Annotated in this window: 31 protein-coding genes (1 of these 31 cut by a window edge); 19 read left to right on the plus strand and 12 right to left on the minus strand. The window is 37.9% G+C overall.

Going from position 1 to position 57,671, the window contains the following annotated elements; translation table 11 throughout:
* From NHE85_RS09755 to NHE85_RS09775, 5 genes are all read left to right on the plus strand, one after another.
* The coding region (locus NHE85_RS09755; RefSeq protein WP_374676558.1) for a beta strand repeat-containing protein at positions 1-2,029 on the plus strand (2,029 nt) is incomplete at its 5' end.
* A gap of 61 nt (positions 2,030-2,090) precedes the next feature.
* Entirely contained in the window at positions 2,091-8,954 is a 6,864-nt protein-coding gene (locus NHE85_RS09760) for a hypothetical protein (protein ID WP_252811835.1), read from the plus strand.
* A gap of 27 nt (positions 8,955-8,981) precedes the next feature.
* On the plus strand, positions 8,982-10,271 hold the full coding sequence (locus NHE85_RS09765; RefSeq protein ID WP_252811836.1) for a gliding motility-associated C-terminal domain-containing protein: 1,290 nt from the start codon (positions 8,982-8,984) through the stop codon (positions 10,269-10,271).
* Positions 10,272-10,285: 14 nt separating this feature from the next.
* Positions 10,286-11,212 (plus strand): type IX secretion system membrane protein PorP/SprF, encoded by a 927-nt coding sequence (locus tag NHE85_RS09770; RefSeq protein ID WP_252811837.1) that lies wholly within the window; start codon positions 10,286-10,288, stop codon positions 11,210-11,212.
* A gap of 6 nt (positions 11,213-11,218) precedes the next feature.
* A complete protein-coding gene (locus NHE85_RS09775; protein WP_252811838.1) occupies positions 11,219-13,204 on the plus strand; it encodes an OmpA family protein in 1,986 nt (661 codons plus the stop codon).
* A 71-nt stretch (positions 13,205-13,275) separates the two neighbouring features.
* Here NHE85_RS09775 and NHE85_RS09780 read toward each other — a convergent pair whose 3' ends face one another.
* From NHE85_RS09780 to udk, 6 genes are all read right to left on the minus strand, one after another.
* The gene (locus tag NHE85_RS09780) at positions 13,276-13,908 is read right to left on the minus strand and encodes a carbonic anhydrase (RefSeq protein WP_252811839.1); all 633 of its coding nucleotides are present in this window, start codon (positions 13,906-13,908) and stop codon (positions 13,276-13,278) included.
* Between the two features lie 60 nt (positions 13,909-13,968).
* A complete protein-coding gene (locus NHE85_RS09785; RefSeq protein ID WP_252811840.1) occupies positions 13,969-15,228 on the minus strand; it encodes a hypothetical protein in 1,260 nt (419 codons plus the stop codon).
* 92 nt (positions 15,229-15,320) lie between these two features.
* Positions 15,321-17,462, minus strand: coding sequence for a methylmalonyl-CoA mutase (gene scpA / locus NHE85_RS09790; RefSeq protein ID WP_252811841.1), 2,142 nt, complete (start codon positions 17,460-17,462; stop codon positions 15,321-15,323).
* A gap of 10 nt (positions 17,463-17,472) precedes the next feature.
* Positions 17,473-18,849, minus strand: coding sequence for a methylmalonyl-CoA mutase subunit beta (locus tag NHE85_RS09795; protein ID WP_252811842.1), 1,377 nt, complete (start codon positions 18,847-18,849; stop codon positions 17,473-17,475).
* 11 nt (positions 18,850-18,860) lie between these two features.
* Positions 18,861-19,208 (minus strand): septum formation initiator family protein, encoded by a 348-nt coding sequence (locus NHE85_RS09800; protein ID WP_252811843.1) that lies wholly within the window; start codon positions 19,206-19,208, stop codon positions 18,861-18,863.
* Positions 19,209-19,330: 122 nt separating this feature from the next.
* The gene (gene udk, locus NHE85_RS09805) at positions 19,331-19,939 is read right to left on the minus strand and encodes a uridine kinase (RefSeq protein WP_252811844.1); all 609 of its coding nucleotides are present in this window, start codon (positions 19,937-19,939) and stop codon (positions 19,331-19,333) included.
* A gap of 122 nt (positions 19,940-20,061) precedes the next feature.
* Here udk and NHE85_RS09810 point away from each other — a divergent pair, with 122 nt between their 5' ends.
* Positions 20,062-21,606, plus strand: coding sequence for an alpha-amylase family glycosyl hydrolase (locus NHE85_RS09810; RefSeq protein WP_252811845.1), 1,545 nt, complete (start codon positions 20,062-20,064; stop codon positions 21,604-21,606).
* An 88-nt stretch (positions 21,607-21,694) separates the two neighbouring features.
* On the opposite strand, the gene NHE85_RS09815 is transcribed toward NHE85_RS09810, so the two are convergent.
* From NHE85_RS09815 to NHE85_RS09835, 5 genes are all read right to left on the minus strand, one after another.
* Positions 21,695-22,168: a hypothetical protein gene (locus NHE85_RS09815; protein ID WP_252811846.1), complete on the minus strand. Its 474-nt coding sequence runs from the start codon at positions 22,166-22,168 to the stop codon at positions 21,695-21,697.
* Between the two features lie 222 nt (positions 22,169-22,390).
* Entirely contained in the window at positions 22,391-22,864 is a 474-nt protein-coding gene (locus NHE85_RS09820; protein WP_252811847.1) for a hypothetical protein, read from the minus strand.
* Between the two features lie 408 nt (positions 22,865-23,272).
* Positions 23,273-23,938: a response regulator transcription factor gene (locus NHE85_RS09825; RefSeq protein WP_252811848.1), complete on the minus strand. Its 666-nt coding sequence runs from the start codon at positions 23,936-23,938 to the stop codon at positions 23,273-23,275.
* A complete protein-coding gene (locus NHE85_RS09830) occupies positions 23,931-25,661 on the minus strand; it encodes a hypothetical protein (protein WP_252811849.1) in 1,731 nt (576 codons plus the stop codon). Before NHE85_RS09830 ends, NHE85_RS09825 begins: the two co-directional genes overlap by 8 nt.
* 300 nt (positions 25,662-25,961) lie before the next feature.
* Positions 25,962-27,551, minus strand: a complete 1,590-nt coding sequence (locus NHE85_RS09835) for a peptide chain release factor 3 (RefSeq protein ID WP_252811850.1) — start codon at positions 27,549-27,551, stop codon at positions 25,962-25,964.
* A gap of 196 nt (positions 27,552-27,747) precedes the next feature.
* Here NHE85_RS09835 and NHE85_RS09840 point away from each other — a divergent pair, with 196 nt between their 5' ends.
* From NHE85_RS09840 to NHE85_RS09895, 12 genes are all read left to right on the plus strand, one after another.
* Positions 27,748-29,427, plus strand: a complete 1,680-nt coding sequence (locus NHE85_RS09840; RefSeq protein ID WP_252811851.1) for a hypothetical protein — start codon at positions 27,748-27,750, stop codon at positions 29,425-29,427.
* Positions 29,428-29,652: 225 nt separating this feature from the next.
* Positions 29,653-32,091 carry a hypothetical protein gene (locus NHE85_RS09845; protein ID WP_252811852.1) on the plus strand — a complete coding sequence of 813 codons (2,439 nt, stop codon included), beginning with the start codon at positions 29,653-29,655 and terminating at the stop codon, positions 32,089-32,091.
* A 69-nt stretch (positions 32,092-32,160) separates the two neighbouring features.
* Positions 32,161-41,475 (plus strand): gliding motility-associated C-terminal domain-containing protein, encoded by a 9,315-nt coding sequence (locus NHE85_RS09850; protein ID WP_252811853.1) that lies wholly within the window; start codon positions 32,161-32,163, stop codon positions 41,473-41,475.
* Positions 41,476-41,542: 67 nt separating this feature from the next.
* Entirely contained in the window at positions 41,543-42,472 is a 930-nt protein-coding gene (locus tag NHE85_RS09855; RefSeq protein WP_252811854.1) for a type IX secretion system membrane protein PorP/SprF, read from the plus strand.
* Positions 42,473-42,484: 12 nt separating this feature from the next.
* The gene (locus tag NHE85_RS09860) at positions 42,485-44,425 is read left to right on the plus strand and encodes an OmpA family protein (RefSeq protein WP_252811855.1); all 1,941 of its coding nucleotides are present in this window, start codon (positions 42,485-42,487) and stop codon (positions 44,423-44,425) included.
* Positions 44,426-44,641: 216 nt separating this feature from the next.
* A complete protein-coding gene (locus NHE85_RS09865; protein WP_252811856.1) occupies positions 44,642-46,615 on the plus strand; it encodes a peptidylprolyl isomerase in 1,974 nt (657 codons plus the stop codon).
* A complete protein-coding gene (locus NHE85_RS09870) occupies positions 46,615-47,466 on the plus strand; it encodes a hypothetical protein (RefSeq protein ID WP_252811857.1) in 852 nt (283 codons plus the stop codon). Before NHE85_RS09865 ends, NHE85_RS09870 begins: the two co-directional genes overlap by 1 nt.
* The gene (locus NHE85_RS09875) at positions 47,450-48,859 is read left to right on the plus strand and encodes a peptidylprolyl isomerase (protein ID WP_252811858.1); all 1,410 of its coding nucleotides are present in this window, start codon (positions 47,450-47,452) and stop codon (positions 48,857-48,859) included. The genes NHE85_RS09870 and NHE85_RS09875 overlap by 17 nt, the downstream gene beginning before the upstream one ends.
* A gap of 108 nt (positions 48,860-48,967) precedes the next feature.
* The gene (locus tag NHE85_RS09880; RefSeq protein WP_252811859.1) at positions 48,968-49,921 is read left to right on the plus strand and encodes a MoxR family ATPase; all 954 of its coding nucleotides are present in this window, start codon (positions 48,968-48,970) and stop codon (positions 49,919-49,921) included.
* Between the two features lie 110 nt (positions 49,922-50,031).
* Positions 50,032-50,412, plus strand: a complete 381-nt coding sequence (locus tag NHE85_RS09885) for a hypothetical protein (protein ID WP_252811860.1) — start codon at positions 50,032-50,034, stop codon at positions 50,410-50,412.
* A 126-nt stretch (positions 50,413-50,538) separates the two neighbouring features.
* The gene (locus NHE85_RS09890) at positions 50,539-50,922 is read left to right on the plus strand and encodes a hypothetical protein (RefSeq protein ID WP_252811861.1); all 384 of its coding nucleotides are present in this window, start codon (positions 50,539-50,541) and stop codon (positions 50,920-50,922) included.
* 283 nt (positions 50,923-51,205) lie between these two features.
* On the plus strand, positions 51,206-53,482 hold the full coding sequence (locus NHE85_RS09895; RefSeq protein WP_252811862.1) for an aconitate hydratase: 2,277 nt from the start codon (positions 51,206-51,208) through the stop codon (positions 53,480-53,482).
* A gap of 475 nt (positions 53,483-53,957) precedes the next feature.
* On the opposite strand, the gene NHE85_RS09900 is transcribed toward NHE85_RS09895, so the two are convergent.
* Positions 53,958-57,128 carry a hypothetical protein gene (locus tag NHE85_RS09900; protein WP_252811863.1) on the minus strand — a complete coding sequence of 1,057 codons (3,171 nt, stop codon included), beginning with the start codon at positions 57,126-57,128 and terminating at the stop codon, positions 53,958-53,960.
* A gap of 263 nt (positions 57,129-57,391) precedes the next feature.
* Here NHE85_RS09900 and NHE85_RS09905 point away from each other — a divergent pair, with 263 nt between their 5' ends.
* Positions 57,392-57,671 carry the 5' portion of a DUF3892 domain-containing protein gene (locus tag NHE85_RS09905; RefSeq protein WP_252811864.1) on the plus strand. It continues 50 nt past the right edge of the window, so 280 of the gene's 330 nt are visible here — the first part of the coding sequence; its start codon is at positions 57,392-57,394; its stop codon lies off the right edge, out of view.

Consider the following 57,671-nt stretch of genomic DNA (forward strand, 5'->3'; position numbering starts at 1 on the left):
AGCAGGCGCAGGTACAGCTGATCGTATTGCAATAGCCGATGCTGCAGGAGCAGTAACATTCAGTAATGCTATTCCATCGGGCAGTATAGCAGGAAAAGACCTTACAGCTGGAGATGGATCGATCAGTATTGGGGGTACCGGAGCAGGCGCTTTATTAAAAGATGCTAATGTAAGTGTTGCCGCAGGCGGAATTACAGAAGTAAAGCTTGCAGACGGCGCAGTAACAACAGCTAAGATAGGAGCTGATGCAGTAACCAATGCTAAGCTTGCGGACAATGCAGTTCAGACCGAAAACATTGCAGCAGGGGCAGTAGAAACTTCTGATATCAAAGATGCAGCAGTAACTACAGTTAAGATAGAAGATGCGGCAGTAACAGCCGTGAAACTTGCCGACGACGCAGTAACAGCTGCCAAGATCGATTCGAGTGTAGCGGGTACAGGATTAAAACAGAATACTACCAATGGTTCTTTGGAAGTTGATGCCGCATCATTTGATGGTGACATTACCTCTACAGACCTTACAGTAACAGGAGGAGATAATGCCACCTTTACCGATGTAACGTTAGATATAAAAGCTGATGCAGTAACTAATGCCAAGCTTGCCGATAATGCGGTTCAGACCGAAAACATTGCAGCAGGCGCAGTAGAAACTTCTGATATTAAAGATGCTAATGTAACTACAGTTAAGATAGAAGATGCAGCAGTAACAGCCGTGAAACTTGCCGACGACGCAGTAACAGCTGCCAAGATCGATTCGAGTGTAGCGGGTACAGGATTAAAACAGAATACTACCAATGGTTCTTTGGAAGTTGATGCCGCATCATTTGATGGTGACATTACCTCTACAGACCTTACAGTAACAGGAGGAGATAATGCCACCTTTACCGATGTAACGTTAGATATAAAAGCTGATGCAGTAACCAATGCAAAGCTTGCCGATAATGCGGTTCAGACCGAGAATATCAAAGACGGTAATGTAACATCGGCTAAGTTAACAGCAGGCGCAGGTACAGCTGATCGTATTGCAATAGCCGATGCTGCAGGAGCAGTAACATTCAGTAATGCTATTCCATCGGGCAGTATAGCAGGAAAAGACCTTACAGCTGGAGATGGATCGATCAGTATTGGGGGTACCGGAGCAGGCGCTTTATTAAAAGATGCTAATGTAAGTGTTGCCGCAGGCGGAATTACAGAAGTAAAGCTTGCAGACGGCGCAGTAACAACAGCCAAGATAGGTGCTGATGCAGTAACCAATGCTAAGCTTGCGGACAATGCAGTTCAGACCGAAAACATTGCAGCAGGCGCAGTAGAAACTTCTGATATTAAAGATGCTAATGTAACTACAGCTAAAATGGCACCTGGTGCAAATGATAGTGTAATGACAACAAATACATCGGGTACTGTAGAATGGACAGATAAGAAAACTTTCGTTAGTGAACCATGGAAAGTTCAGAACACAACAGATCCTGCTACATCAAATAGTCAGAGCATATATCAGCAAGGTAATGTAGGTATCGGATTTTCTTCAACAGATGCTGCTTCTGCACATGCGCTTGATGTGAAAGCGGGTACGGTTAGAGTTAGAGAGGTAAGAAATAATTATACACCTGTTAATACGGATAAAGTTGTAGTAGCCGATAGCAATGGTGTTTTAAGAACTGTTAATGCAGCGATGCCAAGAGTATTTTATATGCCAGCTGTAATTTTTGATACTTCATCTCCTGCAACGGGATTAAAAAGAAATTTATATCTTGAATACAAAGCTCAGTTTACTGGAGTGACATTTATACCAAATACAACAACAGGTGGATCTTTAGGAGGTGCTAATACAGGCTTCGTTAAAAGTGCAGGAGCAGATGCTACTATACCTATTAGCGTAACAAATACTGATTTAATGTATTATATTACGTACTTTGATCCCGCAGTTTTTGCTAATCTTTCTATAGACGCAAACGGGATATTAACTTACGATATTATCGGTTCAGGAACCGAAGCTTCTTACATGAACATTGTTTTTGTAGTAAAATAATTTTAATTGGATGATACAGGCATCTTATACAGATGCCTGATTACCGATTTACAAATTTGTTATGGTAAAAAAAATACTTACATATCGTTTAAGTTTTCTGCAAAAAACATTGTTTTTCCTGGGGCTGTTTTTGGCTTTGGGTACTACAACTACTTTTGCTCAGTTTGCTATTACCGAAGATTTCAGAGGTAGTGGTAATCCCGATATTATCATCGGCGGTCCCGGAGGTACAGAAGGAGCAGCCTACCTTACTTCCGGAGTTAACGATCCACTTGGAGCCGGCTGGCTGAGGCTTACAAATTCCAATACCTATCAAAAAGGTTTTGCTTATGTAAATAAGTCATTTCCTTCAACAATGGGTGTATTAGTGGATTTTGAATACAAAATGTGGAGAAACACCAATGATAGCTTTAATGGTGCCGATGGTATAGGTGTGTTTTTATTTGATGCGTCCTCTTCATTCCAATTAGGTGGTTACGGAGGTTCATTAGGTTATGCTCCGGGAGGGGGAAGTGGTACAGGACTTTCAGGAGGTTATGTTGGTATTGGTCTTGATGCTTATGGTAACTATGCAAACCCAACAGAGGGAAGGGTAGGTGGACCGGGCGAAAGGCCAAATGCAATTGTAATGCGTGGACCTACAACTTCAAATACAGGAACTACCAATCGTTATCTTTCAGGTAAAACTATAACAACTACAGATGGTATTAATTTTAACTATCTGGATATTAATGGTAATACAGGAAACAGGTCACAAAATGCCCTGGATTATAATACAAATGTTACGTCAAGACCATCAGATGCTACTTTTTACCGAAGGGTACAAATTGAAATTGTACGTCTGGATGCTGCTGGTATCTATTATAATGTTAAAGTAAGGTGGAAAACCAGCCTTACAGGTGCTTTTCAGGATGTAACAGATTATACAACTACAGATGTACCTCCTGCTTTACTGAAACTTGGCTTTGCGGCTTCAAGTGGTGGGGGTGTTAACTACCATGAAATTAGAAATTTATTAGTTACAACACCGGGTAACCTTCGCGTTGTAAAAAGAGCAGACAAAGATATTTTAAGAACTAATAATCCAGGAAACAGTACAATTACTTATACAATAGAAGTAACTAATGATACTAATTTTGAAATAAGCAATATTGATTTTACTGATAAAATTACTGATTCTTATGGTAATGATATTGCAGAAGGAATGTCAGGCTTTGATATTACATCGATTAGTTCTTCGGGATTTGTATCAGCATCGTTGCCAACAGCCAGTTCTTTAACAACAAATGAAGTTACAGGAACTTTGGTATTGGCCGCCAATACAACCGGAACGATAACTATTACAGGTAGATTATATACTCTGCCTGCAGGAAGTGTGCTGCAAAATACTGCCACGGCTTTACCTCCACTGGACGATGACCTTAATAATAATACATCTATTGTAAGAACGCCTGTAACAGCGGAAAATGTAGACCTTATATTAACAAAAACTGTTACTGAGGAATGTATAAGTACCACAGCACCAAAATTTACTGTATATGTATCTAATAATGGTGCTGTTGCTACAAGCTTTAACAGGCTTGGTACCAATGGAACACGTGTTGCTTTTTATAATATTGTTCCTCCGGGATATACTTATAATGACAGTTCTACACCCGGCGGATTTGCGGGTAATGTATCTGACCCTGAAAATAGTAATACTTCTGCAAGATGGTCTAAAATCACTTTGACTAATACTCCTGCAGCAGGTTATACTACTTATGGCTATATCGCAAGGGGTACTAATACATCCGGGGCTTCAGAATCTTTGGGATCAGGGCTGACATATCCTTACCCGGTAACATATACAATGCTACCACCGAATGGTACAAACAGCTATACAGATACCACCACGGCAATTTTATTTACTGATTTTAATTATACAACACCTATTGAAACTTCTGAAAATCAGGTTAATAATAATGCTAGTATTGATATGTATGTTAAACCTGCTGCACCTGCTGTACCATCAGGGACTTTATATTACTGTCTTAACGAAGATGCACCGGAACTTACCGCTACTGCTACAGGTACTAACACATTAAGGTGGTACATGACTTCCGGAGGTTTCTCGTCAGAATATCCTATTAAGCCTTATACAGGTACAACAGGGAGTTATACTTATTATGTAAGCCAGGTTAATGGTAATTGTGAAGGACCAACCGCTACAATTAATGTGGTTGTAGGGCCAACAAATACAGGTACTATATCGGCTAATGCCTCTACTTGTCCCAGCGGTAATATAGCTATTACAGGTACTTCAATTTCGGGAGCAACTTACCGTTGGCAGAGTTCTGCTGACGGGGCAAACTGGACTACTATATCTGGTGCGACAGGGCAAAATTATACTTCAGGAGCTTTATCTCAGACTACATATTTCAGAAGGCTAACTACTCTTACTGCAAATGGTAAAAGTTGTGAAGGTGTGACTAACTGGCTAAAAGTATTTATCCCTTCCGCGGGTCTTGTAGGTAATTCACAATCGAGCTGTAATAATTTTAACCCCAATGCATTTACCAATGTTCAGGACGGTGATACAGGTTCAATAAGTGGTATAACTTATAGTTATCAATGGCAAAGTTCTTCTACAGGTACTGGTTCCTGGTCAAATATATCAGGGGCCACTGGTTCTACTTATGATAGTGGAAATCTTACTTCAACATTATATTTTCGCCGTGCTGTAAGATATTCGGTAGGAGGAAACACCTGCTATGTATATAGTAATACAGTTGTAGCTTATGTAGGGCCTAATAATACTAATTCTTCACCTAGCCGGGGAAGTATATCCATGTCTCCAACTACAGTATGTTACAATACAATTCCTAATACAATAAATTCTCCTAATGATGGAGGGCCTGGGTATTATATATGGGAATATTCAACAGATGGAGGATCTAATTATGATTTGATACCGGATGCTGATCCTTCAAGTAGTTCTTATTCTCCAACCGCCCCTATAACGCAGACCACAGTATATAGCCGAAGGGTAAGTAATGGATGTAATACTTCTACAAGAAGAACAATAACAGTAACAGTATTAAATCCTACAGCAGGAAGTATAGGCAGTAGCCAGACTATATGTTATAATACTACTCCTTCTACGCTTACTTCTCCGGAATCAGGAACAACGGGTTACAGATGGGAATATGCAGATGGTACTTCCGGCGGTACATGGCAGGCAGTATCTGGTGTTACCTCTGCTACTTTTACACCCCCAGCTTTAACCGCTTCAAGACGTTATAGAAGATATACTGTAAGTACAAGCGGAGGAGTAACATGTGAATCATCACCCACAAACATTGTTACAATAACTGTTAAACAGCAGACTAATGCAGGAACCATTAGCAGTTCACAAACTATTTGTAACGGAGGCAGTATTGCTCCGCTTACAGGTACGCAGGCAACCGGAGATGGGACGGTAACCTATTTATGGGAATCGTCTGCTAACGGTACAAGCGGATGGACGGCAGCCGGAGGCACGAATAATCAACAAAATTATACGCCATCAGGCAGTTCAACAATATATTACCGCAGGGTAGCTAAAGTGTCTGGTTGTGCAGATGTTTATTCCAATATAGTTTCAATAATCTTTTCTGTTGTTCCTACTGCTGGATCTATAGGCTCAGACCAAACTATTTGTAATGGAGCAGTACCATCAACTCTTACCTCTGCAACTGATGGAACAGGTACAGGTACAATTACTTACGCATGGCAATCGTCAACAGATAGTGGTAATACATGGAGTGCAGATATTCCTGGTGCTACCGGAGCTACATACACACCCGGTGCTCTAACCACAACTACGCAATTTAAAAGATTTACTGTTGCGACTAACGGAACAGCAATATGCCGTTCAGCCCGCACGAATGTTATAACTGTTACTGTTTCTCCTGTGGCAACAGCGGGTACTATTGGTAACAATCAAACCGTTTGCAGTGGGAATGTTCCACCACAAACTGTTGATGTGACACCGGGTACTAATGCAAGTGGAGGGTATATATGGCAGATATCTACAAATAATTCTACCTGGACTGATATAGCGGGTGCAACAAACCCTGTTTATCAGCCAACAGCACCTATTACTGTAACTACCTATTATCGAAGATTAGGAGTTTCAAACACGGGCGGGGTATTGTGCCGTGGTACAGTTCCATCTAATGTAATAACTATGACAGTTCCTACAGTTCCTACAGCAGGGACAATTGGTTCAGATCAAAATGTTTGTGGTAATACAGCTCCGGCCTTACTAACATCAGTAGTTGATGGTACAGGAGGAACAAGTTATCAATGGCAATTGTCATATGGAGGTAACCCAGGTGATTACTGGGAAAATATAGCGGGAGCCACAGCTTCTACTTATCAGCCTGCTGCACTTTCAACAGTCTATTATAGAAGGCTTACAATCAATGGTACATGCCCATCGGCTCCTTCTAATGTTGTTAAAATGACAGTTTCAGTTTATCCTAATCCGGGTTCTATAGGGTCAAGTCAGTCGATCTGTGGAGGAACCACTCCGGCTGACCTTGTATCTAATGACGGAGGCTGGGCTGGCGGACCTGCTCCTGTTTATCGTTGGGAAGTTTCTACAGATAACAACACATGGACAAATACAGGAGTTACAACCGCAGGCTATACTTTCTCCGGTCCGCTTCCGGCGACACGTTATTATAGAAGAGCATTAATATCAAGCTTATGTTCGGGAGATGTTTATTCAAATGTTATAACTATAACAGTAGGAGGATCATTACCAACAGCGGGATCCATCGGCACTAATCAGACAATATGTAATGGTGCAACTCCTGCACCGCTTACATCTTTAAGCGCAGGTTCGGGTTCTACTTATCGTTGGGAGGTATCTACAGATAACAGTACCTGGACAAGTACAGGAGTTACAACTGCCGGTTATTCTCCGGGAGCATTAACTACTACCACATATTACAGACGTGCCAGTGTAACAGGTTCATGTGAGAGCTACACGAGTTCTGTAACAATAACAGTTCAGGGCATTACCCAGCCCGGTACTATAACAGCGGGAAGTACCCAGACAATCTGTAACGGAGATACCCCTGCCGCATTAACAAGTGCTGCGGCAGGATCAAATACATCGGGCGGTACAATTACGTATCGTTGGGAAGTTTCAAGTACAGGTACAGGCGGCTGGACAACAGCAACAGGTACATCAAACGGAGCAAGCTACAGTCCGGGTGCTTTAACAGCAACCACTTATTACCGTCGTATTGCTATCTCTACGCTAAACGGTAAAGCATGTGAATCTGCACCTACAGCTAATGTTGTGGTAACAGTTCAGGGCATTACACAGCCCGGTACTATAACAGCGGGAAGTACCCAGACAATATGTAACGGAGATACGCCTGCAACATTAACAAGTGCTACGTCAGGATCAAATACATCGGGCGGTACAATAACATATCGTTGGGAAGTGTCAAGTACAGGTACAGGCGGCTGGGCAACAGCCACAGGCACCTCAAACGGAGCAAGCTATAGTCCGGGAGCACTGACTGCAACGACTTACTATCGCCGTATTGCTATTTCAACGCTAAACGGTAATGGTTGTGAATCTGTACCAACAGCTAATGTTGTGGTAACCGTTCAGGGCATTACCCAGCCCGGTGCTATAACAGCGGGAAGTACCCAGACAATATGTAACGGAGATACTCCTGCGACATTGACAAGCGCTACGGCAGGATCAAATACATCAGGTGGTACAATAACATATCGTTGGGAGGTATCAAGTACAGGTACAGGCGGCTGGACAACAGCCACAGGTACATCGAACGGAGCAAGCTATAGTCCGGGAGCACTGACTGCTACAACGTATTACCGTCGCATTGCTATCTCTACGCTAAACGGTAAAGCATGTGAATCTGCACCAACAGCTAATGTTGTGGTAACCGTTCAGGGTATTACCCAGCCTGGTACTATAACAGCAGTAAGTACCCAGACAATATGTAACGGAGACACACCTGCAACCTTAACAAGTGCTACGTCAGGATCAAATACATCGGGCGGTACAATAACATATCGTTGGGAAGTGTCAAGTACAGGTACAGGCGGATGGACAACAGCTACAGGTACATCAAACGGAGCAAGCTATAGCCCGGGAGCATTAACTGCAACGACTTACTATCGCCGTATTGCTATTTCTACGCTAAACGGTAAAGCATGTGAATCTGCACCTACGGCTAATGTTGTAATAACTGTAGCAGCCTCGCCTACAGCCGGTGCTATAGCAGCTAATCAAAATATATGTAACGGATCAACTCCTGCAGGTTTAACATCTACTACCGCAGGTACAACAGGTGGGTCAGGAACATTAGGATATAAATGGCAGTTTTCTATAAATGGAGGTGGAGCATGGACTGACATCTCCGGAGCTTCCGGAGCTACTTATCAGCCGGGTTCTTTAACAGTTACAACAATGTTTAGAAGGATAACTACTGCCACAAATGGTAGTGTTATATGTGAGTCTGTACCAACTTCGCCTGTAACTATAACTGTTTCAGATGTAACTACTGCCGGATCTATAGGAGGGACACAAACAATTTGTATGGACACAGCACCTGCAATATTAGGTTCTATTACTACAAATTTAGGTACAGGTTCAGGAACTATAACTTATAGGTGGGAATCGTCTGTTAATGGAACTACAGGCTGGACAACTATTGCGGGTGCAACATCAGGAGCTTATCAGCCACCTGTTTTACACTCAACAATGTATTACCGTCGTATAACAATAGCTACTTCTACAGTATCAGGTAATACTGCAACCTGTGAATCGGTGCCTACAACAGTTGCAGCAGTAACTACCAAAAATTGTAAGGTTATAACTAACCCAATGATCTATCAAAGGGTTAAAGCTAATTAATGCGTTAAAGCATTTAAAAAAATTAAAATGAAAAGAAGTATAACAATTATCGTATGTATGTTTTCGGCAGTACTGTTTGCCCAAAACACAGGACAGACAGTAAATCAGGGCACATTATATGTGAGTCCTAATACTGTTATGACAGTTATGTCTGACTTTGATAATGATGACATGGGAGAGTATGAGAATAATGGAGAGGTTATTTTTCACGGTAATTTTAATAATGATGGAATAACAACATTTGACACTAATAAGGGAAACGGTTATACCCGTTTTGAAGGCTTTTTGCAGCAGAATATTACTGGCAGCATACCGGCTGATTTTTACAATGTATTGTTTGACAATCCTAACAACACGGCCACAGAAGCAGCTTTCCGTTTATTTGGGGATATTTCGGTTAGTGGCAATGCGGACTTTGTAAACGGGGTTGTCAAAGATGATGTATTTGGGGGAATCATTATATTTGAAAACAATGCAACACACAGCAATGTGAACAATCAAAGCCACGTAGATGGTTATGCTATTAAAAATGGGAATACCGAATTTGTCTATCCTATAGGCGATCAGGATTCTATTGGAAATAAGAACCGTTATTACAGGTATGCTGCAATTTCTGCTCCTGCTGAAGAAGCAGGCAGTTTCAATGGTAAATATTACCTGCAGAATTCAGATGAATCATATCCGCATAATTTAAAAAGAGGCGTAATAGAGCTTATAGATAATAAGGAATACTGGAAGATCGTTAAAGCCGGCGGAACATCTGATGTAATGCTTACTTTAACATGGGATACGGCTACAACTCCTGCTGAAATAGCTGCCCAGCCTTATGAAGAAATTCATATCTTAAGATGGGATGAGGTAGAAAATGTATGGGTAGATGAAGGTGGTGTTGCTAACGCTATAAATGCTACTACCGGTACAGTTACTACCGCAGTAAATGTTAGCGGTTATGGGGTTTTTACTTTAGGCAGGGTTAAAACTGACCTTATATTGCCGGGAGATATTGTTATATACAATGGTGTAACTCCTGATGGTGATGGACAAAACGATTATTTTGTAATAGATAAGATTAAAGATTTTCCTAAAAATACGGTAGAAATTTATAACCGTTGGGGAGTTAAGGTTTTTTCGACCAAAGCGTATGATACCAGCGGAAATGTGTTTAATGGTTATTCAGGCGGACGTGTAACTATAACAGGAGATAAAATTCTGCCAACCGGTACTTATTTTTATATTATAGAATATGAATATGAAAAACCCGGAATTCCTGCCAGAAAGATTAAAAAATCAGGATATTTATACTTAAGCTCAGATTAATACAAAACAATATAATGAGAATAATTTTTTTTAAATGTATTACTATACTTTGCCTGTTGCTACTTTGTCAAAGCACATTGTGGGCGCAGCAAGACCCCCAGTATACGCAGTACATGTATAATCCTATTAATATTAACCCGGCTTATGCAGGTACACGTGGCGTTACCAGTATTTTTGCCATACACCGTGCACAATGGGTGGGGCTTGACGGAGCTCCTGTTACCAATGCAGCGTCGGTTAATGCACCTGTAGGGAAAAATGTTGGTCTTGGTTTTTCTTTTGTTAATGATAAAATTGGCCCTACAGATACAAATTTGATTTCAGCGGATTTCTCTTATTCATTTAATGTAAATGATTATTATAAATTGTCATTAGGATTAAAAGGTTCTATACAGCTTTTTAATGTAGATTTTACCAAGCTTAATATCTATGACCCTAGTGATCCAAGGTTTCAGAACAATATAACTAACAGGCTTACGCCAAATATTGGCGCCGGAGCCTATATGTATTCAGATAATACATATTTCGGGTTATCTGTTCCGCAAATCCTGCAGACAGACCATTACGATCATAATGATATTTCTGTAGCCAAAGAAAGATTTCACGTTTATGCAATGGCGGGCCATGTTTTTGATCTTGCTTACAACTGGAAATTTAAACCTGCTGCACTAGCTAAAGTTGTACAGGGCGCACCATTACAGCTTGATATTACTGCCAATGTATTGTATAATGACAAATTTACAATGGGCTTGGCTTACCGATGGGATGCTGCAGTAAGTATTCTTGCCGGGTTTCAGGTAACAGATGGTCTTTTTATAGGTTATACCTACGATACAGAAACAACAAAGCTTGCAGAATATAACTCAGGATCTCATGAAGTATTTCTGCGTTTTGAACTGTTCAGGAAATATGAGAAGGTTATGAACCCACGTTTTTTCTAATATGATATGAGAAAATTAAGATATATAGTATTTGTTATATATATGCTATTGATTTCAATAGCTGCAGGCGCTCAGGATAAAAAAATGGAAAATGCCGAACTGCTTACAGATAAATATGACTATAGCCAGGCAATTAAAGTGTATATGCAGCTTGAAAAGAAAGGTTACAGAACAGCCTCTCTTTATAAAAAGCTGGGTGATGCGTATTACTTTAATAATGAACCGGAAAGTGCCATTAGGTGGTATAGGGAATTGTTTAAGCTAAAAAAAGAGATTATAGAGCCTGAATATTATTACCGTTTGGCGCAGTCGCTTAAAACGATAGGCAAATATGAAGATGCTAATAAATTACTGGAACAGTTTACCGAAAAGAAAGGAACAGATTTAAGAGCTGAATTATTCGATAAGAATAAAAATTATCTGAATGCTATAGAGAGTAACTCAGGGAGATATAAAATCAATATCACCGATATCAGCACCTCTGTTTCAGACTATGGACCTGCTTTTTATGGTGATAATATGGTTGTTTTTGCATCAAACAGGGATAGCCTGGGATTTACAGGTATTAAAGACCGATGGACAAGGCAATCTTTTACAGCGTTGTATAGTGCAGAGATAACTCCGAAAGGGAACCTGGTAAGAGCTAAAAAATTTTCCAGTAAAGTGCAAACCAAGCTCCATGAATCTACCCCTGCATTTACTAAGAATAAGCAGGTAATGTATTTTACACGTAATAATTTTAATGACGGTAAAATTCAAAAAGATAGTAAAGACCATATCCTGTTAAAAATATACCGTGCTGAGGCTGATGGAGAAAAATGGAAAAATGTTAAAGAGCTTCCATTTACAAGCAATATCTATAATACAGCACACCCTTGCTTAAGTCCGGATGAAAAAACACTATATTTTGCTTCAGATATGCCTGGCGGTTATGGACAATCTGATATTTACAGTGTAAGTATAAATGAGGATGGTTCCTTTGGAGCTCCTGAAAATCTGGGCCCCGGAATAAATACCGAAGGAAGGGAAACTTTTCCTTTTGTAACAGAGGATAAACTTTATTTTTCTTCTGACGGCCATCCCGGCCTTGGAGGACTTGACGTTTTTGTTGCTAAAAAAGAGGACAATGGTATTTTTGCTAAAGCTAATAATGTTGGAGAACCTATAAATTGCCATTGGGACGATTTTGGTTTTATTATTAATGAAGAAAACAGAACCGGCTACTTTACTTCAAATAGGAAAAGTGGTATAGGTTATGACGATATTTATGCTTTTACCGAGTATATAGCGTTGGATTTTTCGTGTCGTCAGTTTATATCAGGTATAGTTTCGGATAAAGCTAAGGGTACTGTTTTTGCTGAAACTAAGGTGGTACTGCTTGATGCAGACCTTAAACCTATAGATGAGGTACTGACAGACGAGGCGGGAGTATATTATTTTTCTGTAGACTGCGAAAAAAACTATTATGTTAAATGTGAAAAAGAAACTTATATAACAAAGGAATTACCGGTTGAAATTACTGAAACTGTAGGTGACGTTATTTTGCCTTTAGCTTTAGAAAAACCTGAAGTAATTGTAGAAGAAGTAATAAATCCGCTTGCTAATGCAACACCGGTTGTTGGTATGGACCTTGCTAAGAAATTCAGCATTGAACAGATATACTTTGATGTTGGCAGATATACTATTACGCCGGATGCATCTAAACAATTAGATATATTGGTTAAGTTTATGAACGAGTTCCCAACTTCTAAAATAGACATAAGGGCGCATACAGATTCACGAGGTCCTGCTAAGCAAAATCAATTATTATCTGAAAACAGGGCAAGAGCTATTGTTGCTTATCTTATAAAGAAAGGTATAGCAACAGAGCGCCTAAGCGGTAAAGGATATGGTGAAACTATGCTGGTTAATAAATGTGCAGACTGGATAAAATGTACAGAGGAAGAACACAGGCAAAACAGAAGGAGTGAATTTATTATTACCTATTTATAATATTCGTTCCTGTGTAAGCATAAAAAAATCCTCTTTGTTTTGCAGAGAGGATTTTTTTATGTTTTAAAGTACTAAGAAGGATCGATTCTGTAAATCTCAGCAATATCTTTGGTGATTTTTTGAAAATCAATATTTAAATCAACCAGCTGTCCGGTGCTAATGTCAAAAATCCAACCGTGTACAGTAAGGTTGCGTTGCGATACAGCTTTTTGAACTTCAGCGGTTTTAATAGCGTTTATACACTGCTCCTGTACATTCAGTTCAGCCAGTCTATTGTATCGTTTCCCTTCATCTTCTATAGCATCAAGCTCTTTGCGGTGCAGTCTGTACACATCGCGAATGTTACGTAACCAGGGATTAAGTATTCCAAGATCTGCCTGTTCCATTGCTGCCTTTATACCACCACATCCATAATGGCCACAAACTACTACATGATCTACTTTAAGAATACTCACAGCATAATTGATTACCGACATAACACTTAAGTCAGTATTCGGGACCATATTAGCGATATTTCGATGTACAAAAACTTCTCCCGGCTGTAAGCCCATAAGCTCTTCTGCTGTTACACGGCTATCGGCACATCCAATGTATAATATGGCAGGAGATTGTCCCTGCGATAGCTTTGCAAAATAGTTTTTGTCCGTTTCAAGTTGTCTGGAAATCCAATCCTGGTTGTTTGTAAATATCTGTTTGATGTCCATAAAATTGTATTAGTTAATTGTAAAAGCAAAAATAAGAATTAATCGTAAATTATACCTAAGTTAAGATTTAGGGATGCTATAAATACTTTGTGAGGCTTTAGAATTACTTATTAAAACAGCGTAATCAATAAAGTCGGTAGTAACGTCATTGCTATAATCTATACTTCTTTTCTTCGGGGTTTCAATAACTTCAATGAGGTCGCTCCCCTTCAAATAATAAGGACTGTTATTAGCATTGAGCCGGAAAATGGAAAGACCGGAAATCTTCATTCTTTTGAGATTATCAATGCCCTTAAAATATTCATTTGGGCTATCGCCTATACCTTCGTCTCCCTGATTTACAGATGATACATAATTGCCGTTAGTATCGTATTTATCGTCCCATATCACTTCCGATTTTGTCAGGTAACCTATAATAGAAACGATTTTATCTTTAGTATAGACACCATTAGCGGATAGTTTATATAGGAAACTTTCATAATTACCTTCTTTCGCTTTTAGCAGGTGGCCAAAACCTAACCTAAAAAACTGTACCTTATTTTTGAGATTATATATTTTAGATAATGCAACATAATTATTAAACATTTCCTTCTCACGATGATAATCATCAAAGCTGACTTTAATTGTTGAGATAAGATGCACAAACATTTCTTTGTTGTTTATATATAAATTGTATTCGGCAGTATTCAATTCGTAATCAGAAACAAAAGCTTTTAATTGATTTTTGGAATAGCTGTTGTAGTAAGGAGAGAAGTCGGTTGTATCTTTTTCAATGGTATTTTGAAGTTCATTTGCCAGTAGCCATTTACTTCGATCTTTTATTAATGATAGCAGATGCTTGTATGTGTACTGATAGGTTACTATAGGATCTGCACCAAGCACAGTTAGTTTTTTATTTTCAGGAAGTTTGTCGTTTATAGCTTTAAGTTTCTTCCATTTATTAAAAACTTCAATAGTTCTTTCCTGCGGAATACGTACGCCATAGGTCTCAATAAGATTCTTAAGCAGTGCTTCATCACCCGATTTCAGATATTCATTGAAGTAATAGGCAATGCTGATATCGGTTTCAGGAAAGTAATAGTTTATGCTATTCTTTTTTAGTATCGATTGAATAATGAATAGTTCGGCATCCTCTGTTTTGGCACTGCCGTGATATGCACCAAAGCCAATAACATTAAAATTTTGTTGTGGAAAGGTGTATGATTCATTTAAAACTGATGAATTGTTTTTAAGGTATTCTTCTTTATTGTTTTGTGAATGAGATGTACAGGGAAATAAAACTGATACTATAAAGATGCTAAAAAAAGAATAGGTATTCATGATTATTGAATTTATTCAAATTTCCATAATCATTAATAATATTAATTGTAAAATTGGGACAAAACAAAGCCCTGCAATTGCAGGGCTTCGTTTTACTCTTCAAATCCTTCTATTAGTACTTCAAGTATCTTAATAGCAGCTTCGCTAATTTTAGTTCCCGGTCCGAAAACGGCAACTGCACCGCTGTCGAATAAATACTGGTAATCCTGGGCTGGTATAACTCCACCCACAATAACCATAATATCTTCACGGCCATATTTTTTAAGTTCTTCTATAACCTGTGGCACTAGAGTTTTATGCCCTGCGGCTAATGAAGATACACCAAGTATGTGCACATCGTTTTCTACAGCCTGTTTCGCAGCTTCTGCGGGAGTCTGGAATAACGGACCAATATCCACATCAAAACCTACATCGGCATATCCTGTAGCTACTACTTTAGCACCACGGTCATGGCCGTCCTGCCCCATTTTAGCGATCATTATTCTTGGGCGCCGGCCTTCCAGCTTAGCAAATTTATCTGCAAGCTGTTTTGCTTTTTCAAAGCTCTCATCGTTTTTGATCTCTTTGCTATACACTCCGCTAAATGATTTAATTTGTGCTTTATATCTCCCGAAAACTGACTCAAGCGCATCACTTATCTCACCAAGGGTAGCCCTGTTACGGGCTGCATCTACGGCAAGTTCAAGCAAATTGCCTTCGCCCGATCTTGCTGATGCTGTAAGTGCTGCAAGGCATGCTGCAACCTTTTGGCTATTACGTGTTGCTTTTATTTGTTCAAGGCGTTCTATCTGCTGACGGCGAACCATTTGGTTATCTACGTCTAAAATATGCAGCGGATCTTCCTTTTCAAGGCGGTATTTGTTTACCCCTACAATAATATCCTGTCCGCTGTCTATACGTGCCTGTTTGCGTGCCGCTGCTTCTTCAATTCGAAGTTTAGGTATGCCAGCTTCAATAGCTTTGGTCATACCACCAAGTTCTTCAACCTCTTCAATAAGTGCCCATGCTTTTTTCGCTATCTCATCAGTAAGGCTTTCTACATAATAGCTGCCTGCCCATGGATCGACTGTTTTAGTTATTTTGGTTTCTTCCTGAAGAAATATTTGTGTGTTGCGTGCAATACGTGCAGAAAAATCTGTTGGTAGTGCAATAGCCTCATCAAGTGCATTAGTGTGTAACGACTGCGTTCCTCCAAAAGCGGCGGCGGCGGCCTCAATAGCTGTACGCGCTACGTTATTAAAAGGATCCTGCTCTGTAAGGCTCCATCCGCTTGTTTGGCAGTGCGTACGAAGCGCCAATGATTTATCGCTTTCCGGATTAAACTGTTTTAAGAGTTTTGCCCATAACATACGCCCTGCGCGCATTTTTGCGATCTCCATGAAGTGATTCATGCCAATTGCCCAAAAGAAAGAAAGGCGTGGAGCAAAATCATCAATTTTCATTCCTGCGGCAAGTCCGGTACGAATGTATTCTAACCCATCTGCAAGGGTATATGCCAATTCTATATCAGCAGTAGCACCGGCTTCCTGCATATGGTATCCCGATATACTGATAGAGTTAAATTTAGGCATATTACGGCTGGTATATTCAAAAATATCAGCAATAATTTTCATAGATGGGGCAGGAGGGTAAATGTAGGTGTTTCGTACCATGAACTCCTTAAGTATGTCGTTTTGTATAGTACCCGAAAGCAATTCCGGCTTAACGCCCTGCTCCTCGGCTGCTACAATATAAAATGCCATAATGGGCAGTACTGCTCCGTTCATGGTCATAGAAACAGACATTTCATTAAGCGGAATCTGGTCAAACAAAACCTTCATATCCTCAACGCTATCTATGGCAACACCGGCTTTACCTACATCGCCTACAACACGTTCGTGGTCGCTGTCATAACCTCTGTGTGTAGCAAGGTCAAATGCCACAGATAGTCCTTTTTGTCCGGCAGCAAGGTTACGGCGGTAAAATGCGTTGCTTTCTTCTGCTGTAGAGAATCCTGCATATTGGCGCACCGTCCACGGACGGCGTACATACATTGTAGCATACGGCCCACGAAGGTTAGGCGCAAATCCTGCACCAAATTCAATGTGCTCCAGGTTTTCAATATCCTGATCGGTATAGTTTTCTTTAACCTCAATACCTTCGGCAAACAAAAAGTTGTCCTTTACATTAACAGGGATATTCTTTTCGTTATCCTGCTGAGGTTTAAGCTGTATATGTTGTATATTTTTTCTCATTGGTACCATCTTACTGATCATTGCTTACTTTTTCACTTTCCAGTCGTTCCTGTTCTATCTTTTCGGCAAGCCTTTTTTCTATAATTGGCTGTACAAGTGTTTTGCGTGGATTAGCTTTTACAAATGGGTATAGTTCAAGGTCATGACTCATGCGGTCATTTTTATTGGGATATTTGTTAGTACCCAGCAATACTTCTTTACCACTGTCAAAAAGTTCCTGTTCTTTAACTGCGCTTTCCTGTATTTTTCGCTGAATAGTGCCTTCTTTAAGCTGAGTAATAAAGCCTCCGTTGGCTTCAATATCCTTGAATAATTCAAGAGCTTTTTCTGCTAATTGCTGTGTAAGCTCTTCTATATAATAAGCACCATCGGCAGGGTTATTTACTTTGTCAAAATAACTCTCATGTTTAAGTACTAATAACTGATTGCGGGCTATTCTGTCGCCAAACTCATTGTCTTTATGGTATAATGCATCATAAGCAAGATTGGCAACTGCATCTGCACCGCCAAGTATAGCACTCATGCATTCCGTCGTTGTACGAAGCATGTTAACATTATAGTCGTAAAGAGTCTTGTTTCGTTTTGTGGGAGTAGCAATAATGTGGCAGTCAAAAGTATGGTCGTATTCTGCGGCTACAAGATTAAATAAATGTCTTATTGCGCGCAGCTTGGCAATTTCAAAAAAGTAATTGGTACCTACTGCTGCCTGAATAACAATTGATTTATTTATAGTGGCAACACGGTTAAAGTATTCATTGGCATGTGCTAATGTATACGCTATTTGCTGAACGATATTTGCTCCTGCATTTTGGTACAGGCTGCTGTCAACACTTAAAAAATGAATGTTGGAACAGGCAATGGCAATAGTATTTATAGCTTCAATATCTGTTTCCAAATTACTGTGCCAGTTGCCGTCTTTTGCCAATTGGGCAATAGGGTCAAGCTGTACATAAAAAACAGCGTTCCTTTCTTTGGCAATCACATCCAGATTTTTTACGAAATCGATTGATAAGAAAGTCAAATAAAAATACACAGGTGTATCATCAGGTACTTTAGAAAGTAATACCTTAATATTTGTTGTTTCATTCTCAATGGTAAATCTAAGGCTTTCTGCACCGCGTTTTAGGGTAGATATAGCCCTGCCTGCCGATTTTTCTGTATCGTGAACATAAATATTCTGGCAAATAGTAAATTCTGCAGCTTTACCTGCAACGGCAGGTCCTTGCTTAAATTCATCTATATGATAAAAAGGTTTTACTTTAATGCCTTCGGGACTTTCCCAAACCAAGGTTTCGTTGTAATCGGCCCCTTTCAGTTCATACTGTATCTGCTGTTTCCATTGTTTAGAAGATACAGGCTCAAATTCATTAAATAAGTTGTCGCTCATCCGGGAAAATATTAGAGAGATTTTGTGTCTTCATCTTTAGGCACTTCATCTTCAAATTCTATTATATATATGTCTTCATTTTCGCGTTTCATATAGTATTTCTCACGCGCATATTTTTCGGTCTGGTCTGGATTATTAAGCTGCCTTATACTGGTGCTGTCTTTTTTAATTTCCTCTATGTAGTAGCGTCTGTTAGCTTCAAGTTCTTCTATTTTTTTATCCAGCACACGGTTTTCAAAATAAGAATAGTTGTCAAGAAACGTAAGCCATACTATAACAAAAATACTAACCAATACATACCTGTTCCCTAATATTTTAAGGATGGGATAGCGTTTAGTTATTTTTTTGAAGAATTTCATGTCTTAACGGTAGTTTCCGGATACAAAGTAATGGTTTTTTTAGGACTTATCCATTTATGATTCTGCCATAAAATGCACAAAGTTTTACACAACAATAATTGTGGTAAAGTAAGTGTAAGTATTTATATAAGCTTTTGATCTATTACTGCTCTAACAATATCTATTGCTACCGTATTGTATCTGTCGTGAGGTATAATAATATCTGCATAGGCTTTGGTAGGTTCAATAAACTGATCATGCATTGGTTTGAGAGTGTTCTGGTAGCGGTTTAAAACTTCCTGCATATCACGGCCACGTTCTGCAATATCACGCTTCAAACGGCGTATAAGCCTTTCATCAGAATCAGCATGTACAAATATTTTTATATCAAACATTTCTCTTAGCCTCGCGTCAGAAAGTATTAATATACCTTCTACGATCATTACTTTTCGCGGATGTGTAATAATAGTATCTGTAGTTCTGTTATGGGTAATAAAAGAATATACAGGCTGTTCTATGGTTTCTCCTGCTTTTAATGCAGCCAGGTGAGTGGTAAGCAATTCAAAGTCGATGGCGTTTGGGTGGTCAAAATTTATTTTTACCCTTTCGTCATAACTAAGTTCAGGGGTTTGTTTATAATAAGAATCCTGAGATATAATGCCTACTTCTTCCAAAGGAAGTTCATTCATTATCTGCTGTACTACAGTAGTTTTGCCACTTCCGGTACCTCCGGCAATTCCTATTATAAGCATAATTGTTGTTTTGATTTCAGCAAAAATAATAATTAATTACTGGGGAATATCGTTCTTATACTGTTATCATATAAATACACCCTAAGAGAAATCTCTTATATTTGGAACAAACTTTACAGAATATGATTAAAACACTTGCACTTGTTTTATGTTCATTATGCATTACACCGGTTCTCGCCCAACAGGAAGTAATGTACCATGTTACTATCCGCAGTTTTTTTGACAGTGACGGCGATGGTAATGGCGATTTGAAAGGAATACAGCAAAAACTGGATTACCTACAGCAATTTGGTATAAATACAATATCATTAAGCCCGATTTACCAGTCAGATTTTTACAATAATCTTTACGCAGGAGACCTTGAAAAAATAGATGCTGAATATGGAGCATTTAAAGAGTATCGCGATTTGATTCAGAACATTCATTTGCGTAAAATGAAGTTGTATCAGGAAATAGATCTTCAATATATTAGTACCAATCACCTTTGGTTTAAAGATTCATTTAAAAACACTAAGTCCGTCTATAGCGAATATGTGTATTATACCGATGCTAAAAATGAAAAGCCTTATTATTTGCCCGAGATTACTACTTATACCAATACTAAAGAACAGCTTGTTGCTGTAAACCTTAAAAATGCTAAAGTGCAGGAGTATTATACTAAAATACTAAAGTATTGGGCAGACCCCAATGGAGATGGTAATTTTAATGAAGGTGTAGATGGTTTCAGGATTGTTGATATGCAGGACAAAATTGATAATTCCGGAAAAACCTCTAATCAACTGAAAAGTTTTTATGCTCCGCTGTTTGAGGCTGTAAAAAAGGTTAATCCCAAACTGCTGCTAATGGCAGAGAATTATGATACTAAAACTTTTGGTAATGATTTTTATACTAAAGCAAATGCTGACAGGGTTTTAACGGCTAAATTAAGAGAAGCCATACTGTCTTTTGATAAGAATAAAATTAATACTGCGGCCGATAGTATTTTTGTGCAACTGCCGGAAGGTAAGTATCCGGTTAATTTTATAGAAGATGAAAATACTACAAGAACTGCTTCTTTACCGGGTATGAATATTGGAAAGATTAGAGTTGCCGGGGCACTTAGTTTTTTAATGGGTGGCGTGCCTTGTATTTATAACGGGCAGGAACTGGGAATGAAAGGAGATGAACTTAAAACAGGTACAAATGGAGATAAAATTCCTTTACAGGAAGCTTTTGAATGGTCTGCAGATGAATCAGGAAAAGGAATGGCGTTTTGGTATAAGGATTCCGGTGCGTACTGGGATAACAGATTTGCAAAACCAAATGACGGAATATCACTTGAAGAACAACAAAAAGATGATAATTCATTATGGAACTTCTATAAAAAACTAATTCGGTTAAAAAAAATGCAGCCAGCACTCGCATTAGGTAATTACAGGGAAATACGTAATACTAATGATAATGTAATATCTTTTTTAAGAACATATAGTAACAGGGAAACAGAAATGTTCGAAAGGGCTGTTGTAGTAATTAATCTTTCGGGAGAAAACCAGTTGGTTTCCCTCGAAGATAATGAAATAAGGCCTGGAAGTTTTCAGTTAGTTTTTGGTACTCCAAATGTTAAATTTACAAATCAGTCAAGAAGCATTACACTTACACCATATACTGTTCAGGTATGGCGCTTTTAAACTGAACTCCCTATAAAAATACAAGCCCCTCATTTGCGGGGCTTGTATTTTTATAGGGGATATAAAATTTAATCATTAATCTGCAAAATCATAAGTTATGCAGTGTAATGGCTGTTATATACGAGACTCGTTTATTCCATTCATCGGTAAGATGATAAGTATAGGAGGGGATTCTCCATATTTTTGTCTCATATATGCATTTTCCAAATCGCTCTAATTCTTTAGAGGTCGAAAAATCTTTCAGTTTTTCAAGGCCACACATAGCCACAATAGCAAAATCGGGTTTATAGTTTAGCCTGAAAACAGATTCCATTATAGAGGTTATTCTTTTCTTTTGCTGGGTAGGAGCACCTGATACAACAAGAATATTTTTTTTTCTTACTGTAACAATATAAGTTCCTCCGGGTATCTTTGTAGTTGGTTTAACATTTTCTACAGCAACCTTTCCCGACTCAGAAAAATAAACTCTTTTCATTGCTTCCGGTTTTAGCCTGTTACAAATAGCATTTATTGTTTCAGCCTTACCAGAACTTTTTGCTCCCTTAATAATTATGTACTTCATAGTCACTAATGTTAGTTTATAATTATAGGTGTGGATTTGAAGTAACCGGGATAATTTGTTGTTAAGCTTTTCTCATAGGCATTTTGGATTTTAGTTAATAATTGATTGAAAGTTGTTGTTGGTTGTAAGCGTATTTATTAATTCTTAAATTTTAAATAAAAATAAGAAAAAACATTGATTTTTAAATAGTTATAACTAATTAATTGTATTCTCTAAAGGCAGTTATAAATTATGGAGCGTTATGGCTGTTATATAAGATATTCGTTTATTCCATTCTTCTGTGGTATGAAAAGTATATGAGGGTATCCGCCAAATTTTAGTTTCATAAATGCATTTACCAAATTTTTCCAGTTCTTTTGAAGTGGAAAAACCTTTTAGCTTTTCTAATCCCCGCATCGCTACAATGGCAAAGTCAGGCTTAAGGTTCAGTTTAAAAACTGATTCCATTATGGAAGTGATTTTTTTCTTTTGCTCTGTCGGAGCACCTGATACCATAAGTATATTTTTCTTTCGCACTGTAACTATATAAGTACCGTCTGATATACCTGCTGCCGGTGTTATACTTTCCAAAGAAATATTTCCCGATTCAGAAAAATAAACTTTACGTATAGATTCCGGTTTTAATTTTTTACATACTGCATTTATTGTTTCTGCTTTTCCCGAACTTCTTGCTCCTTTAATGATTATATACTTCATAAGCTGGTTTACAATTTTGGGTTTGTTTATCGTTTATGTTGTGGTTGGATTGAGAGTGGGGGTGTCTTTTTAATTCATAGGCTTTTCAGATTATAATTAATAATTTTGAAAGATTATATTGGTAGTAAAGTCTTATATTTAAAGTTTTATTTAATTTAAATAGCATTTCGTTGCTGTATAGTCAAATGTATATTTAATATTAACATATTTTAACATTTTAAAATAAAAAAGCATAACAATTAAAAATTAGTTTTTTTAAATAAATTTACTTACTTATTGTAAAAGTATCTACTAAAGTTAATACCAATGATGTAGAAGTTGTTTACGGGAAACCGTAAACAAGAGTTAAAAAAAAGTTAAATTCGATAAACGGCACTTTTCTATTGTGTAGTTAAAGTTTATTCCTACTTAAATAAGCCTCATATCTTTTGCAGTAGCAACAAGATGTATGCTATTGTGCACCTTAAAAACAAATTTTAATTTATTTATCTTTTTTTCAATACTGCTTGTACTTGGGGAGGGATATTGGTGCTGTTTAAAAACATTGCTTATTTCTTCCTGGGTAAGGCCTTCTGATAATAATTTTAAAATTTCAATATCATATTTGTCCAGTTCAAAAACAGGCTGATCTTTTAAAATATTAGCAAATTGCGGCGATATATACATATCTCCATTATATACAGAGTTAATAGCCTCTAAAAGTTCTACGCTGCCTTCTCTGCCTTTTATTACAAAGGCATTTATTTGTTTATTGTTAAATAGCGAACGTATTAAGTAAGGCTTGTCTTCAATTGAATAAACAATGATTTTTAAATTTATTTGTTCCTCATGAATTTGAGCTATCAACTCTTCCCCCGATGCTATTTTGGTTTCTCTTTCATCTTCTTTAAAGGAAAGATCGGTTATTATCAGGTCAAAAGGATTATCTTCTATAATAGCCTTCTTAATTTTTAAATATCCTTCATCACAATATTTTGTACTGTAAATCTCAGCATCAAAATTTTTTTCTAATAGTGCAGTAACTCCAAGGTTAATACTATCTATGTCTTCTATAATTAAAATCTTTTTAAACATAAGGCATATAGGCTGGGTAAATTAATGTAATGTGAAATCCTTTACCGGTGTTTGTGTCAAAATTAATGCTGCCGCCTATCGACGCCATCCGGCTTTCAATATTTAGCAGGCCATTTTTAGAGAATAATTTTTCTTTTGATGCACCAACACCATTATCAGTATAACTAATTTTAAATTTCTTGTTGGCAACAGTAAAGCTTATGACAACTAATGTAGCATGGCTATGTTTCTTCATGTTAACCATTAGTTCCTGTAAAGAACGGTAAGTGGCTATTTTTCTTATGGCGTCTATAGTATTCCAGTCAATATCACTAATTCCTTTTAGTATTACGGTAGTAGTGTTGTCAGAGTAAGCATTAAGCATCATCTTTAAATGCTCAGGATATTGATAACCCGTATCAATGTTATTAGTTTCCCTTGATATATTTTTGGTCATCAGGTAAATGTCGTCAAGCCTGGAAATAAGTTTTTCTTTATTTCTGTCGGGAATCTCGGTGTTTGTAGAAAGGTAGTTAATTGTACCGTAAATTTCATTAGCTATTTCATCATGCACTTTTTTAGCAATTCGTGTTTCTGTTGTATAAGCTTCCATAAAGCGTTCCCTTTTATGTCTTGATTTTACGAGAAAATAAATAAGTAACGAAGAGAATATTGTAAAAACAAGGCTAACCAGCAGTAATTTATTATGGTCACTGCTTATCTGAAGCAGTAAGGCCCTGTCACGGGCTTCATTAAGGCGGATTATCTCTGCCTCCTTTAACTTAGTGTTTTTTGATATTTCATCAAATCTTCTTTTGAAATGCAGTCTTACTTTTGTAAGATTTGTTTCTACATATAAGTATTCATTTGAATATTTTTTTAATTCACTGCCACTGCTGTAATTCATTAAATGAGCGAGGGCTTCTAATACAAAATTTGGATTTTCAATGCTTTCAGCTATGTTATATGCCTCCAGAGCAAACTGCTTTGCTTTTGTAAAATCTTTTGGGCCGTAATATTCTGAAAGATGTAGATAGCTCGAAAAAAGCCCCTCACTATCATTATTCTTTTTTCTTAATTCCAGGGCTTCAAGCATTTTGTTTAACCCTTCATTTTCATTTTGTTTAAAATAAGCATACCCCAGCCTGTCTATAATATACGACTGTACTTTAGGATAATTAATTATAACAGATGAAAGGCTTAGGTCATTTAATATTTTAATTGCTTTTTTATAATTGCCTTTGCTTATATAACATCTTGCGATGTTGTGCATGAGGTTAATTTTTTCAATGGAATTTTTTTCCTTTGCTGCAGCTTTCCTGTAATATATTATAGCACTATCATTATTGTAAAGGTTTTTATGGCTCGAAGCTAAAAGTAAATAAGCAGCCTTAAGATGATTTTCTTCTCTTTTTAGTATAGGCAGCGCTTCACCAATAGTATTTTCTACTCCAAAATAATCACCTGCAGTAAGCTGTACTTCTGCCATTTTTATTATTTCCTGTGCTGCACCCTTTAAATCATTATTTCTTATATAGCCCGATCTTGCAATATTATAGTAATAAAAAGCACTATCCCACGCCTGATGATTTTCATATTCTACTGCCAGTAAATTAAAATATTCCGGGAGGCTTGTATTATTATGTTCTTGTTTATGAGATAAGTTATTGTTGTTACCATTACAGGAAACAATAAAATTAAGCAATACAAATGCAGCCGGTACTATTATTAATTTTTTAATCATTAATCGTGTATACGTACTTATAAAAATTTAAAAGTTTATATACAGTTATATCCGGCAGAAATAAATCTGCCGAATAAGCCGTAATAGGATTTAATAGCTTTCATTTTTTTTAAACTTTACCTGCAAATGAGTAAGATAAGCAGGTTAAAATTTAAATGTAATCGCAGCCGCATAAAGCGATGCTGCTATAGCTATTTAAATAATAGTGTAGTGCTAATTGATTGGTCTATAAAATTAATTACTTTTTAAAATTTTATAGTTAAGATTCTGTGAAAGGTAAAAAAACAAGATGAAATGCAATTAATCAAATTCAGATGTGAAAAATAATTTTACACTCGGATATTTCGACTGTGTCATCTGGATTGAGAAATCAGAATCTGCTAAGAAAACAAGCTGCCCGTATTTGTCTTTTGCCAAAAACTTTTGCTTAATCCTTTTAAATTCTGCAAATTCTTCATTTTTTGCATCATCGGGTTTAACCCAGCATGCTTTAAATGCAGGGAAATTTTCATAAGAACATTTTGCACCATACTCATGCTCCAGCCTGTACTGAATAACTTCATACTGAAGCGCACCTACAGTACCTATAACCTTACGGTTATTCATTTCCAGGGTAAACAGCTGTGCAACACCTTCGTCCATTAGCTGGTCAATTCCTTTTTCAAGCTGTTTGGCTTTTAGGGGATCGGCATTATTTATATAGCGGAAATGCTCAGGAGAGAAGCTTGGTATTCCTTTAAAGCTCATAAGTTCGCCTTCAGTAAGCGTATCTCCAATTTTAAAATTACCGGTATCATGAAGCCCAACAATATCTCCCGGATAAGAAATGTCAACAATCTCTTTTTTCTCAGCAAAAAAAGCGTTAGGGCTAGAAAATTTAAGATTTTTTCCCAAGCGTACATGCAAATAAGGCTTGTTTCTCTCAAAAACACCAGATACTATTTTAACGAATGCAATCCTGTCTCTGTGCTTAGGATCCATGTTGGCATGGATCTTAAATACAAAGCCGGCAAACTTATTTTCGTTAGGCTCAACAGTTCTTTTGTCAGAATCTTTAGGTCGCGGTGTCGGAGCTATTTCAATAAAACAATCAAGTAGTTCACGCACTCCGAAATTGTTTAATGCCGAACCAAAAAATACAGGTTGCTGTTTGCCTTCCAAATAAGCTTCTCTGTCAAAATCCGGATAAACTTCGCTAATAAGTTCAAGTTCTTCTCTAAGTTTATGGGCAGGTTTCTGTCCAATTATCTTTTCCAGTTCAGGACTGTCTATATCGCTAAAAGCAATAGTTTCTTCAATGTTTTTACGGCTGTCGCCACTAAACAGGTTAATGTTTTTCTCCCAGATATTATATATACCCTGAAAATCGTAACCCATACCTATAGGAAAGCTTAAAGGTGTAACGGTAAGTCCTAGTTTTTGCTCTACCTCGTCCATAAGGTCAAAGGCATCTTTACCTTCACGGTCAAGTTTATTTATAAATACCAGCATGGGGATATTACGCATGCGGCATACCTGCACCAATTTTTCAGTTTGCTCCTCAACACCTTTTGCAACGTCTATAACAACAATTACACTATCTACGGCTGTTAGCGTTCTAAAAGTATCCTCTGCAAAATCCTTGTGGCCGGGAGTATCCAGAATGTTTATTTTCTTGTCTTTATAATTAAAGGCAAGTACAGATGTAGCAACAGAGATTCCTCTTTGTCTCTCAATCTCCATAAAGTCACTCGTTGCACCTTTTTTTATTTTATTGCTTTTTACGGCACCGGCTTCCTGAATAGCACCACCAAATAAAAGTAATTTCTCAGTTAGTGTTGTTTTACCGGCATCCGGGTGGGAAATAATACCAAAAGTGCGTCTTCTCTCAATCTCTTTATTAAAATTCATGCTCTGTGCCTCTGTTTCTTATATTATGCAAAAGTAGGTTTTTCCTTTTTTACGGCTGCAAAGATAAGGTGTTCATTTCATAGATAAAAGTATGTTTTTAATCGATGCTTTTCTGAAAGTTCTTTAACCCTCCGTAGCATATATATAGTTTTATCCCAACGATTGCAATTTTTTGTGATATAAAAATGATTATCAATTGTTTAGAGGGGCTAAAATACAATTGGGAGAATTACTGCACACTTGTTGTGCGGTATTCTTCCTATTGTTTATTTGTAATCTTAATGCACAAACAAAAGTTTATGCTACAAGTTTGGTTAATGCTAGTACTAATACAGATAACGAAGGAAATGCAGTCGATCAAAATTTAACTACTGCGGCAGATGTAAGGGCATATTCGGGAGTTGTTGTGTTTGGAGGAGCTTATGTGGGTACTTTAGATTTTCAATTTCCATCTACACTTACTGCTAACACTACTTCCTATGTAAAAATACAAGCCGATCAGGCAAACTTATTAAGCGGGCTGTTAGGAGGTTCGCTGGCTTCATTGCTAACTACTATTTTGGGTTCGCAGGAGTTTACTGTTGAGGTTAAAAATAGTGCAGGTACAAATGTGCTTTCCGGTAACAGCCAGACTAATGGAGATTTTGGAACTTCAAAATTGGGAATAGTTGTAAACGCTGCCGGTGAATATTTTATAAAAATAACCCCTGATCAGGATTATAAAAGAATTAAAATAACAAACAGGTATGCAACATTACTTGGAACTGGTGTGACAAAAAAATTAAAAGTATATGATGCTTATTACCTAACAGGAACAGCAACGTGTGGAGAACCTACATATACTTCATATAACGCTACTAGCGTAGTTAGTCTGGCTTCAACAGGGGTAACTAACCCTCAAAATGTTTTAACAGCAAGTACTTCTGACTTCTCAAAATTTGATATTGGCCTTCTTGGGGTTGGTCCTTCTATAGAGCAGACCGTATATTTTGAAGGATTGTCTTCGGCTACAGATAGCTTTGGCGTGCGGCTAAGTTTGCCTCAGGGACTTTTGGATGTTGGTGTAGCAAGTAATATTAGTGTTATAGCCTCTAATGGGGCAACGGTAGTACAAACCAAAACGCTTGCTGAATTACTTACCCTAAACCTGCTTACAATGTCTGGCGGGCAGATAACAAATATTATTATGACTCCCGGTGCTCCTGTAGATAGAATAACTGTAAAGCTTTCTGCTGTTGCAAGTGTTGCCCAGACGCTTAATTTTTATGGAGTTACTAAAACCCTGGCTAAACCTGTAATTACCCAAAATAATCCGGTTTGCTCAGGTTCATCAGCTTCTCTTATAGCAACTACACCAATAGTAGGGGCACAGTTAAAATGGTACGATTCGGCAGCGGCTACGAACCTGTTAGCAACAACCAATTCAGGTGAAACTTTTACACCGCCGGCAATTACTGCCAATACTACCTATTATGTGCTGCAAACGCTGGGTGGCTGTTCCGGTTTTATACAGTCTGTTCCGGTAACGGTTGTGTCTAAACCTTCTGCAGGTGTTATAGAAGGGGTGCAAACTGTTTGTTACAATAAAACACCATCCTTATTAACTTCAGTTTCTGCTGATAATGGAGTAGGAATATCATACCGATGGGAGTCATCTTTAGATGAGGTTACGTGGAGTCCTATCGCTTCTTCAAATGCTGTTACATACCAACCTTCGGGTCTTACAAAAAGCACTTTTTTTAGAAGAATTACCATAAATACTGCCAATGGAATTGATTGCGAGTCGATTCCTACAAACACTATTAAAGTTTCGGCTAAAAACTGCATGGTAATAGCTAACCCAATGGTAGCGCAGCGTATTAAAAATGGGTCTTAAGCCCTAATTTACCTAAAATCAGCTTTTATAATTTAATTAAAAAAAACAATAAAAATGTTAAAATAACATTAATTATTTAATAAGATTTTAACTACGTTTTTAATCGATTAAAAATTGTATTTCATCGATACTTATGCGAAATTATCAATGATTTATGATTTTTTTAGCCTATGTATCTAATTTAATATCGTGAACCAACGAATTATTTAATTAATCTTAAAGTTTATGGTATTAAAAACTACTCCAAAAAAACAAATTCTCTTCCTGCTTTTTGCAGTTGCGTTTTTCCTAATTCCTTATACAGGATCTGCGCAAACGAGAGTTTATGCTTCATCTGCCACTTCTTTTCAGGCAGATAATGTTCCTCAGTCTTATGACCAGAACATGACAACAGCTGCACAGGTTAGGGCAAGTTCAGGTATCGCGGTTGGCATTGGCCAGTATTCCGGATACGTAGAACTGCAATTTCCTTCTTTGCTTCCGGCAAACACCACGAGCTACGTGAAAATTACAACAGATGATAACCTGCTGCCTTCATTATTAGGAGGTAACCTTGGCGGACTGCTTGCTGATGTTCTCGGCGCAGTGCTTGTGGGTAATCAGGAATTTACTGTTGAGGCTAAAAACAATAATACTGTAGTGCTGGACGGGGACAGCAATGTAACTGCAGATTTTTCGGGAGACAGGCTTAGAATTGTAATTAATGCAGCAGGCGAATATTTAGTTGCTATAACACCTGCATCTGCTTACAACCGAATAAGGTTAACAAACCGTGTAGGCTCTTTGCTAGGCTTGGGCAATACTAAAGTGCTTAATATTTTTGAAGCTTATTATATTTCGGCACCTGCAAATTGCGGTACGCCGGCATATACAAACTTTACAGGCTCAGGAATTACACTTGATGCCCTTCAGTTGGGCTCGGCAGGTGTAGAAAATCCTCAAAATGCAATTGATGCAAATACTACTAACTTTTCGGTATTAAGCCTGGGATTGTTGGGTGTTGGCTCAACAATAGAGCAGGCAGTATATTTTGAAGGACTTTCTACAGCAACAGACCAGTTTTCTGTGCGGATAAGGCTTACGGGAACATTGCTGGATCTTAATGTGGCAAACAATATCAGGATATTGTCTTATAATGGCGGAACGGAGGTTTCAAACCAAACCCTATCTACCTTGTTGTCTTTAAATCTTCTTAATCTACAGGGAGGGACTATAACAACAATTCCTGTTAGCCCGGGAGCTCCTGTAGACAGGATTGTTGTGCGTTTTACCTCTTTAGTAGGGGCATCGGTAACACAAAATCTTGATTTTTTTGGTGTTACCAGAACAGTAGCACCACCGGTTATAACCCCGCCTTCGGGTGGCAGTTATTTTGCCTGTGCAGGTAATACGGCTTCGCTTATAGCAACAACAGGAGCAGGAAATGAACTGCACTGGTACACTACCCAAACAGGAGGTACTCCTACAGTACTTGCATCGGGGACACCATTTGTAACTCCGGTACTTACTACAACAACTACTTTTTATGTGGCTGCAGCAAAAATAGGCTGTCCGGAAGAATCTTCCAGGGTAGCGGTACCTGTTACGGTTACAACTGTGGATACACCAACCACTACTAATGCAACACAGCAGTTTTGCAGCTTTAGTGCTGCAACAGTAGGAGACTTACAGGTTAATGAGCCTGGTATAACTTTTTATGATGCCGCAACCGGTGGCAACATAGTAGCTCCTGCAACACTGCTAACAGATAATACAATTTACTACGCTACGCTAACAGATGGTGTTACGGGCTGCGAAAGCACAACACGTCTTGCTATAACTGCAGATCTTACCGATACCTGTGATGTTACACTTACTTTAAAAGCAATGTTGCAGGGAGCATTATTTAATGCTACAGGAGGATTAATGCGTGATAATTTAAGAGCTGGCGGATATATTCCTTTAAACCAGCCTTACAACAGTGTGCTTAACAGCAGGTTTACACATGTAGGCGGTGGCGGAACAGAAACTACTACAAACACTGTTTTACAGGCAAACGCCGGAACAGGAGACGCTATAGTAGACTGGGTTTTTGTAGAAATGCGCGATGCTGCTAATTCACAAACCGTAATAAGAACAGTTTCGGCTCTTATACAAAGAGATGGTGATATAGTTGCTGCAAATGGCGGGCCACTTGTTGTAAGCGGACTTCCGGGAACATTCATGGTGTCAATTAAACACAGAAACCATTTCGGTGCATTATACAACCAGGTGCTTACTGCAACAAATCAGGCAGTATCGTTAGATTTTACCACATTAACAGATGCAGATTTGTATGTGTTACCGGGCTTTACCGGACAGGAAGCTATGGCAACCGTAGGCGGAATAAGGGCTTTATATTCGGGTAATGCAAACTTTGATACTCAGGTTAAATATGATGGTTTGGCAAACGACAGGCAGGTTTCTGCCTCTCAAGTGCTTTCACATCCGGGCAATGCATCGCAAATATTAAACTTTGCCAATGCTACCGGTTATTCTTCGGGAGATGTGAATATGGATGGTAAAGTGCTGTATGATGGCGCAAACAATGACAGGCAGTTAATACTCAATATTATTGTTACCTATCCGCTAAACACCAATATACTGGCCAACTATAACGGAATGTTTGAGCAGTTGCCACAATAAAATGCAGCGCTTTTTAATTGCAGCTTCATTTTATATACAATCTATTTTTAAACCATATACAATTAGCGTATGAAAAGTTTTATACTTAAAATACTAGTATTGGCAGGGCTCTTTTTGCCTGTTCAATACCTCTTTTCGCAGCAAATTGACCTTACCCTGAAATATGTTTCCGCTACCAATGTGTATGAAGTATATGCCAGACCTGACTTTACCCAAAACAATTTCTTTTTTGGGGGTGGAAGTCAGATAACGGTATTGCTTCCGGCATCGGCTACAGATGTAGGTATTTCGGTAGTCTCGGTCAATGGCGGCCCGTGGGTAGATAACTCACAGGTATATGCCCCTGCTGCAGATACTGCACACGATTTTCATGGCGTAGCAACAAATGGCGCAACCGTAAACTTTGTAACAGGTACAGAACTGTTGCTGTTTAGATTTACTCTGGTAGAAGGATGCCTTGCCGGAGTACGCATTTTTGATAATACTGCCGATCCGCAGTCGGCAGATGCCGGAATGAACGGTGCAGATTTTAGAAATTACCTTAGTAATGTATTCGATTTACAGGATTATTACGGCGCAAATTATGCAAACTCAGGTACAACCTGTGCTATTATTGATAATGATGGCGACGGTGTAGGTTCGCTTACCGATCCTGATGATAACAATCCGTGTGTGCCCAATGCGGCATTTGCTACCTGCGACCAGGATAGTGACGGACTTACCAATGCCGAAGAGGCTACTCTTGGTACCGATCCTACCATTGCCGACACCGATGGTGACGGCATAAACGATGGAACAGAGGTTACTAACGGCAGTGATCCTTTAAACGTTTGTAGCCCAAACCTTAATTCACCACTTTGTGACCAGGATGGCGACGGGCTTACCAATGCCGAGGAAACTACAGCAGGTACTAACCCTACAGTAGCCGATACCGATGGTGATGGTATAAATGATGGCGATGAGGTTACTAATGGCAGTGATCCTTTAAATCCATGCAGTCCTAACGTTTCAGCCGGTCCTTGCGATCAGGACAGCGATGGGCTTACCAATACAGAGGAGGCATTAATTGGAACTAATTCTACAATTGCCGATACCGATGGCGATGGTATAAACGATGGAACAGAGGTTACAAATGGCAGTGATCCGTTAAATGTTTGTAGCCCGAATGCTAACTCACCACTTTGTGACCAGGATGGTGACGGACTTACTAATGCCGATGAAGCGATACAAGGTACTAACCCAACAGTAGCAGATACTGATGGCGACGGTATAAATGATGGTACTGAAGTTACTAACGGTAGTGATCCGCTTAACCCATGTAGTCCTAATGTTTTAGCAGGGCCATGTGATCAGGATAGAGATGGACTAACCAATACTCAGGAAGCATCTTTAACTACAGATCCAACCAATCCTGATACTGATGGGGATGGAATAAACGATGGAGATGAGGTTACTAACGGTAGTAATCCGTTAGATCCTTGTAGTCCTGTTCCAAGCCTTGGTTGTCCAACAGATGATGACAATGATGGTACACCTGCAGCTTCAGATCCGGATGATAATAATCCTTGTGTACCTAACTCTGCGGCCGGTCCTTGTGATCAGGATAGCGACGGGTTAACTAATACTCAGGAAACAGCTATCGGAACAGATCCAACAATTGCCGACACCGATGGTGATGGAATAAATGACGGAACTGAAGTTACTAACGGTATCGATCCGCTTAGTGCATGTAGTCCGGATGTTAATTTTGGAGGCTGTGATCAGGATAATGATGGCTTAACCAATGATGATGAAACAATTCAGGGAACAGATCCAACAAATCCTGACACCGATGGTGATGGTATAAATGACGGCACAGAGGTTACTAACGGCAGCGATCCGCTTAGTGTATGTAGCCCTAACCTTAATTTTCCTACCTGCGATCAGGATAATGACGGACTTAATAATACGCAGGAAGCCGCAAGCGGAACCGACCCTATATTGGCAGATACCGATGGAGATGGCATAAACGATGGTACAGAGGTAACAAATGGCAGCGATCCGCTTAGTCCATGCAGCCCTAATGCTAACTTTGCTACCTGCGATCAGGATAATGACGGACTTACCAATGCCCAGGAAGCAATGGCAGGAACTAATCCTACTGTAGCGGATACCGATGGAGATGGCATAAACGATGGTACTGAAGTTACTAACGGCAGCGATCCGTTAAGTGCTTGTAGTCCTAACGCTAACTCTCCGGCCTGCGATCAGGATAATGATGGTCTTACCAATGCTCAGGAAGCAACAGCAGGTACTAACCCTACAGTTGCCGACACCGACGGTGATGGTATAAATGACGGAAATGAAGTTACAAATGGCAGCGATCCGCTAAGTGCATGCAGCCCTAATGTAAACTCTCCGGCATGTGATCAGGATAATGACGGACTTACCAATGCTCAGGAAGCTGTGTTAGGAACAACACCTACAATAGCCGATACCGATGGAGATGGTATAAATGATGGTGATGAGGTTACTAATGGTAGCGATCCGTTAGACTCTTGTTCGCCTAATCCGCTTTCACCAACCTGTGATCAGGATAGTGACGGACTAACCAATAGCCAGGAAGCAACACTTGGAACAAATTCTACCAACCCGGATAGTGATGGCGACGGTATAAATGATGGCACAGAGGTTACAAACGGTAGTAATCCGTTAAACGCCTGTGATCCTAATCCGGGTAATGCTAATTGTACCGTAACACCTGAAATTCAGCTTACAGTACAATTTAATCCTGCAACATGTACTTATGAAGTGTATGCATTGCCAAACTTTACTGCAACCAACTTCTTTATAGCGGGTGGTAGTCAGGTATCGGTATTATTGCCTGCTGTTATAGATGATGTGGCGCTTGCGATTACTACAGTAAACGGAGGTCTTTGGACTGATAGTTCTATAGTATATGCTCCGGGAGCGCAACCGGCAAACGATTTCCATGCTATAACAACAAACGGATCGACCGTAAACTTTGAAGCAGGGCAGGAGTTATTACTATTTACTTTTGTATTACCTAACAGCCAGTGTTGTGCCGTAGGTATCCGATTATTTAATAACGGAACCGATCCGGACTCTACGGGAGCAGGCATGGCTAATGGTGATTTTAATAACTACTTAGCAGATGTTTTTGTGCTTGATAATTATTATACTGCAAACTATAATAATGCCGGTACAATTTGCGACCCTTGTTTAATAAATCCGGTAGCAACACCAACAACGCTTAATCCTACTCAGGAATTCTGTGTTGTTGATATGCCAACCCTTGATGATATAGAGGTTGTTGAAACAGATATAGTATGGTATGCGGCAGCCACAGGCGGTACAGCTTTACCTAATACTACAGCATTGGTTAACGGAACAACCTATTATGCCGCTCAGGTAAGAACTGCAGATGGTTGTGAAAGCGTAACCAGGCTTGCAATAGCTGTTATACTTAATGATGCATTAACACCAACTACTTTAAATAACGCTCAAAGTTTCTGTCTTGCAAACAGCCCAACGGTTGCCGGTATTCAGGTAAACCAAACGGGTGTTGTTTGGTACGATGCAGCAACGGGCGGCACAGTAGTACCTAACACTACAGCTCTTACAGATGGCGCCATATATTATGGATCGTTAACAGACCCTGTTTCAGGCTGTATGAGTTCTGTAAGGCTTGCGGTAACCGTAACTGTAAGTGATGCACCAACACCTACTACACTTGACGATACTCAGGACTTCTGCCTGGAAAACAATCCAACAGTAGCAGATATACAAGTAAATGAAGGAGGAGTTGTTTGGTATGATGCAGCTACTGCGGGTAATGTTATACCTAATACAGAATCGCTTACAAGCGGAATGACATATTATGGCGGACTTATTTCAGGCGGATGTGAAAGTTCAGTAAGGCTTGCAGTAACCGTAACGGTAAATAATGCACCAACCCCAACAACTTTAAACAGCAATCAGCATTTCTGTATAATAAACGCTCCAACAATAGCCGATATTCAGGTAAATGAGGCCGATGTTACATGGTACACAGCCCCATCAGGAGGTACAGTGGTTCTGGCAGGAGCACCTTTAGCTTCGGGCACAACTTACTACGGTGCACTTACAGATGTTGTAACAGGCTGTATGAGTTCTGTAAGGCTGGCGGTAACGGTAACCGTTAGCGATGCGCCAACCCCAACAACACTTGATGCTACTCAGGATTTCTGTCTTGTAGATAATCCTATGATATCCAACATTCAGGTAAATGAAACCGGAGTTGTATGGTACACCGCTGCGACAGGGGGAACAGTTGTTCCTGCTACAACAGCTCTTGTAAACGCTACAACTTACTATGGCTCATTAACCGATCCTGTTTCCGGCTGTATGAGTTCTGTAAGACTTGCAGTAACTGTAACGGTAGGCGATGCACCTACACCTACAACAACAGATACTACTCAGGATTTTTGTTTAATAAACAATCCAACGGTAGCTAATATACAGGTAAATGAAACCGGAATTATATGGTATGATGCTGCTACGGCAGGTGCTATAGTGCCAAATACGACGGCATTGGTTAACGGAGCTACTTATTATGCTTCTCTAACCGATGGTGCTACCGGATGTGCCAGTGCAGTTCGATTAGCCGTAACGGTAACAGTAGGCAATGCACCAACGCCAACAACAACAGATACTACTCAGGATTTCTGTATGGTAAATAATCCTACAGTTGCCAACATTCAGGTAAATGAAACTGGTGTGGTTTGGTATACTGCCATGACCGGCGGAACAATAGTGCCTAACACAACAGCACTAACATCGGGCTCAACCTACTATGCTTCCTTAACCGATGGTGTTTCAGGCTGTATAAGTGCAGTAAGACTTGCTGTAACAGTAACAGTGGGCGATGCACCTACACCTACAACAACAGATGCTACTCAGGATTTCTGTGTGATAAATGCACCAACAGTTGCAGATATTCAGACAAATGAAATCGGAGTTACCTGGTATACTGCCGCTACAGGCGGAACAGTTGTTCCTGCTACAACAGCTTTAGTGTCGGGTACTACATATTATGGAGTACTTACTAATGCAACTAGTGGTTGCGAAAGTTCTGTAAGGCTTGCAGTAACCGTAACAATAACAGATGCGCCTACCCCAACTACTACAGATATGACTCAGGATTTTTGTGCTGCCGGAGCCCCCACGGTAGCCAATATTCAGGTAAATGAGCCGGGTGTAGTTTGGTACACAGCTGCTACAGGCGGAACAGTAGTTCCTGCTACAACAGCTTTAGTATCGGGCACAACATATTATGCTTCATTAACTGATGCTGTTACAGGCTGTATGAGCTCTGTAAGACTTGCGGTAACGGTAACAGTGGGCGATGCACCAACGCCAACAACGCTTGACACTACTCAGGATTTCTGTTTAATAAATACTCCAACAGTAGGAGATATTCAGGTAAATGAGGCCGGAGTTGTTTGGTACACAGCCGCCACAGGCGGAACATTAGTTGCTAACGCAACAGCACTAACATCGGGCTCAACATACTATGCTTCGTTAACCGATGGAGTTACAGGCTGTATGAGTTCAGTTCGATTAGCTGTAACAGTGACAGTGGGTAACGCACCAACGCCAACAACAACAGATGCTACTCAGGACTTCTGTTTGGTAAACAATCCAACAGTTGGAGATATTCAGGTAAATGAAACCGGAGTTGTTTGGTACAACGCTGCCACTGGCGGAACAATAGTTACAAATACTACGGCTCTTGTAAGTGGTACTACTTACTATGGTTCGTTAACTAATGCGACTAATGGGTGTATGAGCGCGATAAGACTTGCAGTTACAGTAAATGTGGGTGATGCCCCTACGCCAACAACGTTGGATGCTACTCAGGATTTCTGTATGGTAAATAATCCTACAGTTGCCAACATTCAGGTAAATGAAACTGGTGTGGTTTGGTATACTGCCATGATTGACGGAACAGTAGTTCCTGCTACAACAGCTTTAGTATCGGGCACAACCTATTATGCTTCGTTAACCGATGCCGCTACAGGCTGTATGAGTTCTGTAAGACTTGCGGTAACGGTAACAGTGGGCGATGCACCAACGCCAACAACGCTGGATGCTACCCAGGATTTCTGTTTGATAAATACTCCAACAGTAGGAGATATTCAGGTAAATGAAACCGGAGTTGTTTGGCACAATGCTGCCACCGGCGGAACAGTGGTTGCTGACACAACAGCACTAACATCGGGCACAACCTATTATGCTTCGTTAACCGATGCCGCTACAGGCTGTATGAGTTCAGTTAGATTAGCTGTAACAGTAACAGTGGGTAACGCACCAACGCCAACAACAACAGACGCTACTCAGGACTTCTGTTTGGTAAACAATCCAACAGTTGGAGATATTCAGGTAAATGAAACCGGAGTTGTTTGGTACACCGCTGCTACAGGTGGAACAGTAGTTCCTGCTACAACGGCTTTAGTATCGGGCACAACCTATTATGCCTCATTAACTGATGCCGCTACAGGCTGTATGAGTTCTGTAAGATTGGCAGTTACAGTAACTGTGGGCGATGCCCCTACGCCAACAACAACAGATACTACTCAGGATTTCTGTATGGTAAATAATCCAACAGTAGCTGATATACAAGTTAATGAAACGGGTGTAGTTTGGTACACAGCTGCTACAGGCGGATCAGTAGTTCCTGCTGCAACAGCTTTAGTATCGGGCACAACCTATTATGCTTCGTTAACCGATGACGCTACAGGCTGTATGAGTTCTGTAAGACTTGCAGTAACGGTAACAGTGGGCGATGCACCTACGCCAACAACGCTTGATGCTACCCAGGAGTTTTGTAGTGTAAACAATCCTACAATAGCGACTATACAGGTAAACGAAACAGGTGTAGTTTGGTACACTGCTGCTACAGGCGGAACAGTAGTTCCAAATACTACGGCTCTTGTGAGTGGCACAACTTACTATGGTTCGTTAACTGATGCTACAACAGGTTGTATAAGTTCTGTAAGACTTGCTGTAACGGTAACTGTTACCGATGCACCAACGCCAACAACAAACAACACTGCTCAGGATTTCTGTACAGTAGATGCTCCTACATTAGCTGATATTCAGGTAAATGAACCTGGTGTGGTTTGGTATTCGGCTGCAACAGCAGGCACTATCATACCAGATACAACGCTGCTGGCAGATGGAGTTACTTATTACGGAAGTATAACAATAGCAGGATGCAGCAGTGCAGTACGACTTGCAGTAACAGTAACGCTAAATGATGGTATTACGCCAACAACAGCAAATACTGCTCAGTCATTCTGTGGTGCGGGTATACCTACGGTGGCTAACATACAGGTAGATCAGACAGGAGTAGTATTCTATACTACGGCAACAGGCGGAACACCGCTGCCAAATACTACAGCCTTAGTAAACGGAACTACTTATTATGCATCGTACACCAATCCGGCTACAGGATGTGCCAGTTCAGTACGACTTGCAATACAGGTAACTATAGATAATGGTACAACACCGGCAACTACAAGTACATCTCAAATTTTCTGTGCGGCCGACAGCCCAACAGTTGCAGATATAGAGGTTATTGGTACAGGTATAGAATGGTATAGTGCACCAACAGGTGGTACACTTATAGCACCAGCCACTCCGCTTGTAGATGGAACTATATATTATGCAAGTGTAGTAAATGGAGCAGGTTGCCCAAGTGCAATACGACTTGCAATAACTGTAAATGTTCAGGATGGTGTAACCCCAACAACAGATGCCGCTATACAGAATTTCTGTGCGATAGACAATCCTACTGTAGCTAACCTTCAGGTAAATGAACCGGGAGTTGTATGGTACACTGCACCAACAGGAGGTACTGCGTTGGCAGCAACAGATGCTTTAATTTCAGGATCTGTTTATTACGGCTCATTAACGTCAGCCGGCGGATGCGAAAGTTCAGTACGTCTGGCAGTAACAGTTAACGTGAGCAATGGTATTACTCCAACTACAGATGATGCTACTCAGGAATTCTGTGCTGTAGATAGTCCGACAGTTGCCAGCCTTCAGGTTAATGAAACTGGTGTAACATTCTACACTGTAGCAACAGGCGGATCTGCTCTTGCAGCCAATACTCCGCTAACAGATGGTACTGTATATTATGCATCATACACCGATCCGGTAACGGGTTGCGAAAGTGCTATACGTCTTGCAATAACAGCATCAGTAAATAATGGTGTAACCCCAACGACCGCAGATGCTACACAAGAGTTTTGTGCAGGTGAAAATGCTACATTAGCAGACATTCAGGTAAATGAAACAGGTGTTATATGGTATGCCTCTGCAACAGGAGGTGTTCCGTTAAGCCCTGATACATTACTGGCAGATGGTACCACATATTATGCATCTATTACCGTTGGAAGCTGTCAAAGCCTTGTAAGGCTTGCTGTTACCATAACAGTTTATGATGGCAGTACTGCAACTATAACAGGTGGTACAGATGTATGTTTTGGTCAGGATGTTACTTACACTACCCAGGCAGGCAACTCAGGATATATATGGGATGTTGTTGGAGGTACTGTAATAGCAGGAGGAACAGCGGCAGATAATACAATCACTGTTAGATGGACAGATGTAGGAGATGATTTTATAAGTGTATCTTATACAGATGTTAACGGTTGTGCAGGAATAGCTTCTGCCGACCTTGATGTAACTGTTTCCAGCTGTGCAGATTTAACCATTTTCAAAACTGTTAACATAGTTGCTCCAAATATTAACGAAAATGTTATTTTTACCATCACAGTTACTAACGACGGAACTGCACCATTTAATGATCTTATTGTTAGTGAGGTACTTCCGGGTGGTTATGAGTTTGTAAATGTTACTGTGAGCCATGGTACTTATGATGTTGTTACAGGTGTATGGAATATACCTGCATTGCTTGGAGGTGAAGATGCCATAATGAATCTGGAAGCCAGAGTATTATTTGGAGGCGATTATGAGAATGTAGTGTATATATTAGATTCTTCTCCGCTTGACAAAAATCTCAGTAATAATGAGGCCAGGGTTACAATTGAACCTTCATGCTTGACTGTTTATAGTGAATTCTCGCCTAATGGTGACGGAATTAACGATACCTTCAGGATAGATTGTATAGAGTTTTACCCTAACAATAAACTGGAGATATTTAACAGGTACGGATCACCGGTATACAAAAAAGCAGGTTACACGAATGATTTTGATGGAACCGCAAATGTAGATGGTGTTGTGAGAAGGAACGAGCAGTTACCTGCAGGTACTTACTTCTATGTATTGGAAGTAGATGGCGAAGCAAAAACAGGATGGTTATACATTGCGAGATAAACGAAGATAATAAAGGGGTGGCGGGTTAACTGCCACTCCATAATTATCAACAAAAATATATTTTAGTATGAAAATCACTTCAACAATTCTAAATAGATATTTCCTGATATGTATCATCCTTACGGCTATAAGCGCTAAGGCACAGCAGGAACCCCAATATACACAGTATATGTATAATACATTAACTGTGAACCCAGGGTACACCGGTTCTCCCGGATATCTTGAGGCTACATTGCAACACCGCTCACAATGGGTAGGTATAAACGGAGCACCCGAAACACAGGCTCTGACAGTTCATTCACCTATTAACGATAAGGTAGGTCTTGGCTTAAGTGCTGTTAATGATAAGATAGGCCCTTCTAACGAGGTATATATAGATGGAAACTTTTCATATACTATACCGGTTAGCTTTAATTCTAAAATTGCATTTGGTTTAAAAGCCGGGGCAAGGGTTTTAAATATAGACTGGTCTAAGGGTACTTACTATCAGGGAGGTGACCCGTTGCTTAATACCAATATTAATAATAAAATTACGGCATCTGTTGGTGCGGGGGTGTATTATTATACAGATAAATGGTATGCAGGATTATCTGTTCCTAATTTTATAAGATCAGATTATTATGATGATATTAAAGAAGCCGCGGTTTCAGACAGGTTACACTATTACGTTATTGGAGGTTATGTTTTTAACCTTTCTGATAATTTGAAATTTAAACCTGCAGTAATGGCGAAAATAGTATCGGGAGCGCCTATAACAGCCGATGTTTCGGCAAACTTCCTTATACAGGATAAAGTAACGCTTGGAGCAGCTTATCGTTTTGATGACTCTGTAAGCGGGTTGCTGGGTTTTCAGATCAGCAAAAACTTTTTTGTAGGCTATTCCTATGATTATTCTGTAACAGAACTAAACAAGTACAATGATGGATCTCATGAAATTATACTGAGATTTCAGCTTGTACCAAAAGCTAACCGAATTAAATCGCCAAGGTTTTTCTAAAATATATACATCATGAAGAGAAAAATATTTTTACTCAGCCTGTTATTACTCGCTACCGCCGGATTTTCTCAGTCAAAATTGAAAAAAGCTGACAGGCTGTTTGCCGATTATGCTTATGTAGACGCGGCTAAAGAGTATGAGAAATACCTGGAAGATGCTAAAGAACCCGGTATTGAGACTATAAAGAATGTTGCAGATGCTTATTATTACACAGGCAACACCACTAATGCCCTAAGATGGTATACCAAACTGGATGGGGTTATGGCAGGAGATATGGACGATAAGTACTTTAATCGTTATCTGCAATCGCTAAGGGCAGAAGGTAATTATCAAAAGGCGGATGAATTGTTAAAGCGACGGTTGGAAGCAAAAGGAGATCAGGAAGCTATTAATAAGCTTATCCGTCAAAAAAAATATCTTGACAGCCTTAATAATGCACCTGCAAACTATACTGTTTCTAATCTTGCCATAAATACTGACAAGTCTGATTTTGGAACGGCATTTTATGGTAACCAGATAGTATATTCTTCCAGTAAAGACACCACTAAGGTAGGAGGGAAAATATATTCATGGACAGATCAGCCTTTTTTGGAGCTTTATGTTGCAGACAGGAATGCCGAAGACGGATCACTATTTAATGATAAGAAGTTTATTAGTGATGAGCAAACACAATATCATAATGCCACGCTTACCTTTTCACCCGATCTTAAAACCGTTTATTACAGTGCCAATGTTGTTAAGAAAAACGACAGGCTGAATAATGACAAAGAGGGTACCAATAATTTTGAGATCATTAAAGGCGACATAGATGGTGACAAGCTCACTAATGTAGAAAAATTGCCGTTTGACAGTAAAGAATATTCAGTTGGGCACCCTGCATTATCGTCAGATGGCAAATGGCTTTATTTTGTGTCTGACATGCCTGGAGGCTTAGGTGATACAGATATTTATATTGCTGAGGTATATGCAAACGGAAAAGTAGGCGAGCCTAAAAATCTTGGCCCTAAAATTAATACAGCAGGCAGAGAAATGTTTCCCTTTGTAAGTGATTCTATATTGTATTTTTCGTCAGATGGGCATTACGGTATGGGTGGACTCGACGTGTTTGAAAGCAGGAGAATTAAAGATTTAGAGTTTTCTGAACCTAAAAACCTTGGAGTTCCTGTTAACAGCAGCCGTGACGACTTCTCGTTTATTATAGATAAGGATAAAAAGTATGGTTATTTTTCTTCTGCCAGAACTGGTGGAAAGGGCGATGATGATATTTATTATTTTACAAGACAGGAGCCGCCTTGTGACCAGTGGGTTTCGGGTAAGGTTACTAATATGAAATATAAAATAGCTATCAATCAGGCTGATATAAAGGTTTATGATCAGTATGGGGATATGATAACATCTGTAAAAACAGGAGAAGACGGGACTTATAAAGTAAAGGTGCCATGTGGTACTAAATTTAAGATAGAAGCCTCTAAAGAGAACCACACTAAGGCAGATAAAGAGATAGAAACATCTAAAAAGAATGGTGAAGAAACTAAAAATGTAGATTTTGAGCTTTCTAATTATACTGACCTTGTGAAAAAAGAAAATAACGTGGAGAAGGTTGATATAAACCCAATATATTTTGATTTCAATAAATATAATATTACAGAACAAGCCGCAGTTGAGCTTGATAAAGTAGTGTATATTATGAAAAATTTCCCTTCTATAGTTATCAAAATAGAATCACATACCGACTCCAGAGGTAAAGATGAATATAACCTTAAACTATCTCAGGAAAGGGCAAAATCTACTTACGATTATATTATTGCAAGGGGAATAGATCCTTCAAGAATAGAAAGTGTTAAGGGCTACGGAGAATCAAGGCTTATAAACAAATGCAAAAACGGAGTACCTTGTACAGACGAGGAGCATTTTCAAAACAGGCGATCTGACTTTATTATCGTAAAGAAATAAAGATTTTTTTGGATTACCAGTTTTTTTTACCGGGGAGGCGTCCTGAAGGGGGATGCCTCCCTATTTTTATATATTACAGACAGCTTATAATTAAAATATATTCTTGTTTAATCTTTCTGAATTGTTACTTTTGTTGGTCGCAAAAAATGAGGAGGCATAATTTTTTAGGTTTCCCGGCGTTTAGTTAACCGATTAAAGCATATAAATTATTTTATAATGAAATTCAAAAAGGTTCTTTTAGGTCTTTGCCTGTTTGTTTCGGCAATATCTTTTTCACAGGAAATAAAAAAAGAAGTATTATTTACTATAGACGGCAATCCTTATTATACAGACGAGTTTGTGAGGGTTTACAAGAAAAACCTTGATCTTGTAAAAGATGATTCCCAAAAAGATCTTGATAATTACCTGAATTTATTTATTGGTTATAAACTAAAAGTAAACAAGGCCAACAAAATGGGCCTTCAGGATAATAGAAAATACCAGGCTGAACTAAGGTCTTACCGCGCCCAGCTGGCAAAAAATTATCTTACTGATACTAAAGTTACCAAAGAACTTACAGATGAAGCTTATGCACGCGCTCAAAAAGAAGTAAAAGCATCTCACATATTAATAAATGTAGATGAAAATGCTATGCCTGCAGATACGCTTAAAGCCTATAACAAAATAGCTGATATTAGAAAAAAAGCACTGGCAGGAGAAGACTTTGGCAAATTGGCACAGCAATATTCTCAGGACCCATCTGCAAAAGAAAATAAAGGAGATCTTGGATATTTTTCTGTATTCAGAATGGTATATCCTTTTGAGAGCGGCGCATATAATACTCCGGTAGGGCAGATATCTAAAATTGTGAGAAGCCGTTTTGGCTACCACATTATTAAAGTTACAGATATAAGAGATAACAGAGGTGATGTTTCTGTGGCGCACATTATGATAATGAAGCCAAAAAAAGAAACTCCTGAAGATGCTGCTAAAGCAAAATCTACCATAGATGATATTTATAAAAAACTTAAACAGGGAGAAGATTTTACTGCACTGGCAAAGCAATTTTCCCAGGATAAGGCATCTGCAAACATAGGTGGAAAACTTAATCGTTTCAGTTCTGGTGAGCTTAGCTCTACAGTTTTTGAAGATCAGGCTTTTGCGCTTCAAAATCCGGGCGATATTTCTCAGCCGTTTGAAACCCAGTATGGCTGGCACATTGTTAAGCTTTTAGAAAAGCATAAAATAAAACCTCTTGAAGAAATACAAACAGAATTTGAGGCAAGAATAAGAAAAGATGAACGCTCTAAGCTTATTGAAAGTTCGCTAACGGCAAATCTTAAAAAGAAATATCCTTTAACTAAAGATGCAAAAGTATATGCAAAAGCGGTTAAAGCTCTTAATGATAAAATTTACGGCCAGATATGGCAATTACCTGCTGATATAGATACTTATAACCAGACAGTTTTAACAATAAACAATGATAAAAAGTACTCTGCTAAAGATTTTCTTACTTATGTAAATCAACAGCAGAAAGCAGGGCTTATAGTAAAACCTTTATCTAAACAGGCTGATTTGCTTTTTGAAGATTTTACTAATGAAAAATTAAATGCTTATTATAACGATAACCTTGAAACCGAATTTCCTGAATTTGGTATGGTTATGAATGAATATCGTGACGGTTTATTGCTTTTTGACCTGATGGAAAAAGAAATATGGGAAAAAGCTAAAAATGATACATTAGGTTTAGAGAATTATTATAAAGTTAATATTGCAAAATACCAATGGAAGGACAGGGTAGATGCTGAAATTTATTCGTCTACAAAAGAAGATATTATTAAGAAAGCAAGAAAGTACCTTAAAAAAGGTAAAGACGCTGCTTATATAAAAGAGGAGCTTAACAAGGATGGTAAAATAGAAGTGCTTGAAAAAACAGGAGTTTTTGAAAAAGATAATGAAGCAATGCCTAAGCTTGAGAAATGGAAAACAGGTGTATCTGACATTGTTAAGGAGGGTGATTATTATTATGTTATAAAAACAAATAAAGTAATACCGGCAGGGCCTAAAACACTTGAAGAAAGTAAAGGCCGTGTAATTAATGATTATCAGCAGGAGCTTGAAAGTACATGGGTTAGCGACCTTGAAAAAGAATTTTCTGTAAAGGTTAATAGAGATGTTTTTGAAAGGGTTAAAAAACAGCTGAATTTATAATGATAAAAAAAGCAGTACAGTTATTGTTAGTGCTTAGTATTTGTTCTTGTAATTATATTAAAGAAGAGCAAAAACCACATACTGTGGCAAGGGTAAATAACGAATATCTCGATATTTCCGAACTTAAAGGTATTGTGCCTGCCGGAACCTCTAAACAGGATAGTATTGCTATTATAAACAATTATATAGATCGTTGGGCTTCTCAAAAGCTTTTATATAATGCCGCTCAGGTAAACCTGAGTAAAGATAAACAGGCAGAGTATGCCAAACTCATCAGGCAATATGAAATAGATCTTTATACCAGCGCTTATCTTGAAGAGGTAGTAAAGCAAAGTGTAGATACTATAGTTACTAACGCAGAGCTAACAAGTTATTATAAGGCCAATAAAGAGAATTTTAAAACTACGGGGGCACTTGTAAAACTTAAATACATACGCCTTGCAAAAGATCATCCAAAATTTGAAAGAGTAAAGAAGAGGTTTTTAAGTAGTAATAAAAAAGACATCAAGGCGTTAAATGATATGGCAATACAGTTTAAAAGCTATGCTTTTAATGATACTACCTGGGTAGATATGAATCAGATTTATACTAAACTACCTTTTATTAAGCCTGATAACAGAGATAAATATATAAATAGTGGCTTATCTTACCAGTATCCGGATTCTACTGATGTATATATAGTAAAAGTAGCTAAAGTATTAGAGAAAAATCAGGTTTCGCCTTTTGAGTATATTGAGCCTACTTTAAAGCAATTAATAATAAATAACAGGAAACTGGAGTTAATAAAAAAGTTTCAAAAAGAAATAACGGATGACGCGATTAAAAATAATAAATATGAGGTTTATAAATAACAGGATAATTCTGTGTCTGGCTTTAATTCTGGCAGGACTAAATATGGCTTTTGCACAGGAAATTATACCGGAAACTCCTAAAGATACGGTTAAGCCTTTGCCAAAAACACAAGGTAGAACAAGGATAGACGGTGTTGTAGCTGTTGTAGGTGATTTTGTTGTTTTGGACTCGGATATAGACCTTATGTACAGGGAATTTCAGGCACAGAATATTCCAATACAGGATATTACCCGTTGTGAACTTTTAGGTAAGCTGATGGAAGATAAGCTTTATGCGCACCATGCTATTCAGGATAGTATTATTGTAAGCGACGCTGATGTAAATGAAAAAATGAACAGGCAGATTGACTATTTTGTTGAAAATCTTGGTAGTGAAGATAAAATGGTAGCTTACTTTAAAAAGAAAAATATTGATACTTTTAAAAGTGAGCTTTTTGAAATGATAAAAAATCAGGAGCTTACTTCACGCATGCAAAAAAAGATAATTGAAGAAGTACAGATAACTCCTGAAGAAGTAAGGCAGTTTTATACAAGTTTTAAGCCTGAAGAGCGTCCGGTTTTTGGCGCTGAAATGGAGATAGCCCAAATTGTTATAAAGCCCGAAATAACCCAGGCTGAAAAACAAAAGGTAATTGATAAACTCCTTCAGATAAAAAAAGATATACAAAATGGTGCAAGTTTTTACAGTAAAGCGGTACTTTATTCTGAAGACAGGGCTTCCGGGCAAAGTGGAGGTTATTTGAAAATGGATAGGAAAACAAATTTTGTAAAAGAATTTAAGGAAGCAGCGTTTAGCCTTGCTGAAGGGGAGATTTCAGATCCTGTAGAAACAGAGTTTGGCTACCACCTTATATATGTAGAAAAAATAAGGGGACAGCAACTTGATGTAAGGCATATTTTAATATCACCTAAACCAACTGCAGAAGATATTGAAAAAGCAAAACAAAAAGCGGAAAATATAAGGGCTAAAATTGTTAGCGGGGAAATTTCTTTTGCGGATGCGGCACGTTCTGAATCTGATGAGAAGGAAACGCGTAATAATGGAGGTTTATTAATAAACCCGGCTAATTTTACAAATCGTTTTGAACTTACAAAAATGCCTTCTGATATTTATAATGATATAGCAGATCTGAAAGATAATGAGATATCTAAACCTATAAAATCACAGAACCAGAGAGGGGAGATAAGTTACAAACTAATGCAGGTTACCGAACGTTACGATGAGCACCCTGCCGATTATGGAATGGACTATACGAAGATTAAAGATCTTGCCCTTAAAGAAAAGCAAATGAAGGAAATTGCTAAATGGAGTGACAAGAAAATTAAAGATACTTATATAAAGGTGATTGGAGATTATCGTAAATGTGATTTTACCAATCATTGGGTAAAATAATTTGCAGGTAATTACATATAAACCTTAGGTAAAGAGTAAAAATATTTATAAGTTTGAAGCCACGCCTTATGCGTGGCTTATTTTTAATATACAATACCAAATAACTATATGTCAGACGTAGCAGCCATTCAAAATTTAGTTCAGAAACAAAAAGAATTAAAGCAGGAAATAGCAAAAATAATTGTAGGGCAGGATGAGGTTGTAGCCCAGATAGTACTCAGCATTTTTGCAGGTGGCCATGCGCTTCTTGTAGGTGTGCCGGGATTAGCAAAAACGCTAATGGTAAATACTATATCACAGGCGTTGGGATTAGATTTTAAACGTATTCAATTTACACCCGACCTTATGCCAAGTGATATATTAGGAAGCGAAATACTGGATGAGAACCGTCAGTTTAAATTTATAAAAGGGCCAATATTCTCTAATATTATCCTGGCAGATGAAATTAACCGTACACCTCCTAAAACGCAGGCTGCTTTGCTTGAAGCCATGCAGGAAAAAGCGGTTACGATTGCGGGGCATCATCATAAGCTTACTTTGCCTTATTTTGTACTGGCAACCCAAAACCCAATAGAGCAGGAAGGTACATATCCGTTACCTGAAGCCCAGTTAGACCGTTTTATGTTTGCTATAAAACTTGATTACCCTTCTTTTGAGGAAGAGGTACAGGTTGTAAAAAGCACTACAAACGATGCAAGTGTAAGTATAAAGCCATTATTTACAGCTCAGGAAATACTGGATTTTCAGCATTTAATACGAAGAATACCGGTAGCGGACAATGTTATTGAGTATGCTGTAACACTAGTGGGTAAAACAAGGCCTGGAAATCCGCTGTCTGATGATTATGTAAATAATTATCTTGACTGGGGAGCAGGACCAAGGGCTTCTCAAAACTTAATTTTAGCAGCTAAGACTCATGCAGCCTTAAATGGTAAGTATTCTCCTGATAAGGAGGATGTTCAGGCAGTGGCTACAGGGATATTAAGACACAGGATAATAAAGAATTATAAAGCCGATGCAGAGGGTATAACTGAAGAAATGATAATTAAAAAGCTTTTTTAGTAAAATTCCTTTAATTTGCTGAAGTGTTAATAAAATGTTTATTTTTTATTTGTATTTGTAATAAAACAGTGTTATAATTGTTTTATCTTTAAAGCACAACTAAAAAGAATATGAAAAAAACATTTGAAGCTATCCCCGAGCTTTTTTTCATGGTATTAGGAATGTTTTGGATAGCCGGAAGTTATTTTACATTGGGAAGTGTAGATTACTTCGCCTTACTTATTACATGGTTGTTGTTTTTGCAGTTTTTTTATAAAAACCGCATGGCAGGACTGGTGTATGGTATCGGTTTAGGATCATTTTCAGTGTATATGCTCCTTGCGGTTATTTCAGGCTACCATGAATCAGAAGCGGTGCTTCTTGTTGCCAGATCGGCAGCATTAAGTGCAGGTTTGTTTACAGCAGGTATTATTATGGCTGCAGTAATGGTTTACAAGTATGTTACAACTAAAGTCAGTTATGATGAAAGTGTACTTACTGCGACCTACTGAGTTTTAAAATTCACAAAAAAACATTTAAAAGTCCCGCAATTTTTGCGGGATTTTTTTTTGGCATTTCATACTAAATTAGTATAATTTATTGTTTTATAATTCTACAAACCAATCAATTACTAATTTATGAAACGAATTATTAATCGTATTCCGGAACTGTTTTTTATAGGGCTGGCTGCTTACTGGATTCTTGATAATTATTTAGGGAGCGAGACTATTAACTATTTTGCAATCGCTGTAATAATTGTGCTGTTGTTTCAGCTTATTTACCAAAAATACATTGTGGGCTTAACTACAGGAATTGTATTGGGTCTATTTTCCGGATATATGATAATGGCAGTGTTGTCAGACTTTATTAAATACGAAACAGTCACAGCAAAATCTTTACAGTTTTTAGCTTACGGAGGAGGAATTTTCGGGGTATCGGTTTTAATGGCGACTGCTATGGTATATAAGTTTGCTTTAAAACATAATAAACCCTCGCAAAATGACTTCGCACCTATGTTATAATATTAAAAAAAGCTATTACATAACAAAGCTGTACGCAAATGTTTGCGTACAGCTTTGTTTGTTTTTTAAGTAGATTGTTTTCAAATTAATAATATAAAATTAAAATATTGTCGATTTCTTAAAAAAGTGCTCAATATCATAAATTTATTGATGTTTCTTCATTAGAATAGAATGTTTATAAATAATAATTCTTTGAAAGTAAAGAAACGATAAAAATTTTTTAATTAATTTAGAATGAGTAAATTTACAGACTTTTTTACAAACGAACATTAATATACTTACTATGGCTTTTGATATTGAAATGATCAAAAAGGTGTATGAGAACATGGCTGAGCGTGTTGATAAAGCTCGTGAGCTTGTTGGCCGTCCACTTACACTTTCTGAAAAGATTTTATATTCACATTTATGGGAAGGTGTGCCTTCACAGAAATTTACAAGAGGTAAAGATTATGTAGATTTTGCACCGGACAGAGTTGCTTGTCAGGATGCTACGGCACAAATGGCACTTCTTCAGTTCATGCATGCCGGAAAGCCTAAGGTAGCAGTACCTACAACTGTACACTGCGACCACCTTATTCAGGCTAAAGTAGGCGCTAAGACCGATTTAAAGCGCGCTAAAGAACAAAGCAACGAAGTTTTTGATTTCCTTTCTTCTATATCTAATAAATATGGTATCGGTTTCTGGAAACCGGGAGCAGGTATTATCCACCAGGTAGTGTTGGAAAACTATGCTTTCCCTGGAGGTATGATGATTGGTACTGACTCTCACACAGTAAACGCAGGCGGACTTGGTATGCTTGCTATTGGTGTTGGTGGTGCTGATGCAGTAGATGTTATGAGCGGTATGGCCTGGGAACTTAAATTCCCTAAACTTATAGGTGTAAAACTTACAGGTAAACTATCAGGCTGGACAGCTCCAAAAGACGTTATTCTTAAAGTTGCAGGTATTCTTACTGTAAAAGGTGGTACCGGAGCAGTAGTTGAATATTTTGGCGAAGGTGCTAAAGCTATGTCTTGTACAGGTAAAGGTACTATTTGTAATATGGGTGCAGAAATTGGTGCTACCACTTCTACATTTGGTTATGATGAGTCTATGGATCGTTACCTTCGTGCTACAAACCGTGCTGATGTTGCCGATGCTGCAAACGCTGTAGCTTCTTACCTTACAGGTGATGACGAGGTATATGCTAACCCTGAGCAATATTTTGATCAGGTTATCGAAATTAACCTTTCTGAACTTGAGCCGCACTTAAACGGTCCTTTCACTCCGGATTTAGCTACTCCTATATCTAAAATGAGAGAAGAGGCTAAAAAGAACGACTGGCCTTTACAAATTCAGGTAGGGCTTATCGGGTCATGTACAAACTCTTCATACGAAGATATTTCCCGTTCGGCTTCACTTGCTAAGCAGGTAGCTGAGAAAAACCTTAAAACAAAAGCACAGTTTACGATCACTCCGGGATCTGAAGTAGTGCGTTACACTATAGAGCGTGATGGTTTTATTGATACTTTCGATAAAATTGGCGCTACAGTATTTGCGAATGCCTGCGGACCATGTATTGGTATGTGGGATCGTGAAGGTGCTGAAAAAGAAGAGCGTAACACTATCGTTCACTCGTTTAACAGAAACTTCTCTAAACGTGCCGATGGTAACCCTAACACGCTTGCGTTTGTAGGTTCTCCGGAACTTGTAACTGCACTTGCTATTGCGGGTGACCTTGGTTTTAACCCTATCACAGATAAACTTATCAATGAGAACGGTGAAGAAGTAATGCTTGACGAGCCAACAGGTAACGAGCTTCCTCCAAAAGGATTTGATGCTGAAGACCCGGGTTACCAGGCTCCTGCGGCAGACGGTTCTAAAGTGCAGGTAGCGGTTAGTCCGGAATCTGAGCGTTTACAGTTACTTGCTCCGTTTACACCTTGGGATGGCGAAAATATTACAGGTGCTAAACTGCTTATTAAAGCATTTGGTAAATGTACTACAGACCACATTTCTATGGCCGGACCTTGGTTACGTTTCCGTGGGCATTTAGATAATATTTCTAACAACATGCTTATAGGTGCGGTTAATGCATTTAACCAAAAAACAAACAGCGTTAAAAACCAGCTTACTGGCGAATATGATGCAGTTCCTGCAACAGCACGTGCTTATAAAGCTGCGGGTATTCCATCTATAGTTGTGGGTGACCATAACTATGGGGAAGGATCTTCACGTGAGCATGCTGCAATGGAGCCTCGTCACCTTGGTGTTAAGGCTGTATTGGTAAAATCGTTTGCACGTATTCACGAAACTAACCTTAAAAAACAAGGTATGCTTGCGCTTACTTTTGCTAACGAGGCTGATTACGATAAAATACAGGAAAACGATACTATTAACTTTGTTGACCTTAAAGAGTTTGCTCCCGGTAAGCAATTAACTTTAGAGTTTATCCATGATGATGGTTCAAGAGATATAATTCTTGCTAACCACTCTTACAATGAAGGCCAGATTGGCTGGTTTGTAGCAGGATCTGCACTAAACCTTATCGCTGCTGCAAGCAACGAAGTACAGGCTTAATACTTTCTTAGTTATATAATAAAGAACTCCCGACTTACATTGGGAGTTTTTTTGTTTTATAGGTTTCTGTCGTTGAGAGCGAAACGCAGCGTAGTCGAATAATCTCTCGGTGGCTCGTCATTGCGAGGAGGAACGACGAAGCAATCTTACAGGTTTGTGTCATTCTGAATACAACGCAGTGTAGTCGAATAATCTCTTATAGTGTATTAATAGTATTCCCCTACTTTGGAGGGGTGCCCGCAGGGCGGGGTGGTTATAGTAATGAAGCTGTTCCAATGTTGAGAGGGTAGGGGTGTGTTGGAGTAGTTAAAGGGGTTATTGCTATACACGTCACATCTATTTAGGGTTTATATACCTTACGATGGGCGGTAGGATATCGCTGCAATGATTTTAATTAGTGGTTAGCTTCATTGTTTTTTGGAATGGTATTTTATAATTATAAGTTTAAAATGATTATATATTCAATACACTTTTATTAAAATAGTTCAGGGAAAATTTCTTTAAATATTCCTTTATAATTATAATTTTGTGAAACATTAATTTTTTTTAAATTTTCTACCTTTTTCGCAAATGAAGGTTTTGCTTCTAGTTCGTTATATTTGCCGTATATACTAAAGGCTCTTATGAATAAATCACCAAATTCCTTATGGTGTTCCATCGCATTGTTTGCGACTTGTAAAAAATTAGGGAATCTATAATATATAATTCTTCCGAATTTTGCGCTCAGTATTACGCAAATTTCTCTATATATTTCCTTTAGCTTAATAAAGTTTTCCGTACTCTCTATATTTAAAAAACAGAATCCAATCAATACAGCTTCATACTCTTTTTGGGTTAAAGTTGTTTCATTGATTGCATTATTTATATATGTGTAGTCTTGTTCAGTTTTGTGATAGCCATTAATAAATATAAATTCTAATAAATATTCTTTTGAGGAATATTGAGATTTTACTATTTCAATAAATAATGTCTGCTTATTAATATCTTTATTGTTTAGTGGTATTTGTAAAATAGGATTCTCTATCAAAACTCTAAGTAGTATATCATATTTGGGTGATTCGCTGACTAAAAAATTAAAAAAAGGTACTTCAAGAGAGTTATAAGTACTACTCAGTAATGATTCTAATTTTATATTAATGTATTGACGTGTTTCTTTATCTGGATTTTTAAAGCGATAATAAGAAAAGTTGCCTTTTGTTTCATTTCCAGTGAATAAAGAATGAATCTCTAAAATATATTCATCGCACAAGCTTTTTATATCACTTGTAAGTACTGGTAGTTTCTTAGAAGTTTCTATTTCAAAAGTTATATATTCTTGAGGTGAATCATTCGAAAATATATCTCCAAGGATAAATCCTTCATTTCGATATATTAAATCTAAAAGCCGATTAGCAATTTGCCATTCATTATTATTTTTTATAGTATCTTTTGTGAAAAAATCTTCACCGTGTAATTGTTCCCATATATCAATAAATTCATTATTTAGATTCTTTTCGAGAATACTACCAAAATATTCTTCCCATTCTCTTGGAGATGTTTTTTCTTTAAATAATTCAAAAAGAATTTTTTCTTCAATTAATAAATCTCGATTCTTTAATTTATGAATCAATTTCCATCTGTCTGATTCTTGAAAATTTTTCTGCCAAGCAATTATGAATGAATCAATTATTGTGTCTTTTTTAATATCTACTTTTTTCGCTGATACAATAAAAAATATATTCCACGATGATAATGGAGTTTGAGTAAAATTAGTAATAATTGACTTAATTGAATCGTCAGGTATGCATTCTCCTCTAGCAATTTTACCTCTTAATTCCGGAAGATGATTTTTTAAATAGCTTTCAGATTGTGAATAGTAGTTAATTATCTCTTTGTCTATTTCTGTAAATTGAGTTCTGCTAATATGTTTAATATTATTTAAAACACTATAAATTGAAACAAAGTTTGAGTCGTAAATTACTTCAATAGATTTATCTATAAAACTAAATTCTGAAGTGTCTTCTACATATTGCATAATATACAACGCTACCAAATATTCGATAAAACGAGCATATTTAAATCTATAATTTCTAGTGTCTTCTGAATCCGTTGTAAATATTTGTTCCGATATTAAATTTAATAATATTAAGTCACTGTCATGTTTTAACTCTGGCAATATTTCTGATGCAATTTCTTTAAATTTAGATTTTGAAAAAAGAGTAGTTTTATCAATTAAAAGTTTGTAAGCTAATAAGGATAATACTTTGTAAAAAATATTTGAAGTGAAACGATCTAAATAATGTTTTGATAAAGCTTCTTCTTTCTTAGTAAAATAATTGCTTAAAATCTTTCCTTCCCAAATGTCATCAACCTTAATTTCTCCTTCATAGTGATTTGCTTCTGCAAAGATTTCTAGATTAATTGGAATTGATAGTATATTTGTGGCTTCTGTACTAAGATTATTTGTAATTGTAAAATTATAAGCTTTTGAATAATTTTTTAATGCAGTGATAAACTCTTGAGGTGTAAAGTTTGATAAAAGTTTTTTTAATTGAATTATATCTTGCCTCCCTTCAAATGAGGCTTCCCAATCCCTCCAGTATTCTTCTCTGACTGTAAAGATTAAACCTATAGGATAAAAATGAAATTTGTGTTTAAGTGCCTCTTGATTTAAATCTTCAACTTTCCTAATTAATGATTTAATTTCTTGACGTTTATGTGTATGCTGGGCTAAAGGTGTTTCGTCTAAGGAATCAATTACAAATATTAAAGGTTTATTGATAGCTAATAATTCTTTGATTCCATTGTTAGGATACTTAATATTATCTATAAAGTTATCTAAAAATATATCAATTGAATTTATGTTTGCCGTTGTTGCAAAACAATAGCTAAATTCTGTATTAGATACAGCATTTATTGTAAATGTAGTTTTTCCACTACCTGAAAAATCTCGGATTATTATAATTTGTTTAGCTGAATCTTTATTCTTGTAAGACTTTAGATTAACTGGATTAAGATGTTTGATAAATGCTCTTATTTGTGCATCTATACCTCTTTCTACAAACAAGTCCTCATGATATCTATGTTTAAATCTTCTTAGAAAAGGAGCCGAAACTTTCCATGTATCATTCTTAAATGTCTTGTTAATAGTTTCACTATCATATATCCATGTTTGGGCTTTTTTAATAGAATCGACACGTGATTTGAATTTAATCGATGATAAAAGTAACAAGTAATCTAAAAATGAAGGAAAATGAATTCCTGTATTGTTCAATTCTTCCCAATTTTTTCCTGCAATAATAATAGTTTGATAACCGTTTGAGTTAAGTTCTTTTGCTCTTTCTTCTATCGCTTCTGAAACTTCATTTAGTGAACAATATAGCCCAATTATGCGCTTATTTCTTCTCCTTATTTTAAGTTCGAAATCTTCCCATTCGTGCATTCCCGGCGTTATAATTTTTTTTATAGCTTTAGATTCTATTATAAATGTATTACCATTATATGTGAATACTCCATCCAGCTGTTCACTATCTTGGCTAGATACTATTGGTGGTCTATGATCCCATGGTTGTATTTCTCTAATTAATGCTTCAAAATCTCTTCCCCTTTTGATTTTATTTGGCTCATTTCTTAATTCAACGATTTGAGAATAAATTTGTTGACTCATAATAGGGGGTGTTATAATTTTTTAGTCTAAAGTATCAGGTAATGATCAAATATAAATCAATATTTAATTTGTTAATTAATTTAAGGAAATAAAAAATAAAGATTTAAAAATTGATACACATTATGCTCAACTATGCAAGATAATAATGTAATTAGTCTATATGCTATTTAATAGGTGTTTTTACTTTATTTAAGATCAGGTAATTATACTTATTATAATCTTTGTTTATTTTATAATCTTTGTATGAAGAAAAAAATATAATTATGGCAATATATAGAATATCTGGTATTTGGAAAAATGAAAGTGGTGTTATCACTCATTATGCATTTCATTTAGTTTCTGATGATGGTTCTAAAATAGGTTTTGCGCAAAAAAAAGCAAAAAATGATGCTGTAGCATTATTAGAGCAATATGGTAATTCAGCAACAACTTGGCTTTGGGATTATTCAAATAATTTTTGGAAAATAGGAAATAACGTGCATGTAGTAAGTGGTGTAAGTGGCAAATTTTTGAGATCGAATCATGATAATACAGAAAAAGATA

The organism is Flavobacterium sp. NRK1, from assembly GCF_024054175.1.
Classification (GTDB): Bacteria; Bacteroidota; Bacteroidia; order Flavobacteriales; family Flavobacteriaceae; genus Flavobacterium.

Bases quoted from the DNA above. Each gene is read 5' to 3' on its own strand.
- NHE85_RS09765 (WP_252811836.1), top strand. From the start codon at position 8,982: ATGAAAAGAAGTATAACAATTATCGTATGTATGTTTTCGGCAGTACTG.
- NHE85_RS09815 (WP_252811846.1), bottom strand. From the start codon at position 22,168: ATGAAGTACATAATTATTAAGGGAGCAAAAAGTTCTGGTAAGGCTGAA.
- NHE85_RS09785 (WP_252811840.1), bottom strand. From the start codon at position 15,228: ATGAATACCTATTCTTTTTTTAGCATCTTTATAGTATCAGTTTTATTT.
- NHE85_RS09835 (WP_252811850.1), bottom strand. From the start codon at position 27,551: ATGAATTTTAATAAAGAGATTGAGAGAAGACGCACTTTTGGTATTATT.
- NHE85_RS09825 (WP_252811848.1), bottom strand. From the start codon at position 23,938: ATGTTTAAAAAGATTTTAATTATAGAAGACATAGATAGTATTAACCTT.
- NHE85_RS09800 (WP_252811843.1), bottom strand. From the start codon at position 19,208: ATGAAATTCTTCAAAAAAATAACTAAACGCTATCCCATCCTTAAAATA.
- NHE85_RS09880 (WP_252811859.1), top strand. From the start codon at position 48,968: ATGTCAGACGTAGCAGCCATTCAAAATTTAGTTCAGAAACAAAAAGAA.
- NHE85_RS09875 (WP_252811858.1), top strand. From the start codon at position 47,450: ATGAGGTTTATAAATAACAGGATAATTCTGTGTCTGGCTTTAATTCTG.
- NHE85_RS09900 (WP_252811863.1), bottom strand. From the start codon at position 57,128: ATGAGTCAACAAATTTATTCTCAAATCGTTGAATTAAGAAATGAGCCA.
- NHE85_RS09860 (WP_252811855.1), top strand. From the start codon at position 42,485: ATGAAGAGAAAAATATTTTTACTCAGCCTGTTATTACTCGCTACCGCC.
- NHE85_RS09830 (WP_252811849.1), bottom strand. From the start codon at position 25,661: ATGATTAAAAAATTAATAATAGTACCGGCTGCATTTGTATTGCTTAAT.
- NHE85_RS09890 (WP_252811861.1), top strand. From the start codon at position 50,539: ATGAAACGAATTATTAATCGTATTCCGGAACTGTTTTTTATAGGGCTG.
- NHE85_RS09795 (WP_252811842.1), bottom strand. From the start codon at position 18,849: ATGAGCGACAACTTATTTAATGAATTTGAGCCTGTATCTTCTAAACAA.
- udk (WP_252811844.1), bottom strand. From the start codon at position 19,939: ATGCTTATAATAGGAATTGCCGGAGGTACCGGAAGTGGCAAAACTACT.
- NHE85_RS09855 (WP_252811854.1), top strand. From the start codon at position 41,543: ATGAAAATCACTTCAACAATTCTAAATAGATATTTCCTGATATGTATC.
- NHE85_RS09845 (WP_252811852.1), top strand. From the start codon at position 29,653: ATGGTATTAAAAACTACTCCAAAAAAACAAATTCTCTTCCTGCTTTTT.
- NHE85_RS09775 (WP_252811838.1), top strand. From the start codon at position 11,219: ATGAGAAAATTAAGATATATAGTATTTGTTATATATATGCTATTGATT.
- NHE85_RS09760 (WP_252811835.1), top strand. From the start codon at position 2,091: ATGGTAAAAAAAATACTTACATATCGTTTAAGTTTTCTGCAAAAAACA.
- NHE85_RS09780 (WP_252811839.1), bottom strand. From the start codon at position 13,908: ATGGACATCAAACAGATATTTACAAACAACCAGGATTGGATTTCCAGA.
- NHE85_RS09820 (WP_252811847.1), bottom strand. From the start codon at position 22,864: ATGAAGTATATAATCATTAAAGGAGCAAGAAGTTCGGGAAAAGCAGAA.
- NHE85_RS09870 (WP_252811857.1), top strand. From the start codon at position 46,615: ATGATAAAAAAAGCAGTACAGTTATTGTTAGTGCTTAGTATTTGTTCT.
- NHE85_RS09885 (WP_252811860.1), top strand. From the start codon at position 50,032: ATGAAAAAAACATTTGAAGCTATCCCCGAGCTTTTTTTCATGGTATTA.
- NHE85_RS09850 (WP_252811853.1), top strand. From the start codon at position 32,161: ATGAAAAGTTTTATACTTAAAATACTAGTATTGGCAGGGCTCTTTTTG.
- NHE85_RS09895 (WP_252811862.1), top strand. From the start codon at position 51,206: ATGGCTTTTGATATTGAAATGATCAAAAAGGTGTATGAGAACATGGCT.
- scpA (WP_252811841.1), bottom strand. From the start codon at position 17,462: ATGAGAAAAAATATACAACATATACAGCTTAAACCTCAGCAGGATAAC.
- NHE85_RS09770 (WP_252811837.1), top strand. From the start codon at position 10,286: ATGAGAATAATTTTTTTTAAATGTATTACTATACTTTGCCTGTTGCTA.
- NHE85_RS09810 (WP_252811845.1), top strand. From the start codon at position 20,062: ATGATTAAAACACTTGCACTTGTTTTATGTTCATTATGCATTACACCG.
- NHE85_RS09865 (WP_252811856.1), top strand. From the start codon at position 44,642: ATGAAATTCAAAAAGGTTCTTTTAGGTCTTTGCCTGTTTGTTTCGGCA.